This is a genomic window from Sphingomonas sanguinis, assembly GCF_001476905.1.
Lineage (GTDB): Bacteria > Pseudomonadota > Alphaproteobacteria > Sphingomonadales > Sphingomonadaceae > Sphingomonas > Sphingomonas sanguinis_B.
The window spans coordinates 1-54,455 of sequence record NZ_LDTE01000088.1 but is presented as its reverse complement, the minus strand read 5'-3'; the positions used below and the strand labels follow the sequence as shown (position 1 = coordinate 54,455).

Below are 54,455 nucleotides of genomic sequence, written 5' to 3'. Positions count from 1 at the left end.
CTCCCGCCTGCGGGAGGGGGCTTTGCCCCGCACCCTTCCAACACCCGTTGCCCAACGCCCGCCGTCGCTCTAACGCTGTCGCAAACATGACAACAGCAGGGCGACGGGGTTTGGTAGTCGAGGCGAGCAAGGATGTGGACGCCACGGTGCGCGGCGTACTGGCCGATGTGCTGGGCCTGTCGGCGGAGCGTGTCGAGAGCTTCGATGCCGACACCCCGCTGTTCGGCGCGCTGCCCGAGCTGGACTCGATGGCGGTCGCGGGCGTGCTGACCGAGCTGGAAGATCGCCTCGGCATCCTGATCGAGGATGACGAAGTCGATGGCGAAATGTTGGAGACGTTCGGCCAGCTGGTCGCCTTCGCCGACGCCAAGGCGCGCGCTTGATCGACTATTATGACTGGCCCGGCGGGCGCGAGGCGATGTTGCGCTTCGGTCCGGCCGACGGGCCGGTCGTGCTGGTCGCCATGCCTTTCTGGGAGGAAGCGAACCGGACGCGCAGCCTGGTGGTCGCGATGCTGCGGCGGCTGGCCGATCACGGCATCGGCGGCGCGCTGCCCGACTGGCCGGGCACGGGCGAGAGCCTGATCGACACCGAACAGGCGACGCTCTTCCAATGGCGCGAGGCGCACGAGGCCGCGGCGAACGCCATGGGGGACCGGCGCTGCTACGGCGTATCCATCAGGGGCGGCACGCTGGTCGACCTCTTTGGATTGCTGTCCGGCCGCTGGCACCTGGCCCCGATGACCGGCGAGGCGGTGTTGCGCGACGTCATCCGGCTGCGCGCGGCGGCCGGTTTGCGCGGCGACGAACATGGTCTGTTCGGCGCGGAGTCGCCGGTGCGGATCGCGGGCAATCGGGTCTCGCCGTATTTCCTCGCCGGGCTCGCGGGGGCGGAGCCCTATGATCAGCCGGGCGTGCCGCGTCGTGTCGTGCGCCTCGGCCATGATCGCGGCCCGGCCGACCGTACCATCGACGCCGTGCCTCCCTGGCGCCGGGCGGAACCACTGGAAGATCCTGAACTCGCCACGCTGCTGGCCGACGACATCGCCGAGTGGATCGCGTCATGCGAAGGCTGATCTCCTTCGCCTGCGACGATGCCACGCTGGTCGGGACGCTGGACGAAGGCACGCAGCCGACCGGATTGCTGATCGTCTCCGGTGGTAACGAGCCGCGCATGGGGGCGCATCGCGGCCAGGCGGTGCTCGCCGCCCGGATCGCGGCGCGCGGCTATCCGGTGTTCCGCTTCGATCGGCGCGGTGTGGGCGATAGCGAAGGGCTGAATGGCGGCTGGCAGGCGAGCGGCCCCGACATCGCCGCCGCCGTCGCGAGTTTTGCGCAGGCGGCGGGCGTCGCGCAGATCATCGGCTTCGGCAATTGCGACGCCGCCTCGGCCCTGGCCATGTTCGGACAGGCGGCGGGATTGAACGGCGTGCTGCTGTCCAATCCCTGGCTTACCGAGGAGCCCGATGCGCTGCCGCCCGCCGCCGCGATCCGGCGCCATTATGCGCGCAAGCTCGCCAATCCCGCCGAATGGCTGAGACTCGCGCGCGGGGCGGTCGATTTCGGTCGGCTTCGCCAGGGCCTTGCCAAGATCGCCGCGCCCCCCGCCCCCTTTGACGAAACCGCCGCCCCGCTGCTCGACGCCATCGCCAGCTGGGGCAATGCCGCCGCGATCATCGTCGCGCGCGGTGACGCGACCGGCGTCGCCTTCCGCGCCGCTGCGCGCGGCCATGGCTTTGCGATGGAGACGCTGGCGACGGACTCGCACAGCTATGCCGATGCGCTGGACGCCTTGGAGCGGGTGATCCTGGCGCATCTCGACACCGCGTCATCCGGCCAGCCGAGTGCTGGATACGACGATCTGGCGGAACCCGAAAATACGCCTTAATACGCTTTAAGATAATGGTTTTCTTCGGAACGCCGCTCCTTACCCGTCCATTGGGTGGGTCAAGGAGACACGGTCCATGAGCGAACGCCCCACCCCACCCCAGCCCGAACAGCAGCAGGACATGCCCGGCCAGACCGAGGCGATGGACCCGCGTCCCGACCATGGTGAGCGCAGCTATGTCGGCCACGGCAAGCTGACCGACAAGAAGGCAATCATCACCGGCGCAGACAGCGGCATTGGCCGCGCCGTCGCCATCGCCTTTGCCCGTGAGGGCGCGGACGTCGTGATCTCGTACCTGTCCGAAGACGAGGACGCCGCCGAGACCCAGCGGCTGGTCGAACAGGCGGGCCGCAAGGCGCTGCTGATCCCCGGCGATGTCAGCGATCCGGCGCATTGCCGCACCATCGTCGAGCGCGCCGTCCAGACCTTCGGCCGGGTCGATATCCTAGTGAACAACGCCGCGCACCAGGCGAGCTTCCAGGCGGTCGAGGACATCAGCGACGAGGAGTGGAACATCACCTTCGCCACCAACATCCATGCGATGTTTTATCTGGTGAAGGCCGCGTTGCCGCACATGGGCGAAGGCGCGTCGATCATCAACACGACCTCGATCAACGCCGACAAGCCCAACCAGCAATTGCTCGCATACGCGACGACCAAGGGCGCGATCCACAATTTCACCGCCGGGCTGGCCCAGATGCTCGCCGAGCGAAAGATCCGCGTCAACGCGGTGGCGCCGGGTCCGGTATGGACCCCGCTGATCCCCTCCACCATGCCGCCCGAGGCGGTGAAGAGCTTCGGCGAGAAAACGCCGATGGGCCGCGCCGCGCAGCCCGCCGAGCTTGCGCCCCCTTACGTCCTGCTGGCGAGCGGCGAGGCCAGCTACATCAGCGGCGCGACCATCCCCGTCACCGGCGGCACTCCCTTCCTCTGATCCTCCCGCCGAGCCGAGTGGACGTCCGCCCCTTGCCTCACCCTTTCCACTCGGCCAGTCTGACGCGATGATCCTCCCGCTTCTGCTTGCCGCCGCCGCGACGCCCGCCGCCGCGCCCTCCCCCGCCCGGCTGAAGGCGGATGTCGAAACGCTGGTCGGCTTCGGCACGCGCCACACCGCCTCGTCCACCACCGATCCCAAGCGCGGCATCGGCGCGGCGCGCGACTGGACCGCGAGACAGTTCGAGACGATAGGCCAGGGCTGTAACGGCTGCATCAGTGTCGAGCGGATCAACCGCCGCTTCACCGGCCCGCGCGCGCCGAACGGGGTGATGGTCGAGGATGTGCTGGGCATCCAGCGCGGGCGCGACCCGAACCGCGTCGTCATCGTCGGCGCGCATATCGACAGCCGCGTGACCGATGTCATGGACGCGACCTCCGACGCGCCGGGGGCCAATGACGATGCCTCGGGCGTGGCGCTGGTGCTGGAGGCCGCCCGCCAACTGTCCAAGCGGCAGTTCGATGCCACCATCGTCTATGCCGTTTTCTCGGGCGAGGAACAGGGGCTGTGGGGCTCCACCCTGCTCGCCGACACCGCCAAGGCGCGGGGCTGGCGCGTCTCGGCGATGCTGAACAACGATATTGTCGGCAACACCGTCGGCCAGGGCGGCGTCCGCGAGGCACGCTGGGTCCGCGTCTTTTCCGAGGGCATCCGCGCCTCCGAAGACCTGCCCCAACAGCTTCAGCGGCGCGGCAATGGCGGCGAGGATGATGGCCCCAGCCGCGCACTGGCCAAGGCGATCGATGGCGTGGCCGACAAGCTGGGTGGGCTGGACGTGTTTCTCGACCGCCGCCCCGACCGCTTCGGGCGCGGCGGCGATCACGAACCCTTCCTGAAGCTCGGCTATCCCGCCATCCGCTTCTCGGTCGCCAATGAGGATTGGGACGCGCAGCATCAGGACCTGCGCAAAGAAGGAAATGTCGCGTACGGCGACACTATCGACAAGATGGACTTCCCCTATCTGGCTAAGGTCACCGCGATCAATATCGCGACGCTCGCCCGGTTGGCCGCCGCGCCGCCCGCGCCCGACAAGGTGACGATCAGCGGCGCGCTATCCCGCGACACCCAGGTGGAGTGGACGCCGGTGCCGGGCGCGGTCCGCTACCGCATCCACTGGCGGCGCGATGATGTCGCTGACTGGACCCAGTCGAAGGACGTGACCGAAACCAAAGCCCTGCTGACCCAGGTGCCGGTTGACGATCATTTCGTGGGCGTGTCCGCCATCGCGGCCGACGGAGCGGAGAGCCTGGTCACCTTTGGCGGTCGCTAATTCGCGATTGATGGCGGAAGTGAAAGGATGCCGCCCCGAGGGAGTGGAACGGAGCGGCATCCCAATTATCGACCCGGCGTCTCTCGGGGCGATATCCCCCCCTGGGGGAACGCTTTAGCGACGAACCAGCTTGCTGCGCACCGACGCCCGGCGCGGGGCCGCGCGCACGATCTCGGTCGTGGTGGTCGTCGTTGTCGTGGTAACCGGGGCACCCTGTACCACAATCGTGGTAACGGTGGGAGCAGGATAATAATATCCGGCGTCATAATATCCCGGCCGTCCGGAGGCCAGTGTGCCGACCGTGGTCGTGGTGGTCACCGTCGTGCCGTCGCGCGTGACGATACGCCGCCCCATGGCGGGCGGCGGCGAATAGTCATCCCGATAACCGTAATCCCCGTCATAACCAGAGCGGCCATAATCGTCATAGCCGGGTGCCATGCCCCGCCGCCGATCCTCGGCCCGGTCGATCGCATAGCCTGCCGCCGCGCCGACGCCTGCACCGATCAGCGTACCGCCCAGCCGGTTGCCGCGCCCTGCAACCAGATTGCCCGCGACACCGCCCGCCACCGCACCGATCGCGGCACCGCCGAGGCCATCATCGCGCCGGACCCGCGGCGGATAGCCGGGGCCCGCATAGCCGGGCTGGCTCGTGCCGTCCCAGTCGACCCCATAGACGCTGTCATATACCGACCCACGCGGGTCGATCAGAACGGCATCGTCATAGTAACGCGACCAGTGATAGCCGACCGGCGGCTGCGGCAGGGTGTAGACCGCCCAATCCTCCACACCGAAGCGAGGGTCGTTCCAATAGGATGGCATGACCATGCCGCGCACCGGACGCCGATACGCGCGCCAGCCACCCGGCGCATTCGCGCCGCCCCACCAGCGCCCGCCGACCCGGCTGCCCCAGCGCTGACCGCGCATGGTTGGCGTTCCCACGGTGCTGGTTGTCGTAACGATGGGCTGGCCCGGCGGTGGGGGCGGCGCGTCGAAATGGGGTCGGGGATATCGTGCGCCCGCCTGCGCCATCGCCGGAGCGTTCAGCGTCAAGGCCAGGGGCATCGCGATGATAAGGGCGGAGAGATGCGAAAAGGGCCGCATGGCGTGTCAATATCCCCTGTATTCGTTCGATGACGCTCCCCCAAACGCCTCAACCGCAACAAGGTTTATACCAGCGCGCCCTTTCCGCCGATAGCGCCGGGACTCGTCCCGAATCGGGTCAAGCCGCGGCTCAGCCCACTCTGCTGGCAAGACGCGGAGCAAGCAGCGCCATCAACGCCTCGCACCCCGCCTGATCCTCTTCGTCGAACCGATCCGGCTCGGGGCTGTCGAGGTCGAGGACACCGATCACCACGCCATCATGCACGATCGGCACGACCAGTTCCGACCGGCTAGCCGCATCGCAGGCGATATGGCCGGGAAAGGCATGAACATCGGCCACACGCTGCGTCTTCGCCTCGGCCACGGCCGCGCCGCACACGCCCTTGCCGACCGGAATGCGGATGCACGCGGCCTTCCCCTGGAAGGGGCCGAGCACCAATTCCCCCGCGACCATGCGGTAGAAACCCGACCAGTTGAGATCGGGCAGATATTGCCCGATCAGCGCGGCGGCATTGGCCATGTTGGCGACGGCATCGTCCTCGCCCGCGGTCAGCGCGTCGAGCGCGGCGTGGAGGTCCCGGTAAAGCTCCGCCTTCGATCCGGCGGTGATGTCGAACTGATACATGGCGAGCGATGTAAGCCGTCCGAGTTCTCGCGTCATCCCCCGGAGCCGCCCGTAACGCAGTCGGACATCGCTTTTGCTGGCAAAATTCCTTGTACCCGACTGCTTGCGCGGCCGATTTTATTGTCCTACAAATCCTCTCACAAAATACCAAGGAGAGGCCGTGCCCGCCGTGTCATCAGACGTGACGCCCGCTTATATCGCGATCGACTGGGGCACGACCAATCGGCGAATCTATGTCCTGACGGCGGATGGCGCCGTGCTAGACACGGTGCGCGACGATCGCGGGGTGCTCGCCATGGCCCCCGGCGACTATCCCAACGAGATCGCCGCGATCCGCGTGCGCTTCGGTGCCTTGCCGATCATCGCGGCGGGCATGGTCGGATCGACACGCGGCTGGCGAGAGGCCGCCTATGTCCCCGCCCCCGCCGATCTTCCGACGCTGGCCGGGGCCGCGACGCGGATTCCCGAACTGGACGTCACGATCGTCCCCGGCGTTTCGCTGCTGACCGACACACGCGCCGATGTGATGCGCGGCGAAGAGGTTCAGGTGTTGGGTGCGGTCGCCGCCGGGCTCGCGCCTGCGGACGCCCTGTTCGCCCAGCCCGGCACGCACAACAAATGGGTGCGCGTCACGGGCGGTCGGATCACGGATTTCGCCACCACCATGACCGGCGAGCTGTTCGCGCTGGTCAAAGGACATGGCATCCTGGCCGGAATGCTCGACGGCCCGGTCGCGGACGGCCCGGCCTTTCGCGACGGCCTGTCGCGCGGGGCGGGCGCCTGCGACCTGACGGCGGCGCTATTTGGGGTGCGCGCCTCGGTCCTGCTTGGCCGGATCGCCGCCGACGATGCGGCATCCTATGCCAGCGGCCTGCTGATCGGCAGCGACATCGGCGCGGTGCCGGACATGGCGGGTCAGACGGTCCATCTCTTGTCCAGCGGGCTGCTGGCCGACCTCTACACCATCGGCATCGAGGCACGCGGCGGCACCGTCGTCGCGCTCGACAGCCATGCCGGTTTCCTTGCCGGACTTCACGCCATTCGGGAGCATTTGTCATGACCGACCCCGCCGAGAACTTTGCCAAGGCCTTTGCCGCCTGCCCGCTGGTCGCCATCCTGCGGGGCCTGACGCCCGCCGAAGCGATCCCCGTCGCCGACGCGCTGGTCGAGGCGGGCTTCACCCTGATCGAGGTGCCGCTCAACTCACCCGATCCCTATGACAGCATCGCGGCGATCGCGGCGCATGTCGGGGACAAGGCGATCGTGGGTGCGGGCACGGTCCTGACCACCGAACAGGTCGACCGGGTGAAGGCGGCGGGCGGCACCCTGATCGTCTCGCCCAACACCGATGTCGAGGTCATCGCGCACAGCGTCGCGCAAGGGCTGATCTCCCTGCCCGGCTATTTCACCCCGTCCGAGGCCTTCGCCGCGCTGAAGGCCGGTGCGCATGGCCTGAAGCTGTTCCCCGCCGAGGGCGCCTCGCCCACCTTCCTGAAGGCGCAGCGCGCCGTCCTGCCGCGCGACGTCGCGGTGCTAGCGGTCGGCGGCATCACGCCCGACAACATGGCCGAATGGCGCGCGCACGGCGCGGACGGGTTCGGCCTGGGCTCCAATCTTTATCGCGCGGGCAAGCCGGCGGCGGATGTCGCCGTGTCGGCGCGCGCTTATGTCGAAAAGGCACGCTGATACCGATGACCGACACGATCCGCCTCGCGCTGGTCGGCATGGGCAAGATCGCCCATGACCAGCATGTCCCCGCCATCGCAGGCAACCCGGCCTTCGAGCTGGTCGCGACCGTCAGCCGCTCGCCCAACGGGGTCGAGGGTGTGCCGCACTTCCACGACATCGACGAACTCGCCAAAAGCGATGTGACGGTCGATGCGGTGGCGCTGTGCACCCCGCCCCAGGTCCGCCACGCCATCGCCGCCGCCGCGCTGGCCAACAACTGGCACGTCTTCCTTGAAAAGCCGCCGGGCGCGACGCTGGCCGAAGTCGCGGTGCTGGAGGAGCTGGCGGCCAAGGCGGGCGTCACCCTGTTCGCCAGCTGGCACTCGCGTTACGCACTGGGCGTCGAGCCCGCGCGCGAATGGCTGTCGACCCGCAAGGTCACCTCGGCCGCGATCATCTGGCGCGAGGATGTGCGCCAATGGCATCCCGGCCAGGCCTGGATTTGGGAAGCGGGCGGCTTCGGCGTGTTCGATCCCGGCATCAACGCGCTGTCGATCGCGACGCACATCATGCCGCAGCCCTTCTTCATCGAGCGTGCGACGCTGGATTTCCCCGCCAATCGCGACGCGCCGATCGCCGCCGATGTGGCGTTCCGCACGACCGACGGCACGCCAGTGACCCTCGACCTCGACTGGCGGCAGGAAGGCCATCAGAGCTGGGACATCGTCGTCGAGACGACCGACGGCACGCTGAAGCTGGCCGAGGGCGGCGCGGTACTGACCCTGCCCGACGGCACGACCCCGCATCGGGAAGAGGGGCTGCACGGCGAATATCCGGGCCTGTACGCGCGCTTCGCCGAACTGGTGAAGGGCGGGCGCTCGGACGTCGACATCGCTCCCCTGCGCCATGTCGCCGACGCCTTCATGCGCGGCCAGCGGCGTGAGGTGGAAGACTTCGTGGAATAAGTCACACCCGACCGGATCGGGATAGGAAAAAAGAAGGCCGGTTGTCCCGCGGGACGACCGGCCTTTTCAGTTCGGGGATGAGCGAAAGGCCGAAGCCTCTCGCCGGGGGGAAGGTTAGAAGTTGATCGTGGTCCCGATCGCGATCTGGCGACCCAGCGCGTCGTAACGCTGCGGCGCGGTGTTGGAGCGCGACAGCGCGACCTGATAGGAATTGGGGACGATCGGCGGCGACTTGTCGAACACGTTGTTCGCGATGATCCGGAAAGCAAATTTCCGCGCGATGTTCCAGCTGAGCGCCAGGTCGAAGTAGCTCTGCGGCGAGATGCGCGCGAACGTGTTCTGGAACCGCTCCGGCGTGCCGCCGATGTCCGGGTTGCCCGAATTGTTCGCCGTGGTCAGCGAGCCGGTATAGCGCCAGTTGAACGACACGTTGAACACCCGGTCCGCCGTCGTCCAGGTGGTCCGCAGGGTGTGCATCCACTTGGGGATCAGCTGGCCGCAGGAAATGCCGTTCGAGAAATAGCCCGAACAATTATACTGGCGACGCAGCGGCGAATCCTGCCCACCGGCCAGCGTCGACAGCGATCCGTTGAAGCCCCAGTCGATCCGACCGGCATTCTTCAGGTCCAGCGAATACTGACCCTGAAAGTCCCAGCCATAGGCGAGCGACCGGTAATAGTTGGTCGTTCCCTGCCGCACGAAACCGCTCGACGGATTGCCCGCTGGCGCATTGGCGATCGAGCCAGTGGTCGGATCGCGCACGATGCCGTTGCAGAAGAACGGATCGCCGTTCGACGCCAGACAGCCCTGCAGATAATAGTCCGCGCCGTTATAGCCGAGCGAGTTGACCAGACGGATCTGATAGCGGTCGGCCGAGAAGACCAGCCCCGGAATGAAGCTGGGCTTCACCACCAGACCATAGGTCAGGGTATAGGCGGTTTCCGGGTCGGCGGTGAAGCCGCCGGTACGCGTCGTGCACCCCTCGGTCGGGCAGAGCAGCGAGGCGCTGCCGTACAGATTGTCCGCCAGCCCCGTCTTGCTGCACAACTCGCGCGAACCCAGCGGCGTGGTCGTCACGGTGCCGTCGGGCAGCGTGCGCGAGACGGGCGCGCAGAAATCGGTCAGCGTCGCGTTGCGGCCATAGTTGATCTGGGTCGCCTGCCGGATCTCGATCACCGTCGGCGCGCGCTGTGCCTTATTGTACGAGGCGCGGAAGGTGATGTCGGCAACCGGCGCGTACAGGCCCTCGACCTTCCAGGTCGAGAAGCTCTTCGGGTTGGAGCTGTACTTCGATACGCGGAAGCCGCCATTGGTCTGCAGCAGATGCGCGAACGGCTTGTTCTGGATCAGCGGCGCCTGAACCTCGATGTTGGACTCCCAGACGTCCTGGCTCAGCCGCGCGTCCTGGTCGCCAAACTGGTCGACAAAGCCCGCATCGGCGGTCGAGATCAGCCGGTCCTTGCGATATTCGGTGCCCAGCGACACGGCCAGACCTTCATCGGCCCAGGGGCTCTTGATGCCGTACTTCGTCAGGTCGCCGTTCACCACCGCGATCGCGTCGAACAGCTGGGTGATCGTCCGCCGCTGGCCGGTCGCCCCGCTGGAGAACAGATAGTTGGTCAGCGCGTTGCTGCCCGACCCGGCACGGAACGCATCGAAGGGGATGCAGGACGGATCGGTGCCGTTGACCACCGAGCGGCAGGTCGGCGTGCCATTGACCGACACGACGTCCAGCGCGCGGTTCACCCGGTCGTTCTGCGACGTCGGGCCGAGATACCAGTCCTGCTGGTTGCGGGCATAGACCCCGCCCACATCATAGGACCAGGCATCGCCGATATTGCCACGCACGCCGCCGCTGGCGCGGAAGCCCATGTTGACGAAGCGGTCGGCCTGGGCGGGCTGTCCGTCGAAGCGATACCGCACGTCGAGCGGCACATAGCCGGTGCTACCCGGCGCACAGCCCAGCGCACTCGCCTGACCACCGGACAGGAAAGGATTGTCGCAATTCACCTGATAGGGCGTCGTGCCCTGCACCGAATAGGCATAGACACGGCGCGGCGTCGGGTTCTCGGAGGTGTCGCGGAACCAGATTCCATCACCATAGATCTCGACCTCGGGTGCGATCTTGAAGTTGACGAAACCGCCCGCCGTGTAGCGCTCATTGGCGCGCTGGAACGACACATCGTCATAAGGGTTGGCGGCATTGCCAGCACCGGGGCCCCAGGGGACGAAGGTCCGCGAGCCGTCGGGATTGTTGACATATTGCGCATTGGCATTGGGTCCCGATACCGGCGAGACGAAGCCGCTGCGCGAATAGGTGGACAGCGGCGAACAGGACAGCGCTGAGTCCTTGGTCAGCTGCGCTACCGGGCACGCCGCATAGGAGCGCGCGCCGTTCTGGACGAGGTCGGCCTGGCGATAGTTGAAGAAGCCCGAGACGTTCAGCCGGTCGTCGAGCAGCTTCTTGCCCGCCGTTACCGTCAGGTCGGCCCGGCCGCCGTCATTGGTCAGCCCGCGCGCCGATGGAAAGCCCGCGGCATTGGCGATCGGCGTGACCAGCGTGTCCTTGTTCAGGTGGTTGTAGAAATTGTAGTTCGCATCGACGCGGATGCCGTCGAAATCCTTGCGCAGGATGAAGTTGACGACACCCGAAATCGCGTCCGAACCATAGACCGAGGAAGCACCGCCCGACAGCACGTCGACGCGCTCCAGCAGGCTGGCCGGGATGATACCGGTGTCCTGCCCGTTCTGGGTGCCCAGGCGCTTGCCGTCGACCAGCACCAGCGTGCGCTCGAAGCCCAGATTGCGCAGCTTGATCCGCTGACGACCGTCGGAATCGGCATAGTTGGACTGGGCGTCGGGCGCGACCTGCGGCAGGCGGTTCAGCACCTCCTCAACGTTGAGCGGGGCCTGCGCCTGGATGTCCTGGCGCGTGACCGAGGTGATCGGCGCGGCGGAGGCGAGGTTGGGACGGGTGATGCGCGTGCCGGTGACGATGACCTCGCCGCCGCTGGTTGCCTGAGGCGTACCGCTGATCGCGGCGGCGCGGGTCTGGGCGGCGTCGGCGCTGATCGAGCTGTCGTTATCGTCCTGGGTGGTGCCATCCTGGGCGGTCGATCCGACCTGCTGCGCGGCGGCGGGTGCGACGAGCATCAGCGAGGCGGCGGACAGCGCCAACCATGATGCGGAGTGCTGGATTTTCATGAGGTCTCCCCTTCATCCCGGCCGATGGGCCGCCGGGTAGAGGGAAAAGGACAATGTGTTTGACGTAAGAGGTCAATACCTAATGCATACCTATGCATCACCCATCCTTACATTCGGGCGCCACTGTCACCCAAAAGACACAAATAAAAACGATTTCAATGCTTTAAGTTGGTTGTCAGCAATGTTTTGACACGATGCCTCGCCCTCTACGTCAGTGCCCATGCCGAGGGCTCTTCTCGATTCGAGCAAGTGGTTCCATATCGGTCGCCTCTGCCCTTGCAGCTTTCGTATTCCCCCCGCAGTATCGGCCGAAGGTGCGGGCGGGATAGCCCCCGAGGGGATGGAGCAGATAATGCAGGACGAACGGCGTGCTTTTCTCGGCGGGATCGCCTCACTCGCAGGAATCGGAGCGGGGCTTGCCGCACCCGTGCGTGCACTCGCCAAAACGGCTATGGGTGGCGGGTCCAATGCGATGATCGTGTCGACCTGGGACTTCGGAGCGCCCGCCAACGACGCCGCCTTCGCCAAGGGGCGCAGCGGCGGATCGCTGATCGATATGGTCGAGGCGGGCGTGATGGTGCCGGAGGCCGATCCGAACAACCATTCGGTCGGCTATGGCGGCTATCCCGATCGTGACGGGCATGTGACGCTGGACGCGGTGATCATGGACGATGCGGGCGGCGTCGGCGCGGTCGCTGCGCTGGAGGACACGGTTCACGCCATCTCGGTCGCGCGCGCGGTGATGGAGCATACGCCCCACACCTTCCTGGTCGGCGAAGGCGCGACCCGCTTTGCCCGCGACCGGGGTTTCCCGCGCGTCAACCTGCTGACCCCGGAGGCGGAAAAGGCCTGGCGCGACTGGCTGAAGACGCAAAACTACAAGCCCGTCGCCAATAGCGAGACCGGCACCTATGGCGCCTGGCGTCCCGGTACGCCCGGCGGTGCGCTCGACCATGACACGATCGGGATGCTGGCGCGCGATGCCAGTGGCCGGATGGCGGGTGCCTGCACGACCTCGGGCATGGCGTTCAAGATGCGCGGACGCGTCGGGGACTCGCCGCAGGTCGGGTCGGGTCTCTATGTCGAGCGCGGCATAGGCGGTGCGACCTCGACCGGGCTGGGCGAGGAAGTCACCCGTACCGTCGGCACCGCGCGCGTCGTCGCCTCGATGCGCCATGGGCTAAGCCCGCAGGCGGCATGCGAGGAAGCCGCCAAGCATATCGCGAGCCTGCGCGGCGATGCGATCAAGGGGGTGCAGGTCGGATTCCTGGCGATGGATACGGCCGGGCGGGTCGGGGCCTACTGTCTGTTGCCGGGCTTCACCTATGCGGTGACCGACGCGGCAGGCAGGACGCGGGTGGAAAAGGCCCCGTCGCTGTTCAGGGCCTAAACAATCCTCCCCGGCACGGGGAGGGGACCGCCGCGAAGCGGTGGTGGAGGGGGCGTGCCGCTAAGCGAGTCCCTTGCGGAAGCCCCCCTCCGTCAGGCCTTCGGCCTGCCACCTCCCCGTGCCGGGGAGGATCAATTCGCTTCACCCCCATCGGCGATCAGCGCGTTCAGGTCGCGTAGCGCCTTGACCAACCCCAGCCCGCGCGGACCCGCGATATAGCGCGGTGCCCATTCGGGCTGGAACTTCTCCTTATAGGCCCGCAACCCCCGGAAGCCGTAGAAGCGCTCGCCATGCCGGAAGACGAGCGCGGCGACCTTCGCCCAGGTCGGGGCCATGCGCCGCCCGCCGACACCCGATAGCGGCGCCAGGCCCAGTGCGAAGCGGCCATAACCCTCCGCCTGACCCCACAGCATCAGTTCCACGAACAGATAATCCATTACCCCGCCGGGCGCGTCCTCGACATGGCGCATCAGGTCGACCGACAGCTCGCGCTTCTCGCCCGCCTTCCAGAGATTGGCGAAGGCGACGATCCGCCCCTCCACCCGCACCACCGCACAATCGGTCAGCGCCAGATAGGCCGGGTCGAACCGACCCAGGCTGAAACCCTTCTCGCCATGGCCCTTTTCCAGCAGCCAGTCGTCGGACACCGCTTTCAACTCGGGCAGGATGGCGGGCACCTCGGCGGCGGGCACGATGGCGAAGGTGGCATTCTCCCGCGTGCGAAAGCGGTTGAGCGTCTGGCGCAACCCGCGCATCCGCCCGCCCTCCAGCGCGAAACCGGATAGGTCGATCAGCGCCTCCTCGCCATATTTGATGATCTGGAGCCCCATCTCGATGGCGATCTCCAGCGCTTCGGGCGTGATCTGATAGAGGAGCAGCCGCCCCTGCGCCGCGTCCGCCATGGTACGCAGCTGCCACAACAGGTCGGCCCAGGCCGCGCGCGGGCCGACCGGATCGCCCATCGCAATCCAGCTGCTGCCGCGAACCTGATACATGACGAAGGCATCGCCCTCCGGCGAGAACAGGAAGCGCTTGTCGCCCAGCAGTGCCAGTGCGGCATCGGTCCGCTCGGCCTGGTCGACCACGGCGCGCACCTGCTCCATCGCGGGGTGGTCCGCCTCGCCCGGCGGTGCGGCAAGGAACAGCCGCCACAGCCCCGCCCCCGCCAGCATCACCGCGACGCCTAGGCCAGCACGCAGGAAGCGCGAAGGATCGTCCGACAGCGCGAACCGCCACCATAGCGATTCCCGGTAATCGACATGCTTGTACGCGAAAAAGCCGATCCAGGCGGTGCCGACGATCACCACCGCCACGCTGAACAGCCAGGCGGGTGACAGCGGCCGCGCGACCAGCGACGTCCGCCGGTAAAAGGCGCGGCGGCTCATCTGGAGAAGGAGCGCGATGGTCAGGCAGACCGCCGCTTCCTCATAATCGATACCCTTGGCCAGCGAGAAGATCGCCCCCGCGACCAGCAGCGCGCGCGCCGCCAGGCTCGCCCCGTCGAGCCGCCGATAAAGGCCCGGTGCCAGCAGCAACAGGCCGGTGCCGACCAAGCTGGCCGCAAAATGCGACGCCTCGATAAAGGGCAAGGGCACGATATGGACGAGCTGATGCACGCGCTGCGGAATGGCGGGCAGCGATCCCGACAGCAGCAGGATCGCGCCACCGCCGAAACAGGCGGCACTTAGCAGCGTCGGCGCGATGCCCAGCAGCACGCGGCGGACATCGCGCAACGCCTTGATCGGCCGCCGCCGCGCCTCGTCCCAGGCCAGCAGCGCGATGCCGAGCGCCAGCGGCGCGAGATAATAGAGTACGCGATAGGCGATCAGCGCGGCGAACAACTCGGTCCGGTCGACCGGTACGGTCGCCAGCACGACCGCCTCGAACACGCCGATGCCGCCGGGCACATGACTGACCAGAGCGACGATGATCGCCAGCGCATAGGCGAGCAGGAAGGCGGGCAGCAGGTCGATCGACGCGCCCGGCAACAGGACGAACAGCGCCGCGCTCGCGCACCCCAGGTCGAGCGAGGCGATGCCGATCTGGGCCAGGGCCTGGGCGGGCGTGGGCAGCGGCACGCTCCACGCCCGCCAACCGACCCGCTGGCCGGGCCGCAAGGCGCAGAGCAGGATCAGCCCCAGCGCGCCCGCGACCACCGCGCCGCCCAGCCAGCGGACCATGGTCTGGCCCAGCACCAGTGTCTCGACCGTGACCGGCCCTTCATGGAACAACAGGCCCAGCCCGGTGACGGTGAACACCCCGAACCAGAAGGTCGCGCTGGCAATCGCGATGACGCGCGCGATGTCCGGCCCGTCCAGCCCGGCGGCGGCATAGACCCGGTATCGTGCCGACCCGCCTGTCAGCAGCGCCAGGCCCAGATTGTGGCTGAGCGTATAGCTGGTGAACGAGGCGGTCGCCGCCGTCCGCCAGCGCAATGGCTTGCCGATCACCCGCAGCGCGATCACGTCGTAGAAGGTCAGCGCGATATAGCTGGCGATGGTGAAGCCGACCGACAGCATGATCTGGCGCGGATCGATGGCGTAAAAGGCGCCGCGCACATCGGACAGCCGGACCGAACGGGTCAGGTGATGCAGCGCCGACAGACCCAGCGCGACCAGCAGCACGACCGCGCCGACCGCCAGATAGCCGCGCTTGGCCCGGCCATAGGCGATGATCCGGTCGACCATGGTCGCAAGCCGGGAGGACGATGTCACGCCATAACCCCCGCCACCATCGAACCAAAGGTCGGTTTCGCCACCCCATGCCCTTGCGTCACACGCCAACCACTTCCGTTTTCAGACCCCGCCATCACGGAACCCGGCGGCATAAAGCGCCGCCCGGCCCCGCTGCCTTACGGGCACATGACAAGTTCGTCACGCGCCACCTGCCCTTCACATGACAGAAGCGTCATGCTTCGCCCACGCTTCGCTCAGGTCATGGCGGCTATGCAGACGGGGTGAAAGCATCGCCCCTGCCCGCCGTCCAGGCCCCCATGATCGCCGCGCCGCGTGTGCTGCCGGTGGCCGCAGGAAAGTGGCCGATATGAAGGGGCTAAGGATCGTCGGCTGGGGCGCGGGGCTGGTCGCGCTGGTCGGTGGCGCCGCGACGGCGCTGCTGGTCGGGCATATGCCGCTTCGCGCCGGGCCGCACCGGCCATCGACCCTCTACGGCGCGACCTTCGCCCCCGTCGGGGAAGATCGGCCGGGCCTGGTCGTCACCAGCCTGCGCAGCGATGTCGAGGGCGATCCCATGCCGCCAGTGAAGCCCCCGCTGCATGTCGGCGATACGGTCATGACCATCGACGGCCACCCCGCGACATCCTTCGCGATGCTGCGCGACGAGGCCGCGCGGCGTATCGATTCGCCCGTCCAGTTGGAAGTCGCGCGCGACCATGGCCTCCTTACGATCACGCTGCTAAGGAGCGCGTCGGGAGGACAGCGTGGCCAACAGGATTTTGCTGATCGAAGATGATCGCTCGACGGCGGACTACATCGCCAACGGGTTGCGGGAAGAGGGATTCCTGATCGATCATGCCGCGAACGGGCGCGATGGCCTGTTCCATGCGACCGACGGCACCTATGACTGCATCATTCTGGACCGGATGCTGCCCGGCATGGACGGCATGTCGGTGCTGGCCGCGATCCGCGCGGCGGGCATCCAGACGCCGGTGCTGATCCTGTCTGCGCTGTCCTCGCCCGAGGACCGGGTGGCGGGGCTGACCTCCGGCTCGGACGATTATCTGACCAAGCCGTTCGTCTTTGCCGAATTGCTGGCCCGCATCCGCCTGCTGATCCGGCGCGGCGGCACCACCGGTAACGCGCCGCAGACCAAGCTGGTGTGCGACGATCTGGAGATGGATCTGCTCGCCCACCGCGTCCGGCGGGCGGGCAAGCCGATCGACCTGCAACCGCGCGAATATCGGCTGCTCGAATATCTGCTCCAGCATGTCGACCAGGTGGTGACCCGCACCATGTTGCTGGAAGGGGTCTGGGATTTCCATTTCGATCCCAACACCAACGTCACCGACGTGCATATCAGCCGGTTGCGCAAGAAGATCGACGAAGGTTTCGCCCGCCCGCTCCTGCATACGGTGCGCGGCTCGGGCTATAAGCTGGGGGTCGAGAAATAGCACCGGCGGTCCTCCGCTCGACCACGTTGCGTTTCGCATTGCTGGTCTTTGCGCTGCAACTGGTCGGCGCAGGTGCGATGGTGGCGACCGTGCGCCATCTGACGCGCAGCGAGATCGCCGATCAGGCGGAGGACGCCGCCAGCGACCTGCGCGACGAGCTGTCGGGCGTATGGCTGTCGGGGGGCCAAGCGGCGGTCCGTGCCGCGGTCGACCGGCGGATGACCACCGACCGCCTGCCGCTGTCGGTCATCCTGCTGACCGATCCGCGCGGACGGTTCGTGGCGGGCAACATCGCCGATTGGCCGCCCAACGTCCCCGCGCCCGGTTCGGCAACGATCGAGATCTTTCGGATCGGCCATTCCCAACCCGAACGGATGCGGGTGATGGCGACCCGCCTGCCCGATGGCTCGCGAATGCTGGCGGGCCATGTCATCGAGAGCGAGCTGCGCGTCGCGCTGGCGATGGAAGAGGCGATGGGGGTCGGCATGGCCGCCGCCATCGTACTCGCCGCACTCGCCGCCTGGGCCGCCGCGCGGATGATCGAACGGCGGCTGGAGGATACGGTCGCCACCGCTCACGCGGTCGCGGGCGGCGACCTGTCGCGCCGGGTCATCCCCAATGGCGGTGACGATGCGTTCGACGCGCTGGCCCAGGCGGTCAATGCGATGCTCGACCGGATCGCGCTGCTGATGACCGAATTGAAGGTCGCGACCGACGGGCTGGCACACGACCTGCGCTCCCCCCTCACCCGGCTGCGCGCGACGCTGGACCGCGCGCTGGCCGAGAGTCGGGACGAAAATGCCCGCGTCGCGGTCGGCCGCGCGCTGGAGGAAGGCGACCGGCTGCTCGCCATGCTCGACACCGCGCTGCGCATCAGCCGGGCCGAAGCGGGCCTCGGCCGCGACGCCTTTGTCGACGCCGACCTGGCCGAGATGGTGCGCGACGTCGCCGACATGTTCGAGCCGCTGGCCGAGGACCGGGGGATGACCATCCGCGCCGAAGGGCCCGAGACGCTGGTCGCGCGTGTTCACCGCGAGCTGCTGGGTCAAGCCGTCGCCAACCTGATCGACAATGCGCTGAAATATGGTGCGGGCGAGATCACCGTGCGGGTCGAGCCGGGCCCGGTGCTGATCGTCGCCGATGACGGCCCCGGCATCCCGGCGGAACGCCGCGACGAGGCGTTGAAGCGTTTCGGCCGGCTGGACGCGGCAAGGACCGAAAGCGGCGCAGGCCTCGGCCTGTCGCTCGCCAGCGCGGTGGCGCATCTCCATGGCGGAACGCTGGCGCTGGAGGACAACGCGCCGGGGTTGCGCGTCCGCCTGACGCTGACGCCCGACACGCGCTCCGCGGCCTGAGCGACGGGGATGCCGCTTACGCCGCGACGTTCCCCGTACGCTCCAGCTTGCCCCAGCCGACGATCCAACCGCCGATCGCCGAACTGATCGCGCGCAGCACGACCCAGTACATGATCTGGCGATAGACCAGCCGCTGCGCGACCAGCAGATGCGCGGGGTAACGCACCCGGTTGCCATCCAGCCGGTACGCCAGCCAGCCGCACAGTACGTCGATCGAGGTGAAGGCCACCCAATAGGCTGCCATCTGGAACACGTCGGTGCTGGTCTGCGCCCAGCCATGTTGCGCGACACGCATCGCAGTGCCGATGACCGACAGGATCAGCGCCAGGTCGATCAGGGGCGAGATAGCGGCGAAGATGATCTGGAACAACCAGGCCTGGGGTAGACCGACCCGTGCCAGCCCCGCGGGCCTGCCCGTGCGCAGCACGGCGCGGTGCTTCCACAGGCATTGCAGCGTGCCGAACGCCCAGCGATAGCGCTGCTTGGCCAGCGCCTTGAAGCTCTCGGGCGCTTCGGTCCACGCCACGGCGCGCGGATCGTAGGTGACGCGCCATCCGGCCCGCTGGATCGCGATGGTCAGGTCCTGATCCTCGGCCAGCGTGTTTTCGGGATAGCCGCCCACGGCATCCAGCGCCGCGCGCCGCCATGCACCCACCGCGCCCGGCACCACCGTCATCGCGTCGAACCCGGCGAGCGCCCGGCGCTCCAGATTCTGCGCGGTGATATATTCGACCGCCTGCCAGCGGGTGACCAGGTTTACCCGGTTCCCCACCCGCGCATCGCCCGCCACCGCGCCCAGCTTGGGGTCGGCGAACCAGCGGGCGAGCTTGGCGATCGTCTCGGGCTCGAACTGGGTATCGGCGTCGAGCGCGATCAACACCTCGCCCGTCGCATCCTGAAGCGCACGGTTCAGCGCCGCCGCCTTGCCGCCATTGGCCAGCGTCAGCAGCTGGACGCGCGGTTCGCCCGCAAAGGCCTCGCGCACCACGGCGCTGGTGCGATCCTTCGACCCGTCATCGACGACGATGACCTGAAGGCCGGGATAGTCGCTCTCCAGCACGCGCGTCACCGACTGGACGATCACCCGCTCCTCGTTGAAGGCGGGGATGATGACCGAGACGCTGGGCGTATATTCGGGGGGCACGGGCTTCGACTTGCGGCCCTGGAACCAGGCCAGACCCGCCATGACGACGGCGCGTGCGATGCCAAGCGCGATGGCGAGATAGAAGAGCCACGCGAGCGCGGCCGATACGAAGGCCAGGAAGACGAAGATGGCCACATCGGTCCGCACCGCCAGCAGGTCCCTGCCCTCGACTTTCGGCATCGCCTGGTCGCGGCTGATCCCGACCAGTTGCGAGGCGGGGACGAAGCGATACCCCTGCGCCCGCAGCGTATCGATGATGCGCGGCAGAGCCTCTACCGTCTGTTCGCGGTCGCCGCCGCCATCGTGGAGCAGCACGACATTGGCCGAATTCTCCTCGGTCGCGCCGTGGACCTGATCGATGGTCTGCTGGACGATCTGGTCGACGCCCGGCCGCTGCCAATCGTTCGGATCGACGTGCAGGCCGACGACCGTATAGCCCAGATTCTGCGCGACCAGGGCCGGGCCGATCTCGTCGCCCGTGGTCGGCTCGGCGTCGCCGAAATAAGGCGCGCGGAACAGCGTCGTGGAACGGCCGGTATAGGCCTGAATCAGCCGCTGGGTGGCATTCAGCTCCAGCTTGATACCCCGGTCGCTGGTCGTCGCCATGTTGGGATGGGTATAGCTGTGATTGCCCAGCTCGCTGCCGTCATCGACGATGCGGCGGAGCAACTGCGGATGTTGCAGCGCATTCTCGCCGATGACGAAGAAGGTCGCCGGCACCCGCTCGCGTTCCAGCACGTCGAGGATCTTGGGCGTCCATTCGGGATCGGGCCCGTCGTCGAAGGTCAGCGCGATCGTCTTGGGCACCGCGCCGGCCCGCTGCACGACATAGGGGGTCGGAAGCGTCTGATAGACTTCGTTCCGAATGATGCCGTCCTTGTCGTAGCGCAGGGCGCGCTGTCCATCGGTCGGCTGGGCGGTGATGCGCAGGATTTCGCCCGGCCCCTCGACATCGGCATTCAGCGGCGAGGTGATCGAACCCAGCCGGGGAATGACGCCGCGCGCCGTGCTACGAAACGCCGCGAAGTCGGCCCACAGGCCGGGGTCCTCGCTGCCCAGCTGCCAGAAGGCGACATCGTCTATGCCCAGCTGCTTCAGCGCCTGAAGCTGGTTCCAGCTGGTGGCCGCGTCGAGCATCCAGACGGTATGATGTTCGCCATTCTCGTCATAGGCGAAACCCGCATTGCCGCTGGCCGGGTCGAACGTCACCTTGGCCTGGCTGTCATGCGCCATCAGCCAGGCTTCCTCGATCGACTTGGCTTCGGCGGGTTCGGCCGGGCCGTCGGCCTTGGTCGGCCAGTCATAGGCATAGCTGCCCAGCGCGACGATCAGCTTGTCGCGGCCGACCTCGCGCAGCGCCTTTTCGGTCGCCTGGAGGAACCAGGGCTGCGACGCGATCGGGCCGGGGGTGCCGGTCTGCCAATGCTCGTCATAGGCCATCAACATGACCCGGTCGACGACCTTGGCGAGCCGCTGGAGCTGCCACGCCTCGTCCTCGGCGGGCACGGTCACGGCCAGCACCGCGCCCTTGGGCAGGTGCGCCTTGATCCGCTGGAGCAAACGCGGATAGCCGGGCATCGCGCTGGCGGGCAGATTCTCGAAGTCGATGACCAGACCCGACTGGCGATTGGCCGTGATCGACTGGCCCAGCTGGGTCGCCAGCTTTTCGGAGGCGGCGGGGCTGGCGATGATCCGCGCGATCGCCTGGCCGTCCCATTCGTCATTGGCCAGATTCTGGACCATGGGGAGAAGACGCGGCGGCTTGGCGGCGCGAGCGATCAGCGTCGCCAGCTTGGGATCGTTGTTGATCTGCAGCTCGGCCTTGGGACCCGCGACGTTCATCAGCGAGGGGACCAGCCAGTCGATCTGGCCCATATGCGCGCGCAGCGACGACAGCGCCGAGTCGTTGCCCGGCGTATAGAAGGCGATGGTCAGCGGGGTATGCCCCTGCGCCACCGCCTTACGCGGCAGCCACTGGCCGCGCCGCCCCTTCAACTGGGCGGTGGGCTCCAGCGTCATCGGCTGGCGGCGCGCGAAGGGCAAGGGCAGCACGCCCGAATTGGGCACCGCGACCAGCGTCGTCGCAAAGGCGATCGCCGCGATCACCACGGACAGGATCATGACCGCGACCCCGCGCCGGGCCCATGTGCCCCGGCGTCCGGTGGGATCGAAAAAGATCGGGTTGGTCACGGGCATTGGTCCTTGGTGCATGGGTCCGGCGGGAAAGCGGCATTCCGCCATCCGACGGTCCCTATCGCGCTGCCCGATGGCAGATCACGCGCATAGAGCGCGTGATCGCAACATTACAGATTTTTCATAACGCTTCGTGAAGCGCTGTTGGGGGCCCGTGACAATGGGCGGACAATAGCAGTAGGACAGGCCATGTCCGATCTCTTGGCGCGCCATCGCCGCAACGGCCGCAATACTGTCGCCGCGATCCTGCTGCTGGTCATCACCGGCCTCGCTATCCTTCTCTATTCGGGAAGTTATTTCGACCGAGACCCGTTTGTCCGCTTTGCCGCGCAGGGCCGGGCCCAGCCGATACTGGTACTATCGCTGTCGGGCGATATGGGGCTTCGCTATGGGATGGGCGGGGTGATCGCGCGCAGCTTGAGCGCGGCGGGAATCCCGGTCAGCGGGGTCAACTCGCCGGTCCTGTTCCGCCATCCCCGCACGCGGGGCGAGGTCGACGCGCTGATCGCCGATCTGGTCCGCCGCGCCGCGCAGGAAGCAGGCTCGCGCCGGCTGGTGCTGCTCGGCCAGTCCTATGGCGCGGATATGTTGCAGACCGGCCTCGCCCGCCTGCCCGCCGATCTGCGCGCGCGCGTGGCGGCAATCATCCTGGTCGTGCCGGGCGAGACCGCCTTTTTCCGCTCCGATCCGTCCGGGCTCGCCTATCGCGGCAAGCCCGACAGCTGGGGCATCACGACCGCGCGAACGATCGACTGGGCCCCGCTGACCTGTATCTACGGCATCAAGGAGAGGGACAGTCTCTGCCCGCTGCTGAAGCAACCCAATGCCAAGGTGATCGCGCTGCCGGGCGGCCATTACATGAACCATGACGACGCCGCCCTGACCGCCCATGTCCTCGCCGCCGTCCGGCGAGCCCGGTAGGTCGGGGCGACGTTCAGGAACCGATCAGGCGGTCACCGGCTCGATCGGCGCAGCGGTGCCCGGCTTGGTCCGCCAGACCGCTGCGACGCCTTGCTCATAGGGTTTGGCTAGGACGGTCGAGACGGTCATGTAGCGCGCGGTGGCCGCCTCGCGGGTCAGGGTGAGGTGCAGCCAGCCCTTGTCATCCTGATCGCAGAAGCGGACCACCTTGGGATTGGCGGCGGCGATCTCGCGGCCGATGCCGGGCATCAGGTCGCCCCAGGACGGGCTGGTGATCGAGGTGCCAGCGAACTCCGCCGCGACCAGCGTCCCGTCCGCGTCATACAAGTCGTTGGCCCAGGCGGCATGGCTGTCGCCCGACACCACGACCGGACGGCTGCCCGCCCGCCGGAACGCCGCGTACAGCCGCTCGCGCGCCGCCGGATAGCCGTCCCAGCTGTCGAAATTGAGCGGCAGGCCCGCCCGATACGACGCCTGAGCCTCACCGAGCTGGCGCCGTGCGTCCTCGGAAAGCCGCTCGGTCAGCTTGGCATAGCCCGCCGCACCCATCTGCTTCTCCAGGTCGGGCCCATCGATCCGGGCCATCACGACCTGATTGCCGATCACTTGCCACGGCGTGCCCGCCTGGACCGAGCGGGTCAGCGTCCGTTCGATCCAGTCGAGCTGGCCAGCCCCCAGCAGTTCGCGGTCGGGCCGCGCGCGTTCGGCCATCATCGTCGCATATTCGTCGGGCTCGGGCGCCTCCCCCTTGGCGCGAACCTGCTTGGAACGGGCCAGCAAGCGCGTCTCCAGCATGGCCAGCGTTGCCAGGTCGCCGAACTCGAAGCTGCGGTTGATCGCCTCCCATGGCTTACCGGGCAGCGGATCGCGGATCGGCATCCACTCGAAATAGGCCTGCATGGCCGCCGCCTTGCGCTTGGCCCAGTCACCCTCGGTCTTGGGATCGTGGTTCTCCGCACCGCCGATCCAGTCGTCATTGGCGACCTCGTGATCGTCCCAGACGCAAATGAAGGCGGTGCGGGCGTGCGCGGCCTGCATGTCGGGATCGCGCTTCACCTGGGCGTGGCGCATACGATAATCGGCCAGCGTCACGATCTCGTGCGCGGGTTCGGGCAGGCGGTTCAGCTTGCGGCCGATCGCCGCGCCATAGCCCTCCGCGCCATATTCATAGATATAGTCGCCCAGATGCAGCACCGCATCCATCCGCTCCGCCTTGGCGATGGCGTCATAGGCGTTGAACAGGCCGCCCGGATACAGCTGGCAGGATACGACCGCCAGGACCAGATCCTCAACCCGACCACGCGGCAGGGTGCGGAAACGCCCCTCGGCCGAACGCCGACCGTCCGCCGACTCGAACCAATAACGATAGTCGCGGCCTGGCCGCAGGCCGGTCACCTCGACCTTGGCGGTGAAGTCCCGCGCGGCGCGCGCCGCGACCCGGCCGGTACGCAGGCCCACCGCATCGCGACCGTCCAGCGGCGCGACATGCCAGGTCAAGGGGATATCAGCCCCCTGCCCCTCGGCAGGCGTCGCGCGGGTCCACAGGATCGCGCCATCGGGCGAAGGATCGCCGCTCGCCACGCCGTGATCGAACCGGGCGACCGCCGGGGCGGCCTCCGCCATCGTCGACAGGGCCAGGGTCGCCCCGCTGCCCATCAGCGTGATCGCGCGGCGTCGGTTCATCATCGTCATCATATCGGTCCTTTCGCCGCCGTCGCTAGGCCCGGCGAACGACAGAGCGATGGCGGTGCTGTGACGGTTTGGCGACAGGGTAGAGACTGTCACAGAAACGACTTGCGCAGGACACCAACTGGTAATCCCTTTCGCCTAGGCGGCAGCGAAAGACGATTCTTCCGGGGGGAATAAGATGAATGTGATCGTGCGCCGCGTGACGCTGGCGACCTTGCTTGCGGGTCTCAGCCAGCTGGCGCTTGCCCAGGTGGCGGGTGCCCAGGCGATGATCCAGCCGCAACAGGATGCCCGCGACGCCAACGACAATCCCGACGTCATCGTCACCGCGCAGAAGCGCGAACAGCGGATCGAGGATGTTCCCCTGACCGTCAGCGCGGTGTCGGGCGCGCGCATGGCCGATATCGGCGTCAACTCGCTGTCCGAGGTCGCGCAATATATCCCCGGCCTGCAGATCCAGGAGCAGAGCGCGAACAACCCGGGCTTCGTCATCCGCGGCATCACATCGGACTCGGGTTCGGCGCAGCAGGGCGCGCGCGTCACGCTCTATTATAACGGCGTGGACATCAGCCGGACGCGCGGCGCCTATCAGGACCTGTACGACATCGAGCGGATCGAGGTCGTGAAGGGGCCGCAGGCGACCCTGTTCGGCACCGCCGCCGCGGTCGGTGCGATCAGCATCATCTCGGCCCGCCCCCATGCCGGGACCGAGGGCGGCATCCTGGCCTCCTATGGCAATTTCAACCGGACCCAGGTGTCGGGTTACCTCAACGCGGGCAACGACACGCTCGCCGGGCGCATCGCCTTTGCGTACAAGTTTCGCGACGGCTATGTCCGCAACATCGCGGGCGATGCCAATGTTCCCAACCAGAACCAGGGCCGCGTCGACCAGGACGATCTGAACGGCCAGGACCAGCGCGGGGTGCGCGGATCGCTGCGCTGGACGCCCAATAGCTCGGTCACCGCCGACCTGATCCTGACCTATGACGGACAGCGCAATCCCGGCACCGCGTTCAAGAGCCGCGTCTTTGCCCCCACCGGCGGCCAGACCGGCGACTACGGCTATGCCGAGCTGTCGGGCTCGCCCTTCTCCGCCGAGGTGCTGGGCGCCCGCAAGTTGGGGCTGACCCGCAACGTCTATGACGCGAACCTGACGGTCGCGGTCGACGTCGCGCCGGGCATCACCTTCACCACGGTCAACGGCTATCGCCGGTTCGACGCGCTCGAAATCTTCGACGCGGACGGCGGCCCGGCCTGGTATCTGGAATTTGCCGAGGATGCCAAGGGCGACCAGTGGAGCCATGAAAGCCGCTTCGCCTTTGACGGCCAGCATTACCGCGCCTCGTTCGGCTGGAACGCGTTCTTCGAGAATGGCCAGCAGCGCGTGCCCTTCTCGACCGAGGAAGGCACCTATCTCGCCTGTTCCGTCACCCCGCTCTTCGCCCCCATCCGCCAGCTTCTGAACGGCGCAGGGATACCCACCGGCACCGGATGCGTCGCCGCGAACGGCACCATCCCGGCGACCCGCGCCACCGCGATCCTGTCGCGCGGCGCGGCGACCGTGCTGCCCTACAGCGCCAGCTTCGCCAATTACGGGCGCAACAACACCTATTCGGTGTTCGCCGACGCGACCTGGATTCCGAGCGCGGCGCTGGAACTGACCGCCGGTGCGCGCATCCTGATCGAAGATCGCACGTCCCGCTATAGCAACGTCATGCCCGACAGCCGCCTGCTGGCGGGGGCGGGCGTCTTCACCAGCCTGCTGGGCGCGGCCAATACCAAGGGCCAGCTGTTCGAGGCGCAGCGCAGCTATGCCGCGATCCTGCCGCGCTTCAACGCGCTTTATCGCCTGAGCGACAACGTGAACCTCTATGCCACGGTCAGCAAGGGCCGCCGCTCGCCAGTGGTTCAGCTGGATGCGCAGCGCATCGTACCGCTAACCGTCGCCAATTCGGGTGCCATTCCCCGGCTTCAGATCGTGCCAGAGGAGGATGTCTGGAATTATGAAGGCGGCATCAAGGGGCGGGTCGGCCCGTTCACCGGCGCGGCCTCGGTCTTTTATCAGCGTTATCGCGGGTTCCAGGTCTCGACCTTCGAGAACGGGCTGGCCGTGACGCGCAGCGCGGGGTCGGCGAACAATCTCGGCGTCGAGCTGGAGGGCAATGTGGCGGTGCATCGTTGGCTCAGCCTGTTCGGCAGCTTTGCCTATATCGATGGCGGCATCGCCAACGACCCGGCCAACGGCGTGTTCGCGGGCAACCGCTTCCGGTTGCAGCCGGAGATCACCGCCTCGGGCGGCGCGACCTTGCGCATTCCGGTCGGGTCGTCGGCGACCTTCTACGCCACGCCCAGCGCCAATTACCGATCGAAGGTCTATTTCGAGCTGCCCAACAGCGAGGCGATTGCGCAGGGCGGCTATACGCTGGTCAACCTGCGCGCCGGGGTCGAGTTCGGCGATCAGGGCCGCTTTCATGTCGGTGGCTTCGCGCGCAACCTGACCAACAAGCGCTATCTGATCGACGCGGGCAATACCGGCGGCACGTTCGGCACGCCGACCTATATCGCGGGCGAACCGCGCTTCTACGGCGTGGAGCTGGGCGCGCGGTTCTGAGTGTGTGTTTTCCTCCCCTGCAAGGGGAGGGGGACCATGCGCAGCATGGTGGAGGGGTATCCCGCTCTCGATAGGGCGACACCCCTCCGTCAGGGCTTCGCCCTGCCACCTCCCCTTGCAGGGGAGGAATTCTTCCATGGCTTGGTTATCGCCACTTAACCGCTTCCTAACCCCCTGCGCCGTAAACGCATCTTGGGGACCATGGGTTGGGAAGCGGATAACGTGCTGCGCTGGTTGATGTTGGTGGCGACGCTCGCGGTCGCGACGTCGTGCACGCCGACCCGGCACCCGCCCGCCCGTCTGACGCTGGACGTGCCGCCACCGACAGCACGGACGCTGCTACGACAGCTGGCGCTCGACGTGCCCGACGAGGATCTGCCCGACACGATTGTCGGCAATACCCCGATCGAGATGGCCGCCGCCCCCGCCTTTGCCGGCGTCGCGCGGACCGCCACCGATGCGGCGCGCGCGGCCGAATGCCTGACCGCCGCCATCTATTACGAAGCCCGGTCCGAGCCGGTCGACGGCCAGCGCGCGGTGGCGCAGGTCGTGCTCAACCGCGTCCGCGACCGCGCCTTTCCCAAAAGCATCTGCGGCGTCGTCTATCAGGGCTCCGGCCGCCAGACGGGATGCCAGTTCAGCTTCACCTGCGACGGATCGATGCTCCGCCCGCGCGATCCCGCCGCCTGGAGCCGCGCCGCCGCCGTGGCGCAGGCCGCGCTGGCAGGCCTGGTCTATGCGCCGGTGGGGGCCGCGACCTTCTACCACGCCAATTACGTGCTGCCCTGGTGGGCGAGCAGCCTGAACCGCATCGGCGCGGTGGGCAGCCATATCTTCTACCGCTGGAAAGGCGCGCTGGAGCGCGACCTGTCCTTCCGCCAGGACTATGCCGGGATCGAACCCAGCATCCCCGTGCCCGCCCCCATGCCGACACCCGACGCCGCTCCGATGGCGGAGATGGTGAACGGCGTAACGATCCATCGCGGCGAACAGCGGATCGAGGCCGCCGAAGCTGCCGCCGCCGTCCCGTCACCGCCCTCGATCGCCCCCGTCACCACGGCGGGCGTGCGCGTGCATCGCAACAGTTTCGGCCATGACGGCCCGGACATGACCCGCGGCGTGGTCATCGGCGAAGAGCGCGATCCGGGCTAAACCGTCCGCCGGGTCTCACCCGATCGCGTCGATCCAGTCGGGCAGGTCGCCCAGCCGCTCCAGCTGCCGGAAGCGCGGATGGTCGACCGAAGTCTCGCCCGCCTCATGGCTCCAGGCCAGTGGCTGCGGGATATAGGCCGCCCATGCCCCCGCCTTGAGCGCGGGCAACACGTCGGAGCGCATCGAATCCCCCGCCATCACCGCCTGTTCGGGGGCGACACCATGGCGGGCGAAGATCTGGCGGAAGGTGTCGGGCGTCTTATCGCTGACGATCGCGACATCGGCGAAGTGCGAACCCAGTCCCGACGCGGCCAGCTTCGCCTCCTGGTGTAGCAGGTCGCCCTTGGTCACCAGGACCAGCCGCCCGCGCGTCTCCAGCGCCTCGATCGTCTCGGCGATGCCGTCGAGCAGGTCAACCGGATGCGCCAGCAACTGCCGCCCCGCCTCCAACAACCGCGCGATCAGGTCGGTGGGCAGCGTCTCGCCCGCCAGTTCCACCGCCGTCTCGATCATCGACAGGGTGAAGCCCTTCGCGCCGTAACCATAGAGCCGCAGGTTGCGCGCCTCGCACGCCTCCAGCGTGGCGCGCGCCACCCGCGCCTCGGCAAAGGGGGCGAGCAGGCCGACCAAGGCTTCCTCGGTCGCCGCGAAGTGGCGCATATTGTGCCAGAGCGTATCGTCCGCATCCAGGCAGATCAGTTCGATGGTCATGCCGTGTCTCCCATGGGCCGCGCTCCCCGACATCACAATTCGCGGATGATCCGCAACCCCAGACGCGGCCGGAACCGCTCGCCCCGCGCCCGCTCGGCACCGACGCCACCCTGCACGCCCAGCTTGCCGATCGCGCGGTGGACCTGCGGCATCAACAGCCAATAAGCGCCCTGGCCGTTCTGGCGGTTCACCTCCAGGCCCAGCACCGTGTCGGGATTCACGTCGTAAAAGGTCGAGTGGTTGATGATCGTGCCCGTCTCATTGCCTTCGCGCAGGGTCACGTCGCCGACGCCCAGCATCGTCATCGTGCTCCACCGCTCGCCGAACCGATTGCCGAGCAGCCAGAGCAGGGTCGAGGTCCAGCCGCCTTCCTCGCGATCGTGCAGCCCCAGATACTGGACGCCGTGCACGCTGCGACCGCCCCGGAACGTGCCCAGCCGTTTCTGCAGCCCCATCTTATACTGGACGACGCGGTTGTTGATCAGCGGCAGCTCCAACTCGACGGCCAGGCCGTCCGCCACCGCCAGCTCGACCTCGGGCGCCCATTCCAACTCGCCGCGCGGGCCGGTCAGGTCGCGCTGGGCCAACGCATTGACCTCGATCTCGCCCGCCTTCGCGGTCAGTGGGCGGATCATGTCGAACACCATCGGCTCGGGGATGTCGGGGCCGTCCTGTGCCAGGGCCGGACCGCTGGCGGCGGACAGGAAAAGCGCCATGGCCCAAAGGCTTTGGCGGCGGATGTTGGACATGATTGTGCTCCCGGCGATACGCATGACCGCGGTGCCGGCTAGTTCTGCCCGCGACGGGATCAGGCGTGCGGCTCGTACCGCCGCGCGCCCGCGCCCATCGCGGCCTGAACTCCCATGACCAGCGCATCCACCGTGAAGGGCTTGGTCAGCAACTGCATACCCGTCGACAGATGCCCGCTGTTCAGCACCGCGCTTTCCGCATAGCCCGTGATGAACATGACATTCAATTCATGTCGCAATTCGCGTCCCGCCTCGGCCAGCTGACGCCCGTTCATCCCGCCGGGCAGGCCGACATCGGTGACCAGCAGGTCGATCCGCTGGTCCGAGCGCAGCACGGCCAACCCCGCCGGACTGTCCGCCGCCTCGATCACGCGGTACCCCATGTCGCGCAGCACGTCGGCGATCATCAGGCGCACGGTCGACTCGTCATCGACGACCAGCACCGTCTCGCCCGCGCCCAGCGGTTCCTCGGGCACCACGATCCGATCGATCCGGTCGTGCTCGGCCGGGCCGTGATGGCGCGGGAGATAGAGATAGACCGTCGTCCCCTCGCCCGGCGTGGACTGGATACGCACCTGCCCGCCCGACTGTTTGGCAAAGCCATAGATCATGCTGAGGCCCAGTCCCGTCCCCTGCCCCAGCGGCTTGGTGGTGAAGAAAGGATCGAACGCCTTTTCGATCACGTCCGGGGTCATGCCGGTGCCGGTATCGGTGACCGACAGCGCCAGATACTCGCCGTCCGGGATATCGCCGAACCGCACGTCGTCGCCGTTCAGGTGGCGATTGGCCATCTGGATCGTGATCCGCCCGCCATCGGGCATCGCGTCGCGCGCATTGATACACAGGTTGAGCAGCGCATTCTCCAGCTGCGGCGCGTCGACCAGCACGGTCCATAGGCCGTCATGCCCCTGCGTTTCCAGCGTGATGGCAGGGCCGACCGTACGCTGGATCAGGTCGGTCATGCCGCTGACCAGCGCGGCGATGTCGGTCGGCCGGGGGGCCAGGGTCTGCCGCCGTGAAAAGGCGAGCAGCCGGTGGGTCAGCGCCGCCGCGCGCCGCGTCGCCCCCTGCGCCGCATCCATGTAGCGATCGACATCGGCCACCCGGCCTTGCGCCAGCCGCAGCGCCATCAGCTCCAGCGAACCCGAAATCCCGGCGAGCAGGTTGTTGAAATCATGCGCCAGCCCGCCGGTCAGCTGGCCCACCGCCTCCATCTTCTGGCTCTGGCGCAGGGCCTCTTCGGCGCGCATCAGCTCGGCGGTGCGGTCGGCGACCCGCTGCTCCAGTTGGTCGGTCAGCGCGCGCAGCTCGGCGATGGCGGTATCCCGCTCGACCTCCAGCGCGCGGCGGACGCCGACATCGATCATCACGCCGGGAAATTGCACTGGGGTGCCGTCGGGTGCGTGATCGACCCGGCCGATGGCCTCCACCCAATAATACCGCCCGTCGGGCCGGCGCACGCGATATTGGTGCGCATAAGGCCCGCCCCGCGCGATCGCCTCCCACACCGCCTCGGACAGCCCGGCGCGATCGTCGGGATGGACCACTCCGACCACTTGCATCACGTCCAGACCGTCATGACCGAGCACCGGATCAAGACCGAAATGGCGCGCGAAGGGCTCGTCCACCGTAAACCGCTCGGTCCGCAAATCCCAGAACCAGGTGCCGATGATCGCCCCGGCCTCCAGCGCCAATTGCACCCGCTCGGCATGCAGCTGCGCCCGCGCCTCGCTCTCGCGCAGTTGCTGTTCGACCGCGATCCGGTCGCTGATATCGAAGCTGACGCCGGGAAAGCGCACGCAGCGCCCGCTATCGTCGGTAATGCAACGCCCGCGTGCCGAGACCCAGTGGATCGAACCATCGGCCTGAACCAGCCGATATTCGGACACGAAGCGCCCGTTTCGGTCGCCCTCGCCCGTTCCCGCCATCGCCTCGGCGATTTCGGCCTCGACGCGCGCGCGGTCTTCGGGATGAATACCCTGGAAGAACTGGGCGATCGGCATTCCCGCCTCCGCCGCGGCTGGGTCGACGCCGTACATCGCCGCGAAGCGCCGATCCGAACGGACCGAGTCGGTCAATACGTCCCAGTCCCAAAGACCGACATGCGCGCCCGAGTTGAGCGCCAGGTCCAGCCGCTCGTCCGCCTCGCGCTGCCGCCGTTCGGCCAGCACCCGGTCGGTCGTCTCGCCGGTGACGCAGATCATGCCCGCGATCCGTCCCTGGTCGTCATAGACCGGCGAATAGGAAAAGGACCAATAGGCTTCTTCCGGCCTGCCGTCGCGCGACAGGTCGAGGCGCATGTCCGTCACCTTCGCCACGCGACCCGACAACGCAGTATCGACCAGCGGCGAGATGTCGTCCCAGATACTGCCCCACAGGATGCGGAACGGCGTACCCATCGCATGCGGCGCGCGATAGCCCAGCATCGGGCGATAGGCATCGTTATAGAAGGAGACCAGTTCCTCCCCCCAGACCAGATACATGGGTGCCGGACAGGCGAGCATCGTTGCCAGATGGCAGCGCAGCGCGGCAGGCCAGGTCTGGGGACAACCCAGGCTCGTTGCCGTCCAGTCGAGATTCCTGATCTCATCGACCACCTGGCCGGAAATGCCGTCCAGAAATGCAAAAGCCGGGGAGTGAGCCATGATTCCATCCTGCAACAGCACGCCGCCCGGCGCCAGCCGCCGTTATCTGACTGCCCCATACGAACAAACAGGAAATGTCCCACACGATCGCAGCACCCTTATTAAAGAATCCGCCAAGGCGAGACAGCGGGGTGGGCCGATCTGTCCGGGTGACAAGCCTGACACGGGCGACTAACCCCAGAGGCGTGACGGCGATCCGATGCCTGCTCGCGCAACGCCATCTCGCCGTGCTGCTCTGCGCGGCGGCGCTGCTGCTCAAGCTGATCGTGCCGACGGGCTATATGATCGGGGCCGTTCAGGGCCGCGCGGCGATCATCCTGTGCCCTAGCGGCGGACCGATGCCCCAGGCTGCGCCGACGACGCATGACGGCATGGCGATGGCCGGTCACGAGATGGTGCTGGAGGCGGGGAATGGGCATCCGGCGGGCCATTCCGATGGCTCGCACGCGAGAGAGATGCCGTGCGCCTTTGCCGGGCTGACCGCGGCCGGATTGGCGGCGACCGATCCGGTCCAGCTGGCGCTGCTGATCGCCTTCGTCATGGTGGTCGCCCGCGTCCCGCTCGCGCTGCCCCGGCTTCACGCCACTCCCTATCTGCGACCGCCGCTGCGAGGGCCGCCCGCGCTTTCCTGACCGAATTTCATCCGGCGTCGCCACGGTTGCGACGTCCCCTTGATCCTGGTCGAAAGCCGATCTCCATGCCCCTCTTCGTTCCGCCCGCGCCGATGCGGGCGTCCCATCGTGCGGCCTTTCACCGCACCATCTGGCGCTGGCATTTCTGGGCCGGGCTGCTCGTCGCGCCGATCCTGCTGATGCTCAGCCTGACCGGCGCCATCTATCTGTTCAACGACGAGCTGAACGACGCCCTCTATCCGCAGCTTCGCTTCGTGGCGCCGCATCGGGAGACGGTGCCGATGTCGCACATGATCCAGGCGGCGCTTGCCGCCTATCCGGGCAGCGCCTCGCGGGTCGACATGCCCGCCGCCGACAATCGTTCGGCGGTCGTCTTCGTCCAGCCCGACGCCGGTCCGCCGCGCCGCGTCGCGGTCGATCCCGGAACGGGGCGCGTGCTGGGCAGCGTCGTCTATGACCGCACGCTGGTCGGCTGGGCGGATGCCATGCACCGATCGATCCTGATGGGGATGTTCGGCGAGCGGCTGGTCGAGCTGGCGGTATCCTGGGCGCTGGTGCTGCTGGTCACGGGGCTGATCCTGTGGTGGCCGCGCGGCGGGTTTCGCGCGGCGGGCACGCTCTGGCCCCGGCTTTCGGGACGCGGGCGGCGGTTCTGGCGCGATCTGCACGGCCCGGTCGGCCTGTGGAGCGGCGCGCTGATCCTGTTCCTGATCCTCACTGGCCTGCCCTGGGCCGGGATCAGCGGGCCACGGCTCCATCAGGCGAGCGCCGCCCTCGGGGTCGGTTATCCGCCGTCCTTCCGCCAATATAATATCCCGCACAGCGTGCCGATGAAGGCGGCGCTCGGCGACGCGCCCTGGACGCTGGAGGATGCGCCCATGCCGCATTCCACTATGCCGACCATGGCGGGCGATCATGCCGGACACGGTCCCGAAAGCCCCGGCACACCCCGCGATCCCGCCGTAATTCGCGGCACCGACCGGGTAATGAGCGTGCTGCAGGCGCATGGCTGGTTGGGCAGTTATCGGCTGTTCCTGCCCAACGGCCCCGAGGGCGTCTATACCGTCTTCACCTATCCCGACCGGCCGGGCGGGCAGAAGACGCTCTATATCGATCGCTACAGCTTTCGCCCCATAGGCCCCGAGGTCCGCTATGCCGATTACGGCGTGGTCGGCCGCGCGGTGGAGTCCGGCGTCCAGCTCCACATGGGCAATTATTTCGGACGGGCGAACCAGCTGGTCATGCTGATCCCCTGCATCGCCATCTGGGTACTGACGATCAGCGGGGTCGCCATGTGGTGGAAGCGTCGCCCGGCGGGGCGGATCGGCGCGCCGCCGCCGCTCTCCGGCGCGCGGGTCGGCGGGCTGATCGCGTCGCTGCTGGTCGCCGGGATCGCCTTGCCGCTGTTCGGGGTCTCGCTGATCGTGATCGGGGTGCTCGACCGGCTGGTCCTGTGGGGACGGCGCCTGGCGGTTGAACGCGGATGAGCCAGGACCGTTATCCCCCCCGAACGGGAAGGATGATGGTCATGACGAAAAAGGAATTTTCGCCGTTGGTAGCGGGCGGCATCGCCGCAGGGGTCCTGGGATTGAGCGCGCTGATCGGACGGCGCAATGCGCCCGATCCCTCGCACCCCCGCATCCGCCGCTGGTATCGGCGGCTCGACAAGCCGGACTTCACCCCGCCGGACGCGGTGTTCGGCGCGGTGTGGCCGGTGCTGGAGACGCTGGCGGCGGTCGGCGGTTATCGCCTGCTCCGCCGCCCCGCTTCGCCGCGCCGTAACGCGGCGGTCGCGCTCTGGCTGGGCAATAGCGCGATGATCGGCGGCTGGACCGAGTTGTTCTTCCGCGAGCAACGGACCGGCGCGAGCACCGCCGCCGCCGGGGCCATGGCGCTCGGCACGACGGCGCTGGCCGCGACCGCCTGGAAGGTCGACCGTCCGGCGGCGGTCAGCGTCCTGCCGCTGGCCGCATGGCTGGGCTTTGCCACGGTGCTGGCGGGCGAGGTCTGGCGGCGGAACGGGGCGGAGTAAGGCGTCAGGCGGCCTCATCCTGTCGACCGAACGAGGTGAGGCCGCTCGAAACATGAAATTTGGATGACACCATCATGAACTATTCCGCGTAGGAAACGTTCGGGGGCGATGCGGGGGATCAGCATCGTCATTTTTGCCGTCACGGCCAGTCTGCTGGCAGGATGCAATACGCATCAGTCCACACTGGCCCCTTTCGGCCGGGATGCGGCCGATATTCGGCATCTTTTCATCATCATGCTGGTCGGGGCGATCGTCATTGCGGCCGGTGTCGCCCTGCTGATGCGCCACGCGGTGCGGGCGCCGGAAGGGGCCATCGACCATCGTCGGGGGATGCGGATCGTCCTGTGGCTGGGCGGCGTGATCCCGACGATCGTCCTGCTCGGCCTTCTCTCCTATTCGCTGCCCTATATGAAGCCACGGCCGGTGTCGCCCGCCGACCTGACCATCGCGGTCGATGGCGAGCAATTCTGGTGGCGCGTCGCCTATCAACCGCCGGGCCGCCCCGCCGTCATCAGCGCCAATGAAATTCGGGTGCCCGTGGGCCGCACCGTCGCCTTCCAGCTGTCGGCGGGCGATGTGGTGCACAGCTTCTGGATACCGGGGCTGGCGGGCAAGATGGACATGATCCCGGGCCGCACCAACACGCTGGTCGTCCGGGCCGACAAGCCCGGCCGCTATCGCGGGCAGTGCGCCGAGTTCTGCGGGCTGAGCCATGCGCTGATGGCGTTCGACGTCATCGCCATGCCGCCCGCCGCCTTCGACGCCTGGCTGGCCAATGAAGCGCGCCCCGCTCGCCCGAGCGATGCGGAGGGCGCGCGCCTGTTCGCCGCGAATGGCTGTGGCGGGTGCCACACCGTCGCAGGCGTCACCGCGCCCAGCCGGATCAGCCCCGACCTCACCCATTTCGGATCGCGCCGTACGCTCGCTGCCGGTATCCTGCCGATGACGGAGGCCAATGTCGCATCCTTCATCCGCCACCCCGAAAAGACCAAGCCGGGCGTGCGAATGCCTTCCTTCCCCCAATTGTCGGATGCCGAGGCCATGGCCCTCGCCCGCTATCTGCAGGGCCTGCAATGAGCCTCCACGCCCAGGACGATCCCGCCCTTCGCGCGGCACAGGAAGAGCGGCTACGTGAAGTCTGGAAGCCACCCAGCGGCCTGTTCCTGCGCTGGACCGACACCAACAACAACCGCGTCGGCGTCTGGTACACACTGACCGCGTTCGGTTTCATGCTGTTCGCGGGCGTGCTGGCGCTGATCATGCGCACCCAGCTGGCGGTGCCGGACAACGATCTCGTCTCGGCGAACACCTTCAACCAGCTGTTCACGCTGCACGGCTCGATGATGATGTTCTTGTTCGCCGTGCCGATGTTCGAGGCGGTGTCGATCATCTTGCTGCCCCAGCTGCTGGGCGCGCGAGACCTGCCCTTCCCGCGCCTGTCGGCCTTCGGTTATTGGAGCTTCCTGCTCGGCGGCGTGTTCGTCGGCGGCTCGATCTTCTTCAACGCCGCGCCCGATGGCGGCTGGTTCATGTATCCGCCGCTCACCACGCGCACCGACCTGTCGGGGCTGGGTGCCGATATCTGGATGCTGGGCCTGTCCTTCATCGAGGTGTCGTCGGTGGCCGCCGCGGTCGAGCTGATCGTCGGCGTGCTGAAATGCCGCCCGCCGGGGATGCGGCTGAACCTGATGCCGCTCTATGCCTGGTACATCCTGGTCGTGGCGGTGATGATCCTGTTCGCCTTCCCGCCGTTGATCGCGGGCGACCTGTTGTTCGAGATGGAGCGGCTGCTCAACTGGCCGTTCTTCGATGCCGCGCGAGGTGGCGATCCCCTGCTGTGGCAGCACCTGTTCTGGATCTTCGGCCACCCGGAAGTCTATATCGTCTTCCTGCCATCGATCGCACTGTTCGCGATGATGATCCCGACCTTCGCGCAGCGGCACCTTCTCGGCTATCCGTGGATCGTGCTGGCCGCTGTCGGCACCGCCTTCTTGTCGTTCGGCCTGTGGGTCCACCACATGTTCGCGACCGGCCTGCCCAAGATCAGCCTGGCCTTCTTCTCTGCCGCCTCCGAGGCCGTCGCCATCCCGACCGGGGTTCAGATTTTCGCCTTCATCGCCACGCTCTGGGCGGGCAAGGTGAAGTGGTCCACGCCGCTGCTCTATGCCTCTGGCAGCTTGGCGGTCTTCGTCATCGGCGGCTTGACCGGCGTGATGGTCGCGGTCGCGCCCTTCGACTGGCAGGCACACGACACTTATTTCGTCGTCGCGCACCTCCATTACGTGCTGATCGGCGGCACCCTGCTGCCGCTGTTCGGCGGGCTCTATTATTACTGGCCGCTGATTACGGGCAAGAAGCTGTCCGACCGGCTGGGGCGCATCGCCTTCTGGATCATGTTCGTCGGCATCAACCTGACCTTCTTCCCGATGCACCTGTCGGGGCTGGAGGGCATGCCACGCCGGGTCTTCACCTATCCGGAAGAACTGGGCATCGGCTGGCTGAACCTTGCCTCGACCGCCGGGTCGTACATGTTTGCGGCCGGAGTGCTCGTGCTGGTCGTCGATCTGGCCCTGTCGCCGACGCGCGCCAAATCGCCGCGCAATCCGTGGAATGCGGGCACGCTCGAATGGCTGGCGCACCCGGACGACGAGGATTGGGGCATCCGCTCGGTGCCGCTGGTCGAGAGCCGCTATCCGATCTGGGACCAGAAGAATTTCGTCGCCAAGGTGGATGAGGGCCGCTTCTTCCTGCCCGATGCCGAGGAAGGGCGCCGCGAGACGATCATCACCTCGGTCCTCGACGCCAAACCCGTCTCGGTGATCCGGCTGGGAACGCCCAGCGTCAAGCCGATGCTGACCGCCGTTGCGCTGGGCAGCGTGTTCATCCTGACCACCTATCACCTCTATCTGGTCGCCGCGCTGGGCGGCGTGGTGACGCTGGCCTGTGCCCTGTGGTGGCTGTGGGACACCGCCGAAATCCCCGAAAAGCCCGAAAAGCCGATCGGCCACGGCATGACGATGCCCCTCTACATTTCCGGCCCCGCCGCGCCGGGGTGGTGGGCGATGTTCATCACGATGATGGCGGACGCGACCGCCTTTTCCGGCCTGGTGTTCGGCTATTATTTCTATTGGACGGTGCATCCCGATTTCGGTGCCGCGTTCGACGGGCCGGGCGTCGGCGGGCCCATCACCGCTTTGGTCCTGTCGCTGGCGAGCTGGGCGGCGACGCTGGCGGCGCGCGAGGTGCACAGCTGGGGCTCGGTCAACGCCGCACGGGGGCTGCTGATCGCGGGCGCGGCCACCGCCATCGCCAGCCTGTTCGCCGGGATCGCCTGTCTCGACGGGCTCGACCCCACGGCCAATGTCTATCCGGCCATCGTCTGGGTGCTCGTGGTCTGGACAGTCGTCCATGCCGCCATCGCCGCCATCATGCAGCTCTATACGCTGGCGCGCAGCATCGCCGGGCGGATGACGCCGATCCATGACGCCGATATTCGCAACATCACCGTCTATGCGCATTTCTTCGCGCTGACCGCGATCGTCACCTATCTGACCATCGGCCTGTTCCCGGAGAGCGGACTGTGAAGCGTTGGCTGAAAGGCGCGCATCGGTTGCGCGTTACCTTGTGGACGCTGATCGTGCCGCCGACGACCTGGGCGGTGCACTTCCTGTTCTCCTATCTCTGGGCGGCGATCAGTTGCGAGAAGATCGGCGAATGGGCGCTCTTCCCCACCGCCTTCGCGATTGGCACCGTCGTGGCGCTGATCGTCATCCTCGCCTCGGGTCTGATCGCCTGGCAACAGTCGCGCACGCCCGGCGACCCGCCGCCGCATAACGAGGGCACCGATATCGATCGCCTGCGCTTCCTGGCCTATTCGACCCTGTTGCTGGCGGCGTTGAGCTTCGTCGCGGTGATCTTCACCGCCATGCCCGTCCTCCTGCTGAACGACTGCCGGTGAGGCGGGGATCGCTCGTCGCCGGGCTGGCGCTGCCCCCGCTGGGCTGGGCGTTCAGCGGCTGGGGCATGACGGGGCATATGGTCGCGCACATGATGGCGGTGGCGGTGGCCGCACCGTTCCTCGCCATCGGCGTGCAGGGCACCCGCCTCGACCCTGCCGAGCGCTGGCCGCGCCTTGCCACGCCCCTGATCGCCGCGCTGGTCGAGGCGGTCATCGTCTGGGGCTGGCACGTACCCGCCCTGCGCCGCTTGGCGGATCACACGCCGTTTTGGCTGGCGATCGAGCAGGTCAGCTTCCTGGCGGCCGGACTGCTGCTCTGGTCGGCGGTGCTGGCCCCCCGCCACCGTGCGGCGGGGATAGCGGCGCTGCTGATCACTTCGATGCACATGACGCTGCTCGGCGCGCTGATCGGGCTCGCGCCGCGCCCGCTCTACAGCCATCACGGCGCGGGCGCGCTGGAGGATCAGCAACTGGCGGGGGTGATCATGCTGCTGGTCGGTGGCGTCGCCTATCTGTGCGGTGGGCTCGCCATGCTGGGGCGGCTGCTGAAGGGGCATGACGAGGTGCACGCATGACGATCCGCATCACCTGGAAACGCGTGCTGGCGACCCTGGTCGGACTCGCCGCACTGGGCATGGCGGTCGCTTGGTCGGGGGTCATCAACCTTGCGGCATCGAGCGGGCATTGGGCGATCACCGACTGGTTCCTCCACTGGACGATGCGCAATTCGGTTCGCACCCATGCTGCGTTCACCGCACCGAAAGACCCCGCCGATGCCAGTGGCCTTGTCAGCGCGGCGGGACATTTCGCCAATGCTTGCGCCGTCTGTCACGGCGCGCCGGGGCAGAAGCCCGCCCCCGTGATGCAGGCCGCGATGCCGCCGGCGCCGGACCTGGCGGTCAACGCGCGGGAATGGACCGACAAGCAGCTGTTCTGGATTCTCCAGCACGGCGTCAAATATACCGGCATGCCCGCCTGGGCCGTGCAGGACCGTCCCGACGAGGTGCGGCGCATGGTCGCCTTCGTCCGTCGTCTGCCCGGCATGAGCCCGGCCCAGTATCGCGCGCTGGTGGCCGAAGCGTCGCCCGCCCTCGATCCCGACAATTGCACCGGATGCCACGGCACCGACGGGCGCGGTCGAGGGAGCCCCGACATCCCGATCCTGGGCGGCCAGAGCCCCGAATATCTGCTCGCCGCGCTGAAAGGCTATGCGAACGGCACCCGGTCGAGCGCGGTCATGCAGCAGGTGGCGATGCGGATGCAGCCCGCGGAGATGGACGCCGCCGCGCGCCGCTTCGCGGCGATGCCGGGTCTGGGCGCGACGCCCGCCGGCGACCCCGCCGCCGCACGGATCGTCGAGCGCGGCCTGCCCGAGCCGCAGCTTCCCGCCTGTGTCAGCTGCCACACGCCCGGCAAGCCCTATCCCGTCCTCGCCGGGCAGCGTGCGAGCTACATCGCCGCGCGCCTGCGCCAGTGGCAGGGTGACAAGAATGTGGTCGATGCGCGCAAGAGCCATGCGACCATGCCCGTCATCGCACGCCGCATCCCGAAGGACATGATCGAGCCGATCGCCCGCTATCTGGCGGGGGAGCGCCCGACCAAGCCATAGGGTGGTGCCCCGCTATCCAGCGATATTGGCCCAGGCGGGCTCCTCCGGCAGGTGCCCCTGCGCCAAACAACGGAAGCCCGGTCGGGCCAGCAGATAGCCCTGCATATAGCGGACGCCCAGCGCGCGCAGCGTATCATATTCGCCGATCGTCTCGACCCCCTCGGCGATAACGGAGATGCCCATCTTGTCGGCGATGCGGATCACCCCTTCGACAATCATGCGCCGGGGCATCGCCGTATCGATCCCGCGGATCAGCGCCATGTCGAGCTTGAGATAATCGGCCCTCACCTGAGCCAGCAGCGTCAGCCCAGCATGGCCCGCCCCGAAATCATCGATCGCCGTGCCGAAACCCATGCCATGATAGGTGTCCAGGATGGCCTTCAGATGTTCGGGCGCACCAGTATCGGCATGTTCGGAAAACTCGAAGATCAACCGTTCAAGCGGCATGTTAAACCGCCGTGCCGTGTCGAGCGTCGGCTCCAAACAGGCGAGCGGCGAATAAATGGTGTCGGGGAAGAAATTGATCGACAGCCGCGCATCGGTGTCGAGGATACCCGCCGCCACTGCCCCTTCGATCGCCGTCACGCGGCATTGCTGGTCGAACGCATAGCGCTTGTCCGGGGTCACCCGCGCCAATATGTCCGCCGATCCCTCGCCCTTGGGTCCACGGACCAGCGCCTCATAGGCGATGGCACGGCCGGTCTGGACGTCCAGGATCGGCTGAAAGGCCATGGCGATGGCAAAGGCCGGTTGCTCGGGACAAAAGCTGCGATACCCGTGCTGCATGACGATCTCCTTCGCCAGCCAGCATAAGATGCAGCGGCTAAGGGGCCGTTAAAGCGGCAGGCATCCGGCAAGGATTTGCCGAAATATCGCTGAAGGAAATCGTCGGCGATCTCGACCATTCCTATCCGGCCTAAAGCCTTGAAAGGAATGGTGGGCGCGACAGGGATTGAACCTGTGACCCCACCCGTGTGAAGGGTGTGCTCTACCGCTGAGCTACGCGCCCGGTAACCGGAGGACGGGCCTTTAGGCGGCGATCCGCCGCCTGTCCAGCCCCATTTTCAGGATTTAGTTGACCGAGTCCTTCAACAGCTTGCCCGGCTTGAACTTGGGCTGCGACGAGGCCTTGATGGTCATTGGCTCGCCGGTGCGGGGATTGCGGCCGGTCGACGCCTTGCGCTTGGACACCGAGAAGGTGCCGAAGCCGACGAGGCGGACTTCGTCGCCCTTCTTGAGCGCGGCGGTGATCGACTCGAACACCGCGTCGACCGCCTTGACCGCATCGCCGCGTGCGAGGCCCGAAGAATCGGCGACGGTAGCGATCAGCTCCTGCTTGTTCATTCCATAACCCCCTATGATTTCGACGATAAACGGCACGGGACTCGGTGCCGTCCAAATATTAAAGGACCGATAATGCCGAGGCGGTTGAGCGTGTCAAACCCCGACATCGATTGAAATGGAAGGATCACGCAAACAGATGCATGTGTCATCCGCATGACAATCCGACTGGGAGGGCCACCGATCCGTCGACCGATGGCCCCGCCCTTGCGACAATCAGTGGTGGCGCTCTCCACCGACCGCCGGGATCGCGGCGGGCGGCAACGCCGCTAGCTCGTCCGCATCGGTCCAGTCGATCGCCTCCAGCGGACCGACCAGCGCCAGGCGCAGCACCTCGTCGACATGCGCGACCGGCACGATCTTCAGGCCGTTCAGGATGTTGGCCGGAATGTCCGCCAGATCCTTCTCATTCTCCTGCGGGATCAGCACGGTGGTGATCCCGCCGCGCAGCGCCGCGAGCAGCTTTTCCTTCAGGCCTCCGATCGGCAGCACGCGTCCCCGCAGGGTCACTTCGCCGGTCATCGCCACGTCCTTGCGCACCGCGATCCCGGTCAGCGTCGACACGATCGAGGTGACGAGGCCGATACCCGCCGACGGACCATCCTTGGGCACCGCGCCCTCGGGCAGGTGGATATGAATGTCCTTGCGGTGGAACAGCGACGGCTTGATCCCGAAGCTGGGGCTGCGCGCCTGCACGAAGCTGAAGGCGGCCTGGACCGACTCCTTCATGACATCGCCCAGCTTGCCGGTGGTCTTCACCTGCCCCTTGCCCGGGACCGTCACCGATTCGATGGTCAGCAGCTCGCCGCCCACCTCGGTCCAGGCGAGGCCCGTGACCGCGCCGATCTGATCTTCCTGCTCGGACAGGCCGTGGCGATACTTCTGGACACCCGCGAACTCGTGCAGGTTCTCGGGCGTGATCGTCACCGACGTCGCCTTACCCTCCAGGATCTGACGCAACGCCTTCCGCGCAAGCCGCGCGATTTCCCGCTCCAGCGTCCGCACGCCCGCCTCACGGGTGTAGCGCTGGATCAGGGCTCGCAGCCCCTCCTGGGTCAGCGTGAACTCACCGTCCTTCAGGCCGTGCGTCTCGACCTGCTTGGCGACCAGATGGCGCTCGGCGATCTCGACCTTCTCGTCCTCGGTATAGCCCTCCAGACGGATGATCTCCATGCGGTCGAGCAACGGCTGCGGCAGGTTCAGCGTGTTCGCGGTGCACACGAACATCACGTCCGACAGATCGATATCGATCTCCAGATAGTGATCGTTGAACTTGGCGTTCTGCTCGGGGTCGAGCACTTCGAGCAGCGCCGACGCCGGGTCGCCGCGGAAGTCCTGGCCCAGCTTGTCGATCTCATCGAGCAGGAACAGCGGGTTGCCCGTGCCGGCCTTTTTCAGGTTGGTCACGATCTTGCCCGGCAGCGAGCCGATATAGGTGCGGCGGTGGCCGCGAATCTCGGCCTCGTCACGCACGCCGCCCAGCGACTGGCGGATGAACTCGCGCCCGCATGCCTTGGCGATCGACTGGCCCAGCGAGGTCTTGCCGACGCCCGGCGGGCCGACGAGGCACAGGATCGGCCCCTTCAGCTTGTTGGTGCGTGCCTGCACGCCGAGATACTCGACGATCCGGTCCTTCACCTTTTCCAGCGCATAATGATCCTGGTCGAGGATCGCCTGCGCCGCCGCGATGTCCTTCTTGACCTTGGACTTCTTGCCCCAGGGCAGGCCCAGCAGCACGTCCAGGTAATTGCGCACGACCGTCGCCTCGGCGCTCATCGGCGCCATGGTCTTCAGCTTCTTCAGCTCGGCGGTTGCCTTGGTCCGCGCTTCCTTGGACAGCTTGAGCGTCGCGATCTTCTGGGTCAGCTCGGCGATCTCATCACCGTCGCCGTCCTCGCCCTCATTGCCCAGCTCGCGCTGGATCGCCTTGAGCTGCTCGTTGAGATAATATTCGCGCTGCGTCTTTTCCATCTGACGCTTGACGCGGCTCTTGATCTTCTTCTCGACCTGCAGGACGCCCAGCTCGCCCTCCATCAGGGCATAGGCCATTTCCAACCGCTTGGCCGGATCGGTTTCCACCAGCAGCGCCTGCTTGTCGGCGACCTTGACCGAAATGTTCGCAGCGACCGCATCGGCCAGCTGCGAGGCATCCTCGATCTCGGCCAGCTGCACGGCGGTTTCGGCGGGCAGCTTGCGGTTGAGCTTGGCGTAATTCTCGAACTGGTCGACCACCGAGCGCATCAGCGCCGCGATCTGCGCCTGGACGTCATGCTCCTGCTCCTCGAGCGCGGCCTCGTCCGACTCGACCACGGTCGCGTCGATCGTCGCGGTCAGGAAGGCACCCGATTCGTCCACCTCGACCAGGCGGCCGCGCGTCTTGCCCTCAACCAGCACGCGCACGGTGCCATCGGGCAGCTTCAGCAATTGCAGGACACTGGCGGTTACGCCGATCTCGTACAGATCCTCGCGTGAGGGGTCGTCCTCGGCCGGATCGAGCTGAGCGACCAGGAAAATTTCCTTGTCCGCCGCCATAGCCGCTTCCAGGGCCGCGACCGATTTGTCGCGGCCGACGAACAGGGGCACGATCATGTGCGGGAAGACGACGATGTCACGCAGCGGAAGGACGGGATAGGACTGGTTCATGCAAACTCCGGTCGGCCCTGATCGGGGCCTCATTCTGGTCTTTATATGGGGAGGGTTGCCGATCCATCAATCACCGGTGCGATGAGGCGATGCGCCAGAGCGCTTGCCAAGCCGGTTCGCTTGCGCAACACCATGCATGATGGATCGTATACGGAACTGCGTCGCCGCGCTGCTCGCCTCCTCGCTTCTTTCGGTCGCCCCGCTGGCCGCACAGTCACCCAAGGCCCTTCCGGGCAAGGGCGAGCCGCCGCTGACCGCACAGACCATGATTTCCGGCGGGGTCCGCCCGCCCGAACAGCTGGCGATGCGCTTCGACAGTGCCGACCTGTCGTTCGAGGTGTTGCCCGATACCGAAGAACTGAACGGCATTGCGGTGCTGGGCTTTACCGCCAAGGCGCCGCTGGCCCGGCTGGTGATCGATCTCGACAAGAATTTGCCGGTCAAGACGATCGCGATCGACGGCAAACCGCTGTCGCCTGCACGGTGGAGCAACCCGGAAGGCCAGCTGGTCATCACCCTCCCCCGCCCGCTCAAGGCCGGTCAAAAGGTCAGCGCGAAGATCACCTATGGCGGCACGCCGCATGTCGCGGTGCGCGCGCCTTGGGACACCGGCGTCGTCTGGGCCAAGACGCCGGACGGGCGTCCCTGGTTCGCGACCACGACCCAGGGCTATGGCTGCGACCTGTTCTGGCCCTGCCTCGACTATCCGATGGGCGAGCCGGGGGTGGTCACGCTGCACATCACCGTGCCCAAGGGGTTGAAGGCGCCCTCCAACGGCGTGCTGCTGGGCGTCGATACGCTGCCCGACGGGCGCACCCGCTGGAACTGGCGGACCAAGCACCCCAACACCTACGCGATCGCGCTGAACGTCGGCCCCTATGAGGTGATCGAGGGCAAGTATAAGAGCCGTTTCGGCAACACGATCCCGATGTTCTACTGGTATCTGCCGGGCGAGAAGCAAAAGGCCGAAAAGCTGTTCGCCGAATTCGCGCCGACGCTGGACTTCTTCGAGTCGACCGTCGGCCCCTTCCCCTTTGGCGACGAGAAGCTGGGCGTGGTCGAGACCCCTCACAAGGGCATGGAGCATCAGACGATCAACGCCTATGGCAATGAATATGCCAAGGCGCCCGAAGGTTTCGACTGGCTGTTCCAGCATGAGTTCAGCCATGAATGGTTCGGCAACCAGCTGACCAATGTCGACTGGGACGATTTCTGGCTGCACGAGGGCTATGGCAGTTACATGCAGCCCAGCTACGGTCGCTGGCGCGAGGGCGAAGCGCGCTATGCGGTAATGATGGACGCACAGCGCGGGCAGATCGCCAACAAGGCGCCCATCGTCCACGACCGCAGCATGACAGAGCAGGATGTCTATGAAGAGTCCAAGGGCGGTCCCGGGCTCGACATTTACATGAAGGGCTCGTGGATGCTCCACACCCTGCGCAATCTGATCGGGGACAAGGCGTTCTGTGACGTGACGCGCCTCGCCGTCTATGGCCGTACCGATCCCAAGCCCGGCAACTTCACGCCCCGCTACGGCTCGACGAAGGAATATGAGGGTTTCGTCCGGCAGGTGACGGGCAAGGATTATGGCTGGTTCTTCAACGTCTATCTGCGCCAGGCGGCGCTACCCGAGATCGTCGAAACGCAGGTCGGCGACCGGCTGACGCTGACCTGGAAGGTGCCCGGCGGCGGGCCCTTCCCCCTGCCGGTCGAGGTGCAGGTGGGCGACACGGTGCAGACGCTGCCGATGACCGACGGTTCGGGCACGCTGACCGTGCCCGCGGGCGCGCATGTCGTGGTCGATCCCTGGGCCAAGATCCTGAAGCGCTCCGTCGCGATCGAGGAGTATCGCGCATGGAAGGCGGAACAGGCGGCGAAAAAGAAGGCGGAGAAATAAGCTCCTCCCCTGCTGGGGAGGACCGCCTTACGGCACCACCGTCACGAACAGATAGGCGGCGAAGATGACCAGATGCACCGCGCCGCCCAGCACGGTGGTCCGGCCATTGCCCAGCGTCAGGGTGATGGTGAACAGCGACAGCACCAGCAGGATCATCTCCTTCGGCCCGATCCCCAGCGCCAACGGCAGGCCCAGGATCAGCGACACGATCGCCACCGCCGGAATGGTCAGCCCGATGGTCGCCAGCGCCGAGCCAAGCGCCAGGTTGAGGCTGGTCTGCAACCGGTTCCGCTTGGCCGCGCGGTACGCCGCGAGGCTCTCAGGCGCGAGGACCAGGGCGGCAATCACCACACCAACGATCGCCAGTGGCAGGCCCGCGCCCAGGATCGCCGCCTCGACGATCCCCGACAGCCCCTTGGCGAGCAGCACCACGCCGACCAGCGCGACCAGCAGCATGCCCAGGGCCGCCCAGGCCGCCGCATCGGTCGGCGGCTCGGCATGGGCGTCGGCGGGCAGGTCATCATCGGCGGGCAGGAAATATTCGCGATGCCGCACCGTCTGCACCATCACGAAGGTGCCGTAGAGAATGACGCTGACGATCGCGACGAAGATCAATTGCGAGGTCGCATAAGTCGGCCCCGGCGCGGACGAGACGTAATTGGGCAGCAGCAGCGACAGTACGACCATCGCAGTCAGGACGTTCAACGCCGCACTCGCGCCCCGCAGCGAAAAGCGCTGTTCGCCATGCTGGACACCGCCCGCCAGCAGGCAGAGGCCGACGATACCGTTCAGGATGATCATGATCGCCGCAAACACCGTATCGCGCGCCAGGCTGGAGGCGTCGCCCGCATCGGACAGCATCAGGCTGACGATCAGTGACACCTCGATCACCGTCACGGCGACCGCCAGCACCAGCGTACCGAACGGCTCGCCCACCCGGTGCGCGACGACCTCCGCCTGATGCACCGCCGACAGGACGCAGCCGATCAGGATCACCGCCGCGACGACGACACCCACCGTTCCCATCTTGTAAAGCGACACCGCGATGGCGAGCAGACCCAGCAGTGGGAACACCAGGGTCCACCACGGCATCAGCAGGCGCTGGAGCAGCGCGCGCTTCTGTCCGGCGGTGACGATGGCATCGGGTTCGCTCATGGCTGGTCTGGGCTCCTTATGCTGGCATGGGATGATGACACCCTTGTCATGCCAATGCCCCAACCGCCCGCTTGGGTCCCCCCACGCCCAAGATTCGTTGCGATCGGGCAATAAACACCCTCACCCTTCCGGCGTTTCGCGCCTCCCTCTCCCACCGGGAGAGTGAAGGGGCCCGCCCGCTTTAGCGGGTGGGAAGGGTGAGGGTCGCTAGACAATAGAGCCTCAACCCGCCGCATTCTCCACTCGATACCGGAGCCACAGCTCCCCACCCGGCAGCACCTCATGATGCGTCAACGTCAGCCCCGTCAGGGGAGCCCGCGTATCCGCATCCTTCTCACCCGAATGAAACAGGCTGGGCGCACCCGAAGCACCGTCGATCGCGGGACAGAGCGCCATGCTGATCTCATCGATCAATCCGGCGCGCAGGAATTCGCCATTGGCCGTGCCGCCGCCCTCGACCAGCAGCGTCTCCACGCCCAGTTCCCGGTTCAGGATTTCGGGCATCGCGCGCAGGTCGATCGCGTCCTTGCCTGCGAAGATATAGGACACCCCATCCGCCCGCAGCCCGGCCAGATGCGCATCCGATACCGCCTCGGTCAGCACGACCACGATCGGATCACCGCCGATATCGCCCCGCCCCCAGACGATCTTCGCCTGCTCATCCAGCACGACGCCGAACGCGTCGGCTTCGCGGGTGGCGAACCAAGGCTCGCGCGGGAAGGTCTCGCTCGTTTCGGGGTAGCGGTCGCCCTTGGCGAATTCCTGCCCCGTCACGCGCCCCACGATCCAGGCATCGCCTCCGATGCGGTCATGCAGGTCCTCGAACAGATCGCCGGGCTCATAGCTTTCCGGCCGCCAACGGCTTTGCAGGATGCGCCCGTCCAGGCTGCAAATCATGTGGCAGATCATATGGGGCTTCATTGCGACGTCTCCTGTTCGGAGCGGCAACGCGTGGAGGAAGCAGAGGGGTTCGTGCGCCAGTTTATTCCTCCCCGGCAAGGGGAGGTGGCAGGGCGGAGCCCTGACGGAGGGGTGTAACCCTATCAAGAGCGGGACACCCCTCCGACGCGCTAAGCGCGCCACCTCTCCTTGCAGAGGAGGAAATTCAGCGCCCGCCGACCGGCCGCATCATCGACCAGAAGCGCGGACCGCCCTTGGGCACTGACTATTCCCCGGTCAACTCGAAGCCCAGTTGCATTGCACGCCGCAGCAACGCCCCAGAGCACGGAGTGTCGGGATCAGACGCCGGACAAAGGCCATGGTCGGCACATGCGCCTGCCCCGGCGGGCGCGAAAAGGCCCCGGCTTTGGCCTCTTCGCCAACCAACCGCATTCGCCAAATGAAAACGGGCGCCTCCCCAAGGGGAAGCGCCCGTCATCCATTCACCACGTCACAGCGCCGTTCAGGCCGCCGCGCCGTCCGTCTTCTTCGCCTTTTCGGCATAGACGCGGATCGGTTCCTTGCGGCCCTCGACCACATCCTTGTCGACCATCACCTCGTCGACCCCGTCCATGCCGGGCAGGTCGAACATGGTGTCGAGCAATATGCCCTCCAGGATCGAGCGAAGCCCGCGCGCACCGGTCTTGCGCTCGATCGCCTTCTTGGCAACCGTGGTCAGCGCGTCGTCGGTGAAGTCGAGTTCGACATTCTCCATCTCGAACAGCTTCTGATATTGCTTGACCAGCGCGTTCTTCGGTTCGGACAGGATCTTGACCAAAGCCGCGATGTCGAGGTCTTCGAGCGTCGCGATGACGGGCAGACGGCCGACGAATTCGGGGATCAGGCCGAACTTCAGCAGATCCTCCGGCTCGGTCTGGCGCAGATATTCGCCGGTCCGCTTTTCCTCAGGGGCCGCGACATAGGCACCGAAGCCGATCGACTTGCCCTGCAGACGGTCGCCGATGATCTTCTCGAGCCCTGCGAATGCGCCGCCGCAGATGAACAGGATGTTCGTCGTGTCGACCTGCAGGAATTCCTGCTGCGGATGCTTGCGGCCGCCCTGCGGCGGAACGCTGGCGGTCGTTCCTTCCATCAGCTTCAAGAGCGCCTGTTGAACGCCCTCGCCCGACACGTCGCGGGTGATCGAGGGGTTCTCGGCCTTGCGGCTGATCTTGTCGATCTCGTCGATATAGACGATGCCGCGCTGCGCCCGCTCGACATTGTAATCCGATGCCTGAAGCAGCTTCAGGATGATGTTCTCGACGTCCTCACCGACATAACCGGCCTCGGTCAGCGTCGTCGCGTCCGCCATGGTGAACGGCACGTCGAGGATGCGCGCCAGCGTCTGCGCCAGCAATGTCTTGCCGCAGCCGGTCGGGCCGACGAGCAGAATGTTGGACTTAGCGAGTTCGACGTCGGCGCCCTTCGCACCGTGGTTCAGACGCTTATAGTGGTTGTGCACCGCGACCGACAGGACACGCTTGGCCTGCTTCTGCCCGATGACATAGTCGTCGAGCACGTTGCAGATTTCCTGCGGCGTCGGCACGCCACCATCCTTCTTGGAGACAAGCGCGGACTTGGTCTCCTCACGGATGATGTCGTTGCACAGCTCCACGCACTCGTCGCAAATGAAGACGGTTGGCCCCGCGATCAGCTTGCGCACCTCGTGCTGCGACTTCCCGCAGAACGAGCAATAGAGGGTGCTTTTCGAGTTGCCACCGCTCACCTTGTCCATCAATCACCTCTCGCACCCGATACCGGTGCGCTACCGTTGCCGGGGTGCGCATCGTACCGCACCCCTATAAAGTCACAATCGAAATAAACCGTTCATCGTGAACGATCCGCCTTACGCAGCGGTCGACGCGTCGTCGGCCGGGGTCGGACGCTTGTCGAACACTTGGTCGATCAGGCCGAACTCCTTGGCTTCCTCCGCGCTCATGAACTTGTCGCGGTCCATCGCGCGCTCGATCTCCTCAAGCGGCTTGCCAGTGTACTTGGCGTACAGCGTGTTCAGGAAATGCCGCATGCGTAGAATTTCGCGCGCCTGGATCTCGATATCGGCCGCCATGCCCTGCGCCCCGCCAGAGGGCTGGTGGATCATGATGCGGCTGTTTGTGGTCGCGACGCGCATGCCCGGCTCACCGGCCGACAGCAGGAAGCTGCCCATCGAGGCGGCCTGACCGATGCACAGCGTACCGACCCGCGGACGGATATACTGCATCGTGTCATGGATCGCCATGCCCGCCGTGACGACGCCGCCCGGCGAGTTGATGTACATGTAGATGTCCTTCTTCGGATTTTCCGACTCAAGGAACAGCAGCTGCGCGCAGATCAGCGAGGCCATGCCGTCCTCGACACCGCCGGTGACGAAGATGATGCGCTCGCGCAGCAGGCGGCTGAAGATATCGAACGACCGTTCGCCGCGGTTCGACTGTTCGATGACGATCGGAACCAGCCCGGCCTGCGTCTGCCGCAGCCCGACGCCAGCATGGGCCAGCGGGCTCGCGAAATCGCCGGTCTCGAACGGATTGTGCATGGAAATCTCTCTTATGCCCAGAAGAGCCCCTATGTCGCGTGATGGCCGCGCATATTCAAGCCCCGGCGACATCCGCGGATGGTGCCGTGCAGCGTTTATCCCCACCAGGGGTGAAAATCCGATTAGCGCGCGTTCCCCGGCGCGGGCAGCGCCAGATAGGCCAGCCGCCGTACCTCCTGCCGCCCACGCACCACCGTATCCAGGATCAGGCCGGTGAACAGGTTCAGCCCGGCGAGCAGCATCAGCCCGGTCGACAGGATCGCGGTCGGGAAGCGCGGCACCTGGTGCGTCTCCAGATAGGTGAAGATCAACGGCGCGGAGAGCAACAGCGCCAGGGCCGCGAACAGCCCGGCGATCGCCCCAAAGAACCATAGCGGGCGCTCGATACGATACAGCTTGATGATCGTGCGCAGGATGCGCCAGCCGTCCGAATAGGTGCTGAGCTTCGAGGTCGACCCTTCCGGCCGCGCATAATAGGGCGTCGCGATCTCGGCGCAGGGCATCTTCAGCTCCAGCGCATGGACGCTGATCTCGGTCTCGATCTCGAAGCCGACCGACAGCACGGGGAAGCTCTTCACGAAGCGACGCGAGAAGACGCGGTAGCCCGAGAGGATATCGGTGAAACTGCGCCCGAACAGCTTGGCGAGCATGCCCGTCAGCATGGCGTTGCCAAACCGGTGGCCGCGGCGATAGGCGAGCTCGGCCTCGCTCACCCGCTGGCCCACCACCATGTCGAGTTGCTCCTCGACCATGCGCACGACCAGGCTGGGCGCGGAGGCGGCGTCATAGGTAGCGTCGCCATCGGCCATCACATAGATATCGGCGTCGATATCGGCGAACATGCGGCGCACCACCGCGCCCTTGCCCTGTATGCGTTCCGACCGGACGATGGCCCCGGCTTCGCGGGCGACCTCTATCGTCCGATCCTTGCTGTTGTTGTCATAGACATAGATGGCCGCCGACGGCAGCGCCGCGCGGAACCCCGCAATGGTCTGCGCAATCGCCGCCTCTTCATTGTAGCAGGGCAGCAGCACCGCGATCCGGGGTTCGTTCACAACCTATCCTCAGTCAAAAGGCGGGCGATCCGCCCCATCACAGCCCATGCCCCTATGCGCCGACAAGGCCGGGCGGGACAGCCCTATCCTCCCCGGCACGGGGAGGGGGACCAGCGAAGCTGGTGGAGGGGGATCGCCTCATGGGACTTCCTTTGGCCGCCAGCCCCCTCCACCACCGCTTGCGCGGCGGTCCCCCTCCCCTTGCAGGGGAGGATCACAACGCAGGAAGGGCGACCGCTTGCGCGACCGCCCTTCCCTGTTCGTCACGAACGCGAAGTCCGATGCCGTCCTTATTCGGTCGGCGCAGCCTTCTTCGCGCGCGGCTTCTTGGCGGGAGCCTCGGCGGCCTCCGCTTCGCCTTCGGCCGGAGCGGCCTTCTTGGCGCGCGTGGTCTTCTTCGGCGCCTCTTCGGCGACTGCCGCCTCGCCCTCGGCCGGAGCGGCCTTCTTGGCGCGAGTCGTCTTCTTAGGCGCGTCCTCGGCGGTCGCGTCTTCCGAAGCAGCGTCCTCGGTCACGTCGGCCTTCTTGGCCTTCGCCTTCGACTTCTTGGCGCCGTGGTCATGATCGTGGTCGTGATCATGGTTGTGGACGTGCGTACCGGTCGCGAAGCCGTCTTCGCTCTCGATCGCGGCTTCCAGCTCCTCACGGGTGGTCTCGCGGTCGGTGATCTCGGCCTTGCCGAACAGGAAATCGACGACCTTGTCCTCATAGAGAGGGGCGCGCAGCTGGGCGGCGGCCATCGGCTCCTGCTGGACATACTGGATGAAGCGCTGGCGATCTTCCGGGCCGTACTGCTGCGCAGCCTGCGCGATCAGGCGGTTCATTTCCTGCGCGGTCACTTCGACGCCGTTCGCCTGGCCGATCTCCGAGAGGAGCAGGCCCAGACGGACGCGGCGCTCGGCGATCTTCTGATAATCGTCGCGCTCCTTCTCCATCTCGGCCTTGGCGGCCTCGGGGTCTTCCTCATGGGTCGCTTCATGCTCGAGCTGCGCCCAGATCTGCGAGAACTCGGCCTCGACCATCGACGGCGGCACTTCGAAGTCATGACCATCGGCCAGCTGGTCGAGCAGCTTGCGCTTCATGTACGTGCGAGTCAGGCCGTTATGCTCCTGCTCGATCTGCCCCTTCAGCAGGCCGCGCAGCTGCTCCAGGCTTTCCAGGCCCAGATTCTTCGCCATCTCGTCGTCGATCTTGGCTTCGCCGGCGGTCTTCACCGACTTGATCGTCAGGTCGAAGGTCGCGGGCTGACCGGCCAGGTTCTTGGCGGGATAGTCCTCGGGGAAGGTGACCGAGATCTGCTTCTCTTCACCGGCCTTCACGCCGACCAGCTGGTCCTCGAAGCCGGGGATGAGGCGACCACCGCCGATCTCGACGGCCATGTCTTCGCCCGAGCCGCCCTCGAAGGCGACGCCATCGGCGGTCTTGCCGACGAAGTCGACGGTGACCTGGTCGCCCTGCTCAGCGGCCTTGTCGCCCGCATCGTCCCAGCGCTTCTGCTGGTCGGCGAACTTCTGGAGCTGCTCGTCGACGGCTTCGTCGGCGACCGGCACGGTCAGGCGGTCAAGCTTCAGCGCGTCGATCGCCGGGGTCGGGACCTGCGGCAGGACTTCGAGCGTGACGTTCAGCGTGGCGTCCTGGCCCTGCTCATACTCGCCGACCAGCTCGACCTGGGGCTGCATCGCGGGGCGCAGGTTCTTCTCGGCGATCAGCGACTGCACGCCTTCCTGAAGCGCGGTGTTCAGCGCGTCCTGCAGCAGCGCCGGGCCGTGCATCTTGCGAACCAGGTTCGCGGGCACCTTGCCGGGGCGGAAGCCGGGCATCTTCATCTGCGGAGCGATCCGCTTCAGCTCGGCATCGACCTTGCCCTCGATATCCTTGGCAGTGATGGTGAGCGTGTAGGCGCGCTTCAGCCCCTCGTTCAGCGTCTCGACAGTCTGCATCTAAAGGCCTTCAATCTGGAGAAATTCCGTGTGGCTGTCGCCCCGTTCTTGACCGGGGACTGGTGCGGGCGAAGGGACTCGAACCCCCACATCTTACGATACTGGAACCTAAATCCAGCGCGTCTACCAGTTCCGCCACGCCCGCACGAGGACACCGCCGATGGGCGCGCGTCTATATCACCCTGGGCGGCTTCGGCAAGGGACAACAGGCAACATCGGCGTATCCGGTGCGTTTATGCCCCTCAATCCCCCAAAAGGAGAGCGAGAATGGCCACCCAGCCCCCGCCCGAAAGCCCGACGCCGACCCAACCGGCC

42 protein-coding genes and 2 tRNA genes are annotated in these 54,455 nt (G+C 66.8%); 24 read left to right on the top strand and 20 right to left on the bottom strand.

Translation table 11 applies throughout. The annotated features are described in order from the left end of the window. Positions 1-86: 86 nt before the first annotated feature. The 5 genes from SB4_RS13960 to SB4_RS13940 all read left to right on the top strand — a co-directional run bounded on the left by SB4_RS13960 (position 87) and on the right by SB4_RS13940 (position 4,151). Complete coding sequence (locus SB4_RS13960; RefSeq protein WP_058717266.1) at positions 87-383, top strand: acyl carrier protein; 297 nt, start codon at positions 87-89, stop codon at positions 381-383. Beyond that, positions 380-1,075: an alpha/beta hydrolase family protein gene (locus SB4_RS13955; RefSeq protein ID WP_241488630.1), complete on the top strand. Its 696-nt coding sequence runs from the start codon at positions 380-382 to the stop codon at positions 1,073-1,075. Before SB4_RS13960 ends, SB4_RS13955 begins: the two co-directional genes overlap by 4 nt. Beyond that, on the top strand, positions 1,063-1,887 hold the full coding sequence (locus SB4_RS13950) for a hydrolase 1, exosortase A system-associated (protein ID WP_058753040.1): 825 nt from the start codon (positions 1,063-1,065) through the stop codon (positions 1,885-1,887). Before SB4_RS13955 ends, SB4_RS13950 begins: the two co-directional genes overlap by 13 nt. Positions 1,888-1,963: 76 nt before the next feature. Further along, complete coding sequence (locus SB4_RS13945) at positions 1,964-2,821, top strand: glucose 1-dehydrogenase (protein ID WP_058753039.1); 858 nt, start codon at positions 1,964-1,966, stop codon at positions 2,819-2,821. 67 nt (positions 2,822-2,888) lie between these two features. After that, positions 2,889-4,151 (top strand): M20/M25/M40 family metallo-hydrolase, encoded by a 1,263-nt coding sequence (locus SB4_RS13940; protein WP_058753038.1) that lies wholly within the window; start codon positions 2,889-2,891, stop codon positions 4,149-4,151. Between the two features lie 114 nt (positions 4,152-4,265). Here SB4_RS13940 and SB4_RS13935 read toward each other — a convergent pair whose 3' ends face one another. Both SB4_RS13935 and SB4_RS13930 read right to left on the bottom strand, forming a co-directional pair. Next, entirely contained in the window at positions 4,266-5,075 is an 810-nt protein-coding gene (locus tag SB4_RS13935; RefSeq protein WP_241488629.1) for an RcnB family protein, read from the bottom strand. A gap of 307 nt (positions 5,076-5,382) precedes the next feature. Continuing rightward, the gene (locus SB4_RS13930; protein WP_058753036.1) at positions 5,383-5,877 is read right to left on the bottom strand and encodes a GAF domain-containing protein; all 495 of its coding nucleotides are present in this window, start codon (positions 5,875-5,877) and stop codon (positions 5,383-5,385) included. Positions 5,878-6,046: 169 nt separating this feature from the next. Here SB4_RS13930 and SB4_RS13925 point away from each other — a divergent pair, with 169 nt between their 5' ends. Genes SB4_RS13925 through SB4_RS13915 form a run of 3 tightly spaced genes read left to right on the top strand, consistent with a single transcriptional unit; the run spans position 6,047 to position 8,510 of the window. Further along, the gene (locus SB4_RS13925; protein WP_058753049.1) at positions 6,047-6,937 is read left to right on the top strand and encodes a 2-dehydro-3-deoxygalactonokinase; all 891 of its coding nucleotides are present in this window, start codon (positions 6,047-6,049) and stop codon (positions 6,935-6,937) included. Further along, positions 6,934-7,563 (top strand): 2-dehydro-3-deoxy-6-phosphogalactonate aldolase, encoded by a 630-nt coding sequence (locus SB4_RS13920; protein WP_058753035.1) that lies wholly within the window; start codon positions 6,934-6,936, stop codon positions 7,561-7,563. Before SB4_RS13925 ends, SB4_RS13920 begins: the two co-directional genes overlap by 4 nt. A 5-nt stretch (positions 7,564-7,568) precedes the next feature. After that, the gene (locus SB4_RS13915; RefSeq protein WP_058753034.1) at positions 7,569-8,510 is read left to right on the top strand and encodes a Gfo/Idh/MocA family protein; all 942 of its coding nucleotides are present in this window, start codon (positions 7,569-7,571) and stop codon (positions 8,508-8,510) included. Positions 8,511-8,624: 114 nt separating this feature from the next. On the opposite strand, the gene SB4_RS13910 is transcribed toward SB4_RS13915, so the two are convergent. Then, on the bottom strand, positions 8,625-11,714 hold the full coding sequence (locus SB4_RS13910) for a TonB-dependent receptor plug domain-containing protein (RefSeq protein WP_058753033.1): 3,090 nt from the start codon (positions 11,712-11,714) through the stop codon (positions 8,625-8,627). Between the two features lie 352 nt (positions 11,715-12,066). Here SB4_RS13910 and SB4_RS13905 point away from each other — a divergent pair, with 352 nt between their 5' ends. Continuing rightward, positions 12,067-13,104 (top strand): glycosylasparaginase, encoded by a 1,038-nt coding sequence (locus tag SB4_RS13905; RefSeq protein WP_058753032.1) that lies wholly within the window; start codon positions 12,067-12,069, stop codon positions 13,102-13,104. 131 nt (positions 13,105-13,235) lie between these two features. Here the strand turns inward: SB4_RS13905 and mprF are convergent, their stop codons facing one another. Beyond that, complete coding sequence (mprF, locus tag SB4_RS13900) at positions 13,236-15,791, bottom strand: bifunctional lysylphosphatidylglycerol flippase/synthetase MprF (protein WP_058753031.1); 2,556 nt, start codon at positions 15,789-15,791, stop codon at positions 13,236-13,238. A 355-nt stretch (positions 15,792-16,146) separates the two neighbouring features. Between mprF and SB4_RS13895 the strand changes: the two genes are divergently transcribed. From SB4_RS13895 to SB4_RS13885, 3 genes are read left to right on the top strand one after another with little or no spacing between them, the layout of a single operon-like run. Next, complete coding sequence (locus SB4_RS13895; protein WP_193753825.1) at positions 16,147-16,575, top strand: PDZ domain-containing protein; 429 nt, start codon at positions 16,147-16,149, stop codon at positions 16,573-16,575. Continuing rightward, on the top strand, positions 16,544-17,233 hold the full coding sequence (locus tag SB4_RS13890) for a winged helix-turn-helix domain-containing protein (protein ID WP_058715613.1): 690 nt from the start codon (positions 16,544-16,546) through the stop codon (positions 17,231-17,233). Before SB4_RS13895 ends, SB4_RS13890 begins: the two co-directional genes overlap by 32 nt. Positions 17,234-17,259: 26 nt before the next feature. Next, entirely contained in the window at positions 17,260-18,588 is a 1,329-nt protein-coding gene (locus SB4_RS13885) for a sensor histidine kinase (RefSeq protein WP_241488627.1), read from the top strand. Between the two features lie 16 nt (positions 18,589-18,604). On the opposite strand, the gene SB4_RS13880 is transcribed toward SB4_RS13885, so the two are convergent. Further along, positions 18,605-21,922 carry a trifunctional glycoside hydrolase family 18/polysaccharide deacetylase/glycosyltransferase family 2 protein gene (locus SB4_RS13880; RefSeq protein ID WP_058753048.1) on the bottom strand — a complete coding sequence of 1,106 codons (3,318 nt, stop codon included), beginning with the start codon at positions 21,920-21,922 and terminating at the stop codon, positions 18,605-18,607. A 192-nt stretch (positions 21,923-22,114) separates the two neighbouring features. Between SB4_RS13880 and SB4_RS13875 the strand changes: the two genes are divergently transcribed. Beyond that, on the top strand, positions 22,115-22,846 hold the full coding sequence (locus tag SB4_RS13875; RefSeq protein WP_058753028.1) for an AcvB/VirJ family lysyl-phosphatidylglycerol hydrolase: 732 nt from the start codon (positions 22,115-22,117) through the stop codon (positions 22,844-22,846). Positions 22,847-22,870: 24 nt separating this feature from the next. Here SB4_RS13875 and SB4_RS13870 read toward each other — a convergent pair whose 3' ends face one another. Further along, positions 22,871-24,541, bottom strand: a complete 1,671-nt coding sequence (locus SB4_RS13870) for an alkaline phosphatase D family protein (protein WP_241488626.1) — start codon at positions 24,539-24,541, stop codon at positions 22,871-22,873. A gap of 172 nt (positions 24,542-24,713) precedes the next feature. Between SB4_RS13870 and SB4_RS13865 the strand changes: the two genes are divergently transcribed. Both SB4_RS13865 and SB4_RS13860 read left to right on the top strand, forming a co-directional pair. Then, complete coding sequence (locus SB4_RS13865) at positions 24,714-27,146, top strand: TonB-dependent receptor (protein ID WP_058753027.1); 2,433 nt, start codon at positions 24,714-24,716, stop codon at positions 27,144-27,146. Positions 27,147-27,347: 201 nt separating this feature from the next. Then, the gene (locus tag SB4_RS13860; RefSeq protein ID WP_241488625.1) at positions 27,348-28,298 is read left to right on the top strand and encodes a cell wall hydrolase; all 951 of its coding nucleotides are present in this window, start codon (positions 27,348-27,350) and stop codon (positions 28,296-28,298) included. A 15-nt stretch (positions 28,299-28,313) separates the two neighbouring features. Here the strand turns inward: SB4_RS13860 and SB4_RS13855 are convergent, their stop codons facing one another. Genes SB4_RS13855 through SB4_RS13845 form a run of 3 tightly spaced genes read right to left on the bottom strand, consistent with a single transcriptional unit; the run spans position 28,314 to position 32,403 of the window. Beyond that, a complete protein-coding gene (locus tag SB4_RS13855; protein ID WP_058753026.1) occupies positions 28,314-29,009 on the bottom strand; it encodes an HAD family hydrolase in 696 nt (231 codons plus the stop codon). A gap of 32 nt (positions 29,010-29,041) precedes the next feature. Then, complete coding sequence (locus SB4_RS13850) at positions 29,042-29,758, bottom strand: hypothetical protein (RefSeq protein ID WP_241488624.1); 717 nt, start codon at positions 29,756-29,758, stop codon at positions 29,042-29,044. Positions 29,759-29,817: 59 nt separating this feature from the next. Next, on the bottom strand, positions 29,818-32,403 hold the full coding sequence (locus SB4_RS13845) for a PAS domain-containing hybrid sensor histidine kinase/response regulator (RefSeq protein WP_058753045.1): 2,586 nt from the start codon (positions 32,401-32,403) through the stop codon (positions 29,818-29,820). A gap of 185 nt (positions 32,404-32,588) precedes the next feature. Here SB4_RS13845 and SB4_RS13840 point away from each other — a divergent pair, with 185 nt between their 5' ends. The 8 genes from SB4_RS13840 (at position 32,589) to SB4_RS13805 (ending at position 40,634) form a co-directional block, all read left to right on the top strand. After that, the gene (locus SB4_RS13840; protein WP_058753024.1) at positions 32,589-33,035 is read left to right on the top strand and encodes a hypothetical protein; all 447 of its coding nucleotides are present in this window, start codon (positions 32,589-32,591) and stop codon (positions 33,033-33,035) included. A 65-nt stretch (positions 33,036-33,100) separates the two neighbouring features. Then, the gene (locus SB4_RS13835; protein WP_241488623.1) at positions 33,101-34,522 is read left to right on the top strand and encodes a PepSY-associated TM helix domain-containing protein; all 1,422 of its coding nucleotides are present in this window, start codon (positions 33,101-33,103) and stop codon (positions 34,520-34,522) included. A 41-nt stretch (positions 34,523-34,563) separates the two neighbouring features. Beyond that, complete coding sequence (locus tag SB4_RS13830; protein ID WP_241488622.1) at positions 34,564-35,067, top strand: TspO/MBR family protein; 504 nt, start codon at positions 34,564-34,566, stop codon at positions 35,065-35,067. Between the two features lie 108 nt (positions 35,068-35,175). Beyond that, on the top strand, positions 35,176-36,144 hold the full coding sequence (gene coxB, locus SB4_RS13825; RefSeq protein WP_058753023.1) for a cytochrome c oxidase subunit II: 969 nt from the start codon (positions 35,176-35,178) through the stop codon (positions 36,142-36,144). Continuing rightward, a complete protein-coding gene (gene ctaD / locus SB4_RS13820) occupies positions 36,141-38,651 on the top strand; it encodes a cytochrome c oxidase subunit I (protein ID WP_058753022.1) in 2,511 nt (836 codons plus the stop codon). Before coxB ends, ctaD begins: the two co-directional genes overlap by 4 nt. Continuing rightward, complete coding sequence (locus SB4_RS13815) at positions 38,648-39,025, top strand: hypothetical protein (protein WP_058753021.1); 378 nt, start codon at positions 38,648-38,650, stop codon at positions 39,023-39,025. The genes ctaD and SB4_RS13815 overlap by 4 nt, the downstream gene beginning before the upstream one ends. Then, a complete protein-coding gene (locus SB4_RS13810; protein ID WP_058753020.1) occupies positions 39,022-39,600 on the top strand; it encodes a cytochrome c oxidase assembly protein in 579 nt (192 codons plus the stop codon). Before SB4_RS13815 ends, SB4_RS13810 begins: the two co-directional genes overlap by 4 nt. After that, positions 39,597-40,634: a c-type cytochrome gene (locus tag SB4_RS13805; protein ID WP_058753019.1), complete on the top strand. Its 1,038-nt coding sequence runs from the start codon at positions 39,597-39,599 to the stop codon at positions 40,632-40,634. The genes SB4_RS13810 and SB4_RS13805 overlap by 4 nt, the downstream gene beginning before the upstream one ends. 12 nt (positions 40,635-40,646) lie before the next feature. Here SB4_RS13805 and SB4_RS13800 read toward each other — a convergent pair whose 3' ends face one another. The 4 genes from SB4_RS13800 to lon form a co-directional block, all read right to left on the bottom strand. Beyond that, positions 40,647-41,420 carry an EAL domain-containing protein gene (locus SB4_RS13800; protein WP_241488621.1) on the bottom strand — a complete coding sequence of 258 codons (774 nt, stop codon included), beginning with the start codon at positions 41,418-41,420 and terminating at the stop codon, positions 40,647-40,649. A gap of 148 nt (positions 41,421-41,568) precedes the next feature. After that, a tRNA-Val gene (locus SB4_RS13795) sits at positions 41,569-41,643 on the bottom strand. 62 nt (positions 41,644-41,705) lie between these two features. After that, the gene (locus tag SB4_RS13790; RefSeq protein ID WP_272867546.1) at positions 41,706-42,005 is read right to left on the bottom strand and encodes an HU family DNA-binding protein; all 300 of its coding nucleotides are present in this window, start codon (positions 42,003-42,005) and stop codon (positions 41,706-41,708) included. A gap of 186 nt (positions 42,006-42,191) precedes the next feature. After that, on the bottom strand, positions 42,192-44,618 hold the full coding sequence (gene lon, locus SB4_RS13785; protein ID WP_058753018.1) for an endopeptidase La: 2,427 nt from the start codon (positions 44,616-44,618) through the stop codon (positions 42,192-42,194). Positions 44,619-44,757: 139 nt separating this feature from the next. Between lon and SB4_RS13780 the strand changes: the two genes are divergently transcribed. Further along, a complete protein-coding gene (locus tag SB4_RS13780; RefSeq protein WP_193753827.1) occupies positions 44,758-46,515 on the top strand; it encodes a M1 family metallopeptidase in 1,758 nt (585 codons plus the stop codon). Positions 46,516-46,542: 27 nt separating this feature from the next. Here SB4_RS13780 and SB4_RS13775 read toward each other — a convergent pair whose 3' ends face one another. The 7 genes from SB4_RS13775 to SB4_RS13745 all read right to left on the bottom strand — a co-directional run bounded on the left by SB4_RS13775 (position 46,543) and on the right by SB4_RS13745 (position 54,285). Further along, positions 46,543-47,670, bottom strand: a complete 1,128-nt coding sequence (locus tag SB4_RS13775; RefSeq protein ID WP_058753017.1) for a calcium:cation antiporter — start codon at positions 47,668-47,670, stop codon at positions 46,543-46,545. A gap of 222 nt (positions 47,671-47,892) precedes the next feature. After that, positions 47,893-48,591, bottom strand: a complete 699-nt coding sequence (locus SB4_RS13770; RefSeq protein ID WP_058753016.1) for a RibD family protein — start codon at positions 48,589-48,591, stop codon at positions 47,893-47,895. A gap of 481 nt (positions 48,592-49,072) precedes the next feature. Continuing rightward, entirely contained in the window at positions 49,073-50,344 is a 1,272-nt protein-coding gene (gene clpX / locus SB4_RS13765; RefSeq protein ID WP_042489865.1) for an ATP-dependent Clp protease ATP-binding subunit ClpX, read from the bottom strand. 111 nt (positions 50,345-50,455) lie between these two features. After that, positions 50,456-51,145, bottom strand: a complete 690-nt coding sequence (clpP, locus tag SB4_RS13760; protein ID WP_056434117.1) for an ATP-dependent Clp endopeptidase proteolytic subunit ClpP — start codon at positions 51,143-51,145, stop codon at positions 50,456-50,458. A gap of 122 nt (positions 51,146-51,267) precedes the next feature. Next, positions 51,268-52,200, bottom strand: coding sequence for a glycosyltransferase family 2 protein (locus tag SB4_RS13755; RefSeq protein WP_058753015.1), 933 nt, complete (start codon positions 52,198-52,200; stop codon positions 51,268-51,270). A 290-nt stretch (positions 52,201-52,490) separates the two neighbouring features. Beyond that, positions 52,491-54,140 (bottom strand): trigger factor, encoded by a 1,650-nt coding sequence (gene tig, locus SB4_RS13750; RefSeq protein ID WP_058715597.1) that lies wholly within the window; start codon positions 54,138-54,140, stop codon positions 52,491-52,493. Between the two features lie 60 nt (positions 54,141-54,200). Then, positions 54,201-54,285, bottom strand: a tRNA-Leu gene (locus SB4_RS13745). Positions 54,286-54,455 lie beyond the last annotated feature (170 nt).

Excerpts from the sequence above, each read along its gene's own strand:
- SB4_RS13860 (WP_241488625.1), top strand. The coding sequence starts at position 27,348 with ATGGGTTGGGAAGCGGATAACGTGCTGCGCTGGTTGATGTTGGTGGCG.
- SB4_RS13775 (WP_058753017.1), bottom strand. The coding sequence starts at position 47,670 with ATGAGCGAACCCGATGCCATCGTCACCGCCGGACAGAAGCGCGCGCTG.
- SB4_RS13960 (WP_058717266.1), top strand. The coding sequence starts at position 87 with ATGACAACAGCAGGGCGACGGGGTTTGGTAGTCGAGGCGAGCAAGGAT.
- clpP (WP_056434117.1), bottom strand. The coding sequence starts at position 51,145 with ATGCACAATCCGTTCGAGACCGGCGATTTCGCGAGCCCGCTGGCCCAT.
- SB4_RS13915 (WP_058753034.1), top strand. The coding sequence starts at position 7,569 with ATGACCGACACGATCCGCCTCGCGCTGGTCGGCATGGGCAAGATCGCC.
- SB4_RS13935 (WP_241488629.1), bottom strand. The coding sequence starts at position 5,075 with ATGCGCGGTCAGCGCTGGGGCAGCCGGGTCGGCGGGCGCTGGTGGGGC.
- SB4_RS13805 (WP_058753019.1), top strand. The coding sequence starts at position 39,597 with ATGACGATCCGCATCACCTGGAAACGCGTGCTGGCGACCCTGGTCGGA.
- SB4_RS13865 (WP_058753027.1), top strand. The coding sequence starts at position 24,714 with ATGAATGTGATCGTGCGCCGCGTGACGCTGGCGACCTTGCTTGCGGGT.
- SB4_RS13850 (WP_241488624.1), bottom strand. The coding sequence starts at position 29,758 with ATGTCCAACATCCGCCGCCAAAGCCTTTGGGCCATGGCGCTTTTCCTG.
- SB4_RS13930 (WP_058753036.1), bottom strand. The coding sequence starts at position 5,877 with ATGTATCAGTTCGACATCACCGCCGGATCGAAGGCGGAGCTTTACCGG.
- SB4_RS13910 (WP_058753033.1), bottom strand. The coding sequence starts at position 11,714 with ATGAAAATCCAGCACTCCGCATCATGGTTGGCGCTGTCCGCCGCCTCG.
- SB4_RS13770 (WP_058753016.1), bottom strand. The coding sequence starts at position 48,591 with ATGAAGCCCCATATGATCTGCCACATGATTTGCAGCCTGGACGGGCGC.
- clpX (WP_042489865.1), bottom strand. The coding sequence starts at position 50,344 with ATGGACAAGGTGAGCGGTGGCAACTCGAAAAGCACCCTCTATTGCTCG.
- SB4_RS13780 (WP_193753827.1), top strand. The coding sequence starts at position 44,758 with ATGGATCGTATACGGAACTGCGTCGCCGCGCTGCTCGCCTCCTCGCTT.
- SB4_RS13905 (WP_058753032.1), top strand. The coding sequence starts at position 12,067 with ATGCAGGACGAACGGCGTGCTTTTCTCGGCGGGATCGCCTCACTCGCA.
- tig (WP_058715597.1), bottom strand. The coding sequence starts at position 54,140 with ATGCAGACTGTCGAGACGCTGAACGAGGGGCTGAAGCGCGCCTACACG.
- SB4_RS13940 (WP_058753038.1), top strand. The coding sequence starts at position 2,889 with ATGATCCTCCCGCTTCTGCTTGCCGCCGCCGCGACGCCCGCCGCCGCG.
- SB4_RS13845 (WP_058753045.1), bottom strand. The coding sequence starts at position 32,403 with ATGGCTCACTCCCCGGCTTTTGCATTTCTGGACGGCATTTCCGGCCAG.
- SB4_RS13830 (WP_241488622.1), top strand. The coding sequence starts at position 34,564 with ATGACGAAAAAGGAATTTTCGCCGTTGGTAGCGGGCGGCATCGCCGCA.
- SB4_RS13855 (WP_058753026.1), bottom strand. The coding sequence starts at position 29,009 with ATGACCATCGAACTGATCTGCCTGGATGCGGACGATACGCTCTGGCAC.
- SB4_RS13895 (WP_193753825.1), top strand. The coding sequence starts at position 16,147 with ATGAAGGGGCTAAGGATCGTCGGCTGGGGCGCGGGGCTGGTCGCGCTG.
- SB4_RS13800 (WP_241488621.1), bottom strand. The coding sequence starts at position 41,420 with ATGCAGCACGGGTATCGCAGCTTTTGTCCCGAGCAACCGGCCTTTGCC.
- SB4_RS13945 (WP_058753039.1), top strand. The coding sequence starts at position 1,964 with ATGAGCGAACGCCCCACCCCACCCCAGCCCGAACAGCAGCAGGACATG.
- mprF (WP_058753031.1), bottom strand. The coding sequence starts at position 15,791 with ATGGTCGACCGGATCATCGCCTATGGCCGGGCCAAGCGCGGCTATCTG.
- SB4_RS13920 (WP_058753035.1), top strand. The coding sequence starts at position 6,934 with ATGACCGACCCCGCCGAGAACTTTGCCAAGGCCTTTGCCGCCTGCCCG.
- SB4_RS13950 (WP_058753040.1), top strand. The coding sequence starts at position 1,063 with ATGCGAAGGCTGATCTCCTTCGCCTGCGACGATGCCACGCTGGTCGGG.
- coxB (WP_058753023.1), top strand. The coding sequence starts at position 35,176 with ATGCGGGGGATCAGCATCGTCATTTTTGCCGTCACGGCCAGTCTGCTG.
- SB4_RS13835 (WP_241488623.1), top strand. The coding sequence starts at position 33,101 with ATGCCCCTCTTCGTTCCGCCCGCGCCGATGCGGGCGTCCCATCGTGCG.
- lon (WP_058753018.1), bottom strand. The coding sequence starts at position 44,618 with ATGAACCAGTCCTATCCCGTCCTTCCGCTGCGTGACATCGTCGTCTTC.
- SB4_RS13870 (WP_241488626.1), bottom strand. The coding sequence starts at position 24,541 with ATGATGACGATGATGAACCGACGCCGCGCGATCACGCTGATGGGCAGC.
- SB4_RS13875 (WP_058753028.1), top strand. The coding sequence starts at position 22,115 with ATGTCCGATCTCTTGGCGCGCCATCGCCGCAACGGCCGCAATACTGTC.
- ctaD (WP_058753022.1), top strand. The coding sequence starts at position 36,141 with ATGAGCCTCCACGCCCAGGACGATCCCGCCCTTCGCGCGGCACAGGAA.